The sequence below is a fragment of the Glycomyces paridis genome, from assembly GCF_004912155.1.
GTDB lineage: Bacteria > Actinomycetota > Actinomycetes > Mycobacteriales > Micromonosporaceae > Glycomyces > Glycomyces paridis.
Window position 1 is genome coordinate 1 of sequence record NZ_STGX01000023.1, and the last position, 57,411, is coordinate 57,411.

The following is a 57,411-nucleotide window of genomic DNA, read 5'->3' on the forward strand; positions in this document are numbered from 1 at the left end:
CCCGCTCGGCGGGCATCCTCGACGTCGCCGTCACCCCCGCCGGCGCCGCCGAGATCGCCGGGCGCTCGCGGGGCACGCCCCGCATCGCCAACCGGCTCCTGCGCCGCGTCCGCGACTTCGCGCAGGTCCGCGCCGACGGCACCATCGACGCGAAGGTCGCCGCCGCGGCGCTGGCCCTGTACGACGTGGACGACCTGGGCCTGGACCGCCTCGACCGGGCGGTGCTGCGGGCGCTCGTGGGCACCTTCAACGGCGGGCCGGTCGGGCTCTCGACCATCGCGGTCGCGGTGGGGGAGCAGCCGGACACCGTCGAGGAGGTCTGCGAGCCGTTCCTGGTGCGTGCCGGGCTCCTGGCCCGCACGCCGCGGGGGCGCGTGGCGACCGCCGCCGCCTGGCACCACCTCGGGCTCAACCCGCCCAGCGCCGAAGGGCTGTTCGGCTCGGGGGACGCGTAGGGTTGGGCCGTGGGGACGGGGCGACACCGTGTACCGGATAGACTCCGCCCACGTCACCGAGACCGTGACCATCCACGACGAAAGGCACCAACGTGCTTGCATCCGCAGACGTCCTCGCTCAGGAAAGCGCCGGCGGTGGGAACCTCATGTTCATCATCATGATCGTCGGCTTCATCGCCCTCATGTACTTCGTGATGATCCGCCCGCAGAAGAAGCGGCAGCGCGAGCAGCAGAACATGCAGGACACGGTCGCCCCCGGCGCCCGGGTCATGACCATCGGCGGCCTCTACGGCACCGTCGTCGACTCCGACGACGAGTCGGTCACCCTCGAGGCCAGCGACGACACCTTCCTCGTCTTCGCCCGCCAGGCAATCGCCAAGGTCGTCACCCCCGCCGAGACCGAGCCCGAGGCCGACGAGGAGTCCGCCGAAGAGGTCGAGGCGACCCTCTCGGACGACGACCTCGACAAGCTCCGCGAGAGCGGCGACGACGGCAAGGACAAGCACGCCGGGAACGCCGACCGCAAGGAGTACTAGAAGCCGCCGGCCCGCACGCGATCCCCAGACCGGACACCGCCGGACCCGCGCCCGCCGGGCGCACCCCGTAGGCCGGGCAGAGCCGACAAAGGCCGCCGTCCTAGAATGAGCCGCGCCGAGGGTACGTGTGTGCAAGTCGACACTTCGACGGCTCGCAAGCAGCGCCGAGGGCCACCCCCTCCGGCCGGTCGAGAGGCCGGCCGGCGCCCGCTACCGTCTGCGCGGGCATCGCGGTGCCCGCCCCTATCCGAGTTCTGAGGAAGAGACCGACCATTGGCTTCAGTAACGGGCGCTGACCGCCCACGGAAGAAGATCCAGCGCAAGCGCCAGCCAGTCGCCCCCTACTTCGTGGCGCTGATCCTGGTCCTCGCGGTCCTGTGGGTGTCCGCCCTGGCGGGTTCCGGATGGAAGTTCCCCACACCGAAGCTCGGCCTCGACCTCCAGGGCGGGCTGTCGATGCCGCTCACCGCCTACCAGCAGGGCACCGACGAGCCTCCCACGGCCGAGACCATGGAGCAGGCCCGGCAGATCATCGAGAGCCGCGTCAACTCCACGGGCGTCTCCGAGCCCGAGGTCTTCGTCGAGGGCACCGAGAACATCGTGGTGAACGTCGCCGGCGACGACATCGACGAGACCGCCCTGCGCGACGTCGGCGCCCCCGCCGAACTGCGCTTCCGCCTCGTCACCGACTCGGTCGAGGACTACTCGGCCTTGGAGGACGCCCTCGCCGAGGAGGAGCCCACCGACGAGGCCAGCGAGACGCCCACGGCCGAGGCCACCGAGACCCCCGCCGCGGACCCCACCGAGACCCCCGCCGACGACGCCTCCGAGGCCACCGAGACGCCGACCGAGGACGCCGCCACCTCCGAGGAGACCGCCGGTTCCGGCCAGGCGCCGACCACCGAGGACTCCGACATCACCCTCGACGACGTTTGGGCGAAGGTCGGCGAGGACGCCGCCGCGACCGCGCAGGCGCTCACCGCCGCGCCCGCCGACGAGGCCACCTACGCGCTCCTCGACCCGTTCGGCGAGCTGACCCCCGAAGAGGTCTCCTACCTCCCGGCCTCGGTCCAGTTCTACGTCCCCCAGGTCACCTGCGAGCAGCTCGACAACCGCCCGCCCGGCGCCGTCCAGCAGGAGGACATCGCCGTCACCGCGTGCTCGGCCCCCGAGCCGGCCGTGGCCGACGACCCGTCGCTGACCTTCTCGTACAAGTACCTCCTCGAACCGGCCACCGTGCTCGGCTCGGACGTGGACACCGCCGACGTCGGCACCGACCAGGCCAACCCCAACAAGTTCGTCGTGAACGTCCAGTTCACCGGCGAAGGCGCCGAGCGCTGGGGCGCCCTCACCACCGCCGGCCTCGGGTCCCCGGTCGCGATCGTCCTCGACAACGAGGTCGTCAGCGCCCCCACGATCCAGGAGGTCTCGACCAACTCCACGCAGATCTCCGGTGACTTCTCCGCGGACGAGGCCAACCAGCTCGCCGACCAGCTGAACTTCGGCTCGCTCCCGACCACGTTCGTGGTCGAGACCGTCAACGAGGTCACCGCCACCCTCGGCGTGGACCAGCTCGAAGCGGGCATGATCGCCATGCTCCTCGGCCTCATCCTGGTGTTCCTGTACTCGATGATCTACTACCGGCTCATGGGCTTCGTGGTCCTCGGCTCGCTCATCGTCGCCACCGGCGTCCTCTACCCGGCGATCGCGCTCCTCGGCTCCCAGGTGGGCCTGACGCTCACGCTCGCGGGCGTCGCCGGCTTCGTGGTCTCGATCGGCATCACCGCCGACTCCTTCATCGTCTACTTCGAACGCATCAAGGAGGAGATGGCGGGCGGCCGCTCGGCCCGCTCGGCCATCCCCAGGGCCTGGGTGCGGGCGAGGCGCACGATCCTGTCGGCGAACGCCATCTCGATGATCTCCGCCGTCGTGCTCTACATCCTCGCGATCGGCCCGGTCCGGGCGTTCGCGTTCGCGCTCGGCATCTCGACCATCGTGGACGTCATGATCGTCTTCCTGTTCACCCACCCGATCGCCGAACTCCTCTCGCGCGGGAGGCTCCTCAACAGCCAGGCGCTGTCGGGCCTTCACACGAAGATCACCCCGGCCACCGGCGACGCGGCTGCGAAAGGCTAAGGACCGATGAGCACCAAGCAGACCGAGAAGCGGCCGAACATCCTCAGCCAGCTCTACCGCGGCGAGACCGACTTCCAGTTCATCGCGAACCGGAAGCGGTTCTACATCGCCTCCGCCGTCGTCATCGCGGCCCTCGTCGTGGTCATGATCATCAAGGGCTTCGTCCTCGGCATCGACTTCGCCGGCGGCGTCCAGTACAGCGTCCCCGCCGCCGAGACCTCGGCGACCCTCGAGGACGTCGAGGCCGCGGCCGAGTCCGCCGGTGCCGAGGTCGCCTCCGGGCAGGTCGCCGGCAGCGGCGACGGCCGCTCCTACATCGTCCGCGTCGGCGAGCTGGAGGGCGACCAGTCCACGGCCGTCCGCGACGCCATGGCCGCCGAGGCGGGCATCGGCGCCGACTCCATCTCCGTCTCCGAGGTCTCCGCGACCTGGGGCGCGGCCGTCTCCAAGCAGGCGCTCATCGCGCTCATCGTGTTCCTGGTGCTGGTCTCGGCCTTCATCTGGATCAGGTACGAGCGGCGCATGGCGATCGCCTCGCTGGGCGCGCTCGCGCACGACGTCATCATCACCGTCGGGATCTACTCGCTCGTCGGCTTCGAGATCACGCCCTCCACGATCGTCGGCCTCCTGACGATCCTCGGGTACTCGATCTACGACACCGTCGTGGTCTTCGACAAGGTCCAGGAGAACACCGCGCAACTGCTCAAGTCGCGCAACCAGACCTTCGCCGAGGCCGTCAACGACGCGGTCAACCAGACGCTCATGCGCTCGATCAACACCTCGATCATCGGCGTCCTGCCGGTGGCGGCGCTGCTGTTCGTCGGCGTCGGCATGCTCGGCGTCGGCACCCTCAAGGACCTGGCGCTCGTGCTGTTCGTCGGCATGATCGTCGGCGCGTACTCCTCGATCTTCCTCGCCGCCCCGTGGGTGGTCGACCTGGCCGAGCGCAGCGCCGTCTTCAAGCGCCACAACCAGAAGATCGCCGCCAAGCGCTCGGGCGAGGACGAGGACGCCAAGCCCGCCCGCAAGTCCGCCAAGAGCGCCGCCGCGGACGAGGACGACGACGACCGCCTCGAACTGGCCAAGACCGACGACCTGCCGCTGGAGCTGCTCGAAGAGCCCGCCCCGGCCCGGGCCGGGGGTGCCTCCCGCCAGGGCGGCTCCAACGCCAGGAAGCGCAAGCGCCGCTGACCCAGCGGACACGAAGACGGCGGGCGGACCTTCACGGTCCGCCCGCCGTCTTGCAGCTGGTGGCTCATCGGGAGCCGGCGGCTACTCGGGCCGCTTGTCGCCCTTGAGCTTGCCGACGGCGTCCTGCGCCTTGTCCTTCACGGAGTCGGCGATGTCGTCGATCTTCTCGCCCGCCGGCGAGTCCTTGGCCTTGTTGTACAGGTCCTCGGCCTTGTCCTTCATGTCACCCGCGCTGTCCGAGACCTTGTCCTTCATCTCGTTGAACTTGTCCGACATTCCCACGGTGAACCCCTCCCTACGTGAGTCGGTATCACTATATGAGCGGACCGGGGCGTCCGGAGCGGTTTCCCCGTACACCCCGAGTCGAATCCCGAACGCTACCGGAGGATGACGCGGACGGGGCCGATTGCCCCATACCGTCGTCCCCATGACGAACGGACCGATCACCAGCACCGCCGGGCGCGCCCGCACCGCCCTCATCATCGGCGGCGGCGTCGCCGGACCCGCTGCGGCCCTCGCCCTGCGAAAGGCAGGCATCGAAGCGCGGATCTTCGAGACCCACCGGCCCGGCACCGGCTCCAAGGGCGGGCCCCTGACCCTCGCCTCGAACGGCCTCAGCGCCCTGCGCCTGCTCGACGCCGACGCCGGTCTCGCCGCCGAGGGCATCGCCACCCCGCGCATGGTCATCCAGTCCGGCACCGGCAAGGTCCTCGGCACCGTCGAGACCGACCCCGACCTGCCCATGTGCCTGACGCTGCCGCGCGGGCGCCTCGCCGACCTCCTCCGGGAGCGGGCCGCAGCGGAAGGCGTCCCGATCGTGTACGGCAAGCGCTTCGTGGACGCCGTCGACACCGGCCACAGCGTCATCGCCCAGTTCGACGACCACACCACCGCCGAAGCGGACCTGCTCATCGGCTGCGACGGCATCCGCTCGGTCGCCCGCCGCCTCGTCGACCCCGCCGCCCCCGAACCCCGCTACACGGGCCTCATCGGCCTCGGCGGCTACATCGACGGCCCCTCGGGCGTCCCCTCCACCGGCGGGTCCTTCCACATGATCTTCGGACGCCGCGCCTTCTTCGGCCACCTGTCGGACGGCGAGCGCACCGGCTGGTTCGCGAACCTGCCGTACAAGCACCTCGACCGCGACGCGGTGCGCGAGACGAGTTTCGAGGAGTGGACGCGCCTCATGCGCGCCGCCTTCGCCGACGACGCCGGGCCCGCCCTCGACCTCATCGACCACATGACCCCCGAGGGGTTCATCCCGGCCTCGCCGCTGGAGGACCTCCCGCACGTCCCGGTGTGGTCCAAGGGCCGCATCGCCCTCATCGGCGACGCCGCCCACGCGACCTCGCCCTCCTCGGGCCAGGGCGCCAGCCTCGCCGCCGAATCCGCCGTCGTCCTCGCCAAGCACCTGCGCGACCTGCCCGTCGAACGGGCCTTCGCCGCCTACGAGCGCGAACGCCGCTCCCGCGTCGAACGCGTCATCGCCGAAGCCGCCCGCACCAACCGCTCCAAGGCCGCCGGCCCCGTCGCCGCCCGCTTCCGCGACGCCCTCATGCCGTTCTTCATGGCACGCTTCGCCACCCCCGAACGAGCCGCCTGGCAGCACGCCTACACGATCGAGTGGTAATCCTCGCGGTTCGGCCCCGGCCGTGCGACGCTCCGCGTATGAATCCCTCTCCATCCCCTTCGGACCCCGAGTCCGCGCCCGAACCGCTCCCCATCGCACCAGCCACTCCGCCGGTCGACCTCGTCGCACCCGAACCGCCCTCCGGGCCTCCGCCAGCGGCCGTCACGCCGCCCGCCACCACGGTCCGCCGAGACCACCGGCTCGTCTGGACTACCGTCATCGCCGGCGCCGCGTTCTTCCTTGGGCTCGGTGTGGGTCTCGCCGTGGACCGCCCCGGAGGCGGCGGATCGGACCCCCATGCGCTCGAAGCGGCGAAGGAGGAGTGCGCGTCGGGCTCATCCGACGTCCGCATCGGGGACGAGGGGGCCACGCTGGTCATCGACCGGGCCGGAGCAGAAGAGATGCCCGGCGCGACGCTGAGCCAGCTCGACTGCCTGCTCGGCGAACTCGACGTTCCCGACTCAGTGGTCGAGCGGATCCAGAACACCCGCGCCCTCGACGGGTACCAGGAGGCGGACTTCGACGGATACACCGCCTCGTGGACCTTCCACCCCGACGATGGCCTCAACCTGACCATCACGACGGCATGAGCGAAGCGGCCCGCGGCCGAGACCGGCCGCGGGCCCTCGTCGTTCAGTCCTCCACGGCCTCTTCGAGGCGCTGGATGAAGTCGCGCTCGCCCTTGGAGACGGCGACCTTCTTGCTGAAGAAGCCGCCTTCCCTGGAGCGGGAGGCCTCGGCGACCTCGGTGGCGATGCGGACGAGCCAGTCGCCGTAGGCCTCGCGGTCGAGGTCGGAGCGGATGAGGGACACCGCGCGCTCGGTGGTGCCGATGGCGCGGGCGATCGCCTCGTCCGGGTCGGGGAGGCCCTTGCCCTCGGACTCGCCGGTGCCCTCCTCGCGGAGGCGGTTGGCGACGGCGCGCACGAAGTCGTTCTCGTCGCGCTGGGCGTGCTTGAAGACCTTCGCGGCGGCCGTGAGCTCCTTGAGGAAGCGGAGCGCGTTCGGGGCGCCGTCGGCGACGATCGCGCCCTCCATCACCGCCCTGGGGGCGGCGAGGAGGTCGGCGAGGTCGTCGCCCTTGAAGTCGGAGAGGGCAGTCATCGACGCGCTTTCTGTAGGGCCGGAGGCGAACGGACACACCATACCGACCGGTCGCGGCCGGGCTCAGGCGCGTTCGGTCCCGGTGAGCCGGTACGCGTCGTACACGCCGTCGACCTTGCGGATCACCTTGATGATGTGATCGAGGTGCTCCGGCGTCGCCATCTCGAACGTGAAGCGGGACAAGGCGACCCGGTCGCGTGTCGTGGTGACCGTGGCCGACAGGATCGACACCCGCTCGCCCGACAGCACCTGCGTGACGTCGGCGAGGAGACGGTGGCGGTCGAGCGCCTCGACCTGGACCGTGGCCACGAAGGTCGCCTGGTCGTCCTCGTTGGACCAGTGCACCTCCAAGACCCTGTCGGGCTGGAGCTCCACGCGCTCCTCGGCGTTCTCGCAGTCCCTGCGGTGCACCGAGATCACGTGGTAGCGGGTCGCGAAGCCGATGATCGAGTCGCCGGGGATCGGGTTGCAGCAGTGCGCCAGGCGCACCGGCATCTCGCCCTCGTCCATCCCCGCGACCGTGACGGCCGCGTGGATGTCCCCGTGGGCCTCCGGCACGATCCGCGCCGGCTGCGTCGGGGCCGTGGCCTCGGCCATGTCCTCCGTGGCGCCCTCGGCGCCGCCCTGGACCTCCAGGAGCCGCTGCACTACCTGGGTGGGGGAGACGTGGTGCTCGCCCAGGGCCGCGTACAGCGCCTCGACGTCCTTGAGGTTGAGGTCCTTCGCCAGCGACGTCAGGTTGTCGTGCGTGAGCATCCGCTGGAGCGGCAGGCGGCGCTTGCGCATCGCCCGGGTCAGCTCGTCCTTGCCCTGCTCGATCGCCTCTTCGCGGCGCTCGCGCTTGAAGTGCTGCTTGATCTTGGTGCGGGCGCGCGGGCTCTTGACGAACCCGAGCCAGTCCTCGCTCGGCGTCGCGTTCTCGGAGTTGGAGGTGAACACCTCCACCACGTCGCCGTTCGACAGCGTCGACTCCAGCGGCACGATCTTGCCGTTGACCTGCGCGCCGATGCAGCGGTTGCCGACCTCGGTGTGGACGGCGTACGCGAAGTCCACGGGAGTGGAGCCCGCCGGGAGGGCGATGACGTCGCCCTTGGGCGTGAACACGTACGCCTCGGAGGAGGCCAGGTCGAACCGGAGCGCGTCGAGGAACTCCGAGGGATCGGCGGCCTCGCGCTGCCAGTCGAGGAGCTGGCGCAGCCACGCCATGTCGTCGATGTGCGCGGGCGGGCCGGCGACCGTGGAGTTCTTGGTCTCCTTGTACTTCCAGTGCGCCGCGATGCCGTACTCGGCGGTGCGGTGCATCGCCCACGTGCGGATCTGCATCTCGACGGGCTTGCCGTTCGGGCCGATCACCGTGGTGTGCAGCGACTGGTACATGTTGAACTTCGGCATCGCGATGTAGTCCTTGAAGCGCCCCGGCACCGGCTGCCAGTTCGCGTGGATCACACCGAGGGCCGCATAGCAGTCCCGCTCGTTCTCGACGAGGATGCGCAGGCCCACCAGGTCGTAGATGTCGTTGAAGTCGCGGCCGCGCACGATCATCTTCTGGTAGATCGAGTACAGGTGCTTCGGGCGCCCCGACACCTCGGACTTGATGCGCGAGTTCTTCAGGTGGTCCTTGACCTGCGCTATGACCTGCTGGAGGAGCATCTCCCGCTGCGGGGAGTGCTCGGACACCAGCCGCGCGATCTCGGAGTACCGCTTCTTGTACAGCGTCGCGAAGGACAGGTCCTCCAGCTCCCACTTGATGGTGTTCATGCCCAGGCGGTGGGCCAGGGGAGCGAGGATCTCCAGGGTCTCGCGGGCCTTCTGCTCCTGCTTCTCGGGCGGCAGGAACGTCAGGGTGCGCATGTTGTGCAGGCGGTCGGCGAGCTTGATGACGAGCACCCGCGGGTCCTTGGCCATCGCCACGACCATCTTGCGGATCGTCTCGGCCTTCGCCGCGTCGCCCAGTTTCACCTTGTCGAGCTTCGTGACGCCGTCGACCAGGAGCTTGACCTCGCCGCCGAACTCGGCCTCCAGTTCGTCCAGCTCGTAGTCGGTGTCCTCGACGGTGTCGTGCAGCAGGGCCGCCACCAGCGTGTTCGTGTCCATGCCGAGCTCGGCGAGGATCGAGGAGACCGCGAGCGGGTGCGTGATGTACGGGTCCCCGGACTTGCGGAACTGGCCGCTGTGCAGCTCCTCGGCCCGCGTGTACGCCTGCTGGAGCAGCCGCACGTCGGCCCGCGGGTGCGCGGCCCGGTGGGCGGCCACCAGCGGCTCCAGGACCTCCGGGAGCTGCGAGGACTGCCACGGGGCGTTGAAGCGCGCCAGGCGGGCCCGCATGCGCCGTCCCGTGGGCGGCCCTATGGGGGCGCTCGCGGCGGGCGCGGCGTCAGCGGTATTGCCGGACGCGGCTCGCTCGGTCACCACGCACGCCTCCTCGGTCTTCACACGGCTCATCGGCTTCGCAGAACCTCGACAAAAGCTTCGACACCCATCCTAGCCGCGCAGGGCTCCGGCCCGCGCGGAGCGACTCCGAGCCGCTCCGCACTGAGCCGCAGCACACACTCGGCGGGCGCTACATCGCGCCGGCCGCCGCCACCTGCTCCACGAGGTCGAGGCCCGAGGTGATCGTGCCCAGGATCGTGTAGGCGGGCGGGAGCTTGGTGTTCTCGTAGACGATGAAGAACTGGCTGCCGGTGGTGCCGGCGCCCGCGTTCGCCATCGCGATCGTCCCGGCGGGGTAGTTCCCTTCGGCATCGACCGGCAGGTTCTCTTCCTCGTACTGGTAGCCCGGGGAGCCCGCGCCGGCCATCTCCGGGGTGCCGGCCTCGATCGCGGCGCGCGCGTCGGGGTCGCCGCACTGGAGGACCCAGATGCCGTCGGTCGTGAGCCGGTGGCACTGCTGGTCGTCGAAGTAGCCGTCCTGCGCGAGGAACGTGAACGACCCGGCCGTGCAGGGGGCCTCGGCGGTGTAGATGTCCGCGGTGATCACGCCCAGGTTGGTCACGATCGTCATCTCCTGCGTCCCGGAGGCGGGCTGCACCGACTGCGGGGTGGGGCTGACGCCGTCGGCGGAGGTGTACATGCAGTTCTCGACCTCGGTGGCGCTCGGGGTGCTCATCTGGAAGCACTCCAGGTAGACGTCCTGGGCGGGGCGCCCGTCCGTCAGGCCCTCGGTCGCGGTTCCGGTCTCGCCCTCGCCGCTCGGCTCGGCGCCGTCGCAGCGACCCGCAGCGGCCTCGGCCTTGCGGATCACGCCGGCGACCTCGGGGTCGACCGCGTCGATGTCGCCGTCCTCGGGAGCGAAGAATGCAAACGCTCCCCAGACGAGGAGCGCGAGCGCGACCAGGCCGGCGACGCCGCCGACGGCCCAGCCGATGTTGCGCTTGTGTCGCTCTTCCTCGGCCTTGGCGGACATGCGCTGCTGCAACTGCTGCCGGGCGGCCAGGCGCTGGGCTTGTTTCGACGCCACCGTCGGTTCTCCTTCGCGCGGGTGGGGGTGCTGGTTACGACTGGTTGGACTTACGACGTGCTCTCGGAGGGGGTCTCCTCCGCCGGGGCCTCGGAGGTCTCGCCCTCGGCGGGCGCCTCGGTGGACTCCGCGCTCGGGTCGAGCATCGGGTCGGTCACCTCGCCGGTGGGGGTGTCCTCGGGCTCGTCCGTGAAGAACCCGGACTGCCACAGGTATCCCAGCGTGAGCACGGCCGCGATCGCGAGGAGTCCGAACAACGCCTGGAGCTGGCGGCGACGGCGCAGCTTCCCCGCGAGACGCGCGTTCTTCTTCGCGTTCGCGATGCGCTGCTTGCGCCGCTCCATGTGCTTGGACTTGGCGGGCACCTGGCCTCCTCGGTCGACCGGTCGTGTCGAACATCGCAAGTCGTCGATATCAGCTCGCGCGTTCTGGGGGTTACGAGTTCCGCAGTCTAACCGGGTCAAGTCAGACGCGTCACCGCAGGATGCCCCGTGTATCCTGAGGCCGCGACGGAGGGGGAGGCGCGGGTGCTCATCGAGACGCTGGTGGCGGATGCGTTCGGCACGAACTGCTACGTGCTGTCCGCCGGCCCCGGCTCCGAATGCGTGGTCGTCGACCCCGGCATCGGCATCGCCCCCCGCCTTGAGGACCTGCTCGCCGACCGCGGCCTCAAGCCCGTCGCCGTCATCTTGACGCACGGGCACTTGGACCACACTTTCTCGGTCACCCCCGTGTGCGGCGCGAACGACGTCCCCGCGCTCATCCACGCCGACGACGCGCACCTCCTCGCCGATCCGACCAGGGGCTTCGGCGCCAACATGATGTCGCTCGTGGGCACCGGCCTGGAGTGGACCGAGCCCGACGAGGTGCGCGCGCTCGACGACGGCGGCGACTTCGAACTCGCCGGGATGCGCTTCACGGTCGACCACGCCCCCGGCCACACCGCCGGCTCGGCCATGTTCCACACCGCAGGCGACGAGGGCCTGTACACGCTCTCGGGCGACGTGCTCTTCCGCGGCGCCATCGGGCGCACCGACCTGCCGGGCGGCAGCGAGACGGCCATGTGGGACAGCCTGCGGCGCAAGGTCCTCCCGTTGGACGACGCCACGGTCGTCCTCCCCGGGCACGGCCCGAGCACCACGATCGCGGCCGAACGCGCCCGCAATCCGTACCTGAAGCGCGCCGCGGCCCATCATTAGGCCCGCCGCGCCCGTTTTCCGCATTCGCACACTTTTCCGCTAGGAGACCGCCATGTCACGACCCCAGCCGCTCTCGGGCTTCCCCGAACTGCTGCCCCGGCAGCGGATCGTCGAGCAGCAGGTCGTCGACCACCTCCGCCGCGCCTTCGAGCTGCACGGCTTCGCGAACCTCCAGACCCGCGCGGTCGAGCCCATGGACCAGCTCCTGCGCAAGGGCGAGACCTCCAAGGAGGTCTACGTCCTGCGCCGCCTCCAGGCCGACGAGCGCGACACCTCCGACGCCGAGCTGGGCCTGCACTTCGACCTCACCGTGCCCTTCGCGCGGTACGTCCTGGAGAACGCCGGGAAGCTGAACTTCCCGTTCCGCCGCTACCAGATCCAGCCGGTCTGGCGCGGCGAGCGGCCCCAGGGCGGGCGGTACCGCGAGTTCTGGCAGGCCGACATCGACATCGTGGACCAGGGCGAGCTGCCCGCGCACTACGAGGCGGAGGTGGCCCTCGTCGTCGCCGACGCCCTGCGCGGCCTGCCGCTGCCGAAGGTCCGGATGCACGTCAACAACCGCAAGCTCTCCCAGGGCTTCTACCAGGGCCTCGGCATCCGCGACACCGAGGAGGCGCTGCGGATCGTCGACAAGCTCGACAAGATCGGCCCCGAGGCCACCGCGAAACTCCTCATCGACGGCGTGGACGCGACCCCCGAGCAGGCCGACGCGTGCCTCAAGCTCGCCGCGATCAGCGCCGAGGACACCTCGTTCGTCGCGGCCGTCCGCGCCCTCGGCGTCGAGGACCCGCTCCTGGACGAGGGCCTGGAGGAGCTCGCCGCCGTCGTCAGCGCCGTCGCCGCCGAGGCCCCCGGCTTCGTCGTGGCGGACATGAAGATCGCGCGCGGCCTCGACTACTACACCGGCACCGTCTACGAGGTCTTCATCGAAGGCCAGGAGCACCTCGGCTCGGTGTGCTCGGGCGGGCGCTACGACAAGCTCGCCTCCGACGGCAAGAACGCCTACCCGGGCGTGGGCCTGTCCATCGGCGTCTCGCGCCTGCTCGTGCCGCTCCTGAACGCGGGCGCGCTCACCGCCACCCGCGAGGTCCCCACCTGCGTCCTCGTCGCGCTCGCCAACGAGGACGAGCGCCCCGCCGCGAACGCCCTCGCCCAGCGCCTGCGCCGCCGCGACATCGCGACCCAGGTCTCCCCCTCCGCGGCGAAGTTCGGCAAGCAGATCAAGTTCGCCGACAAGCGCGGCATCCCCTTCGTGCTCTTCACCAACGACGACGGCACCCAGATCAAGGACATCCGCTCCGGCGACCAGTCCACCGTCGACCTCGACACCTGGAACCCGCCCGCCGACGACCTCACCCCCCGCATCGTCGCCGAATAGCCACGACGCGAAGGCGGGCGCCCCGAACCGGGGCGCCCGCCTTCATGCTTTCCGGTCTAGTTGTGATGATCGTCGCTTACGAGAATCTTGATCGTGTTACGTGTTTTGCTCTGCTCCAAGCGGTTCGTACCGTTGGGCGGGTGACGACCCACGTACACGACAATCCGATAAAGCTCTGCAAGAACAAGCCGAGCTTCGCCGTCGAACTCGCCCGGGAGATTCTCGACCTCCCGATCCCCGAGCATGACGAAATCCTCCCGTACTCCGAGTCCATGACTGACATCGAAGTCCGAGACCTCAACGCCGACAACGCGGTCGTCTGCCGCAAGGGCGGAGCCGTCCGACTCGGCATCATCGTCGAGATTCAGCGCGGCCAGGACGACCGCAAGCGGTATTCCTGGCCCGCATACCAGGCGAACTTCCGCCACCGGATCGAGGCGCCGGTTCTGCTTATCGTGGTCTGCCCGGTCCCCTCGGTGGCCGCGTGGGCGGCCGAGGCGATCAGCACCGGCCAGCCCGGAAGCGCCTTCCGGATGCTGGTGCTCAGCCGGGCGAACTACCCGCAGCTCCTTGCGAACTCGGGGACCGGTGCCCTCGCCGAGCAGATGGTGCTCGGCACCCTGATCCATGAGCAATCGGACGACATCGAGCGGTTGCTCGCGGCCGCGGAGACGGAACTCGCACCACTCCCCGAGGACATCGCCAAACGCTACACTGAGTACATGTTGGGGCAGCTCAGCGAGCACCCCCGCACGATCCTGGAGGCCCTGATGCAGCAAGAGACGTACCCGTACCAGAGCAAGCTCCTCGCCGACCGCGAGGCCCGAGGCAGGGTCGAGGGCAGGGTTGAAGGCAGGGTTGAAGGCAGGGTTGAAGGCAGAGTCGAGGAGGCCACGGAGATGCTCCTCGACATCATCGAGGCGCGGGCGCTGCGCATCAGCGAGAACGAACGCCGCCGCATCGAGAGCTGCCGCGACCTTGCCCAGCTCCGCGCGTGGGGGAAGCTGGCGGTCACTGCGCGCTCCACCGCCGACATCTTCGGCTGAACCGCAGACAGTGCAACGCAGAGGCGGGCGCCCCGGTCGGGGCGCCCGCCTTTTTCTGGTTTCCTTCGGTGGTCCTAGGCGAGTGCGTTGACGGTGGGCTTGTGGGCGCGGTGGGTGGCGAGGTGCCGGCGGCGGACGGGGAGGCCGAGGGTGGGGTGGGCGACGCTCCAGGCGGCGGCCGTGCAGATGAGCTCCTTGTAGAGGGCGGCGGTGCGGCCGCGGATCGAGGAGTCCTTGGCCTGGTCGTCGCGGGTGACGAACTGGATGAGGCCTTCCTTGCGGCCCAGGCTGACGCACTGCTGGACGTAGTGGAGCGGCGCTGGCTTGGCGCGGCCGCCGGTGAGGCGGGCGGCGATGGTGTCGGCGGCCTGCCAGGCCATCGGGGTGCCTGAGGCGCAGGACATGCGCAGCGGGGCGCCCGCGTCGCCGATGGCGTAGCCGGCGTCGCCGACGGCGTAGACGTCCGGGTGCGAGACCGAGGCCATGTCGCGGTCGACCTCGATCTGGCCGTTCGCGGTGGTCGCGAGGGTCGTGGCGGCCGCGATCGGGTGGACCGCGAAGCCGGTGGCCCACACGGTGACCGCGGCGGGGATCGTCCGCCCCTCGGCGGTGGCGACCGCGTCGGCGCGGACCTCGGCGACGTCGGCGTGCTCGTGGACGGTGATGCCGAGCCGCCCGAAGACCTTCCACAGGTGCTGCCGCGCCTTCGGCGAGACCCAGTCGCCCAGGCCGCCGCGGGCGATCAGCGCGACCTTGAGGTCGGGGCGGGCCTCGGCGAACTCGGTGGCCGCCTCGATGCCGGTGAGGCCGCCGCCGACGACGGTGACGGCGGCGCCGGCGTCGAGCCGGGCGAGGCGCTCGCGGAGTCTGAGGGCGCCGGGGCGGCTCGCGACCTCGTAGGCGTGCTCGGCGACGCCGGGGACGGCCTGGTCGTTCCAGCCGCTGCCGAGGGCGTAGACGAGCGTGTCGTAGGCGAGGCGCTCGGCGCCGTTCGCGTCGAGGATCGCGACGGTCTTGGCGTCGGCGTCGACGGCGGTGACCTTCGCGAGCTTGAGTTCGACGCCGGTCCCGGCGAAGATCTCGGCGAACGGGCGCGGCTTGAGGTCCTGGCCGGCGGCGACCTGGTGCATCCGGACGCGCTCGACGAAGTCGGGCTCGGCGTTGACGAGCGTGATGGCGACGTCGTCGGCGTGGAGGCGGCGGGCCAGGCGGCCGGCGGCGATCGCGCCGGTGTAGCCGGCGCCGAGGACGATGATGCGGTGCTTCATGTTCCTGCTCCTGTCTGATGCGGGTTCGACACTTGAACCGGGCGGCCCGCGGTTTCCTGACACCAGGAGCATGTGAAGCACCTCACATGGCTGTCAGAAGGCGTTGAACAGGGGTTCTCCTCGGTCCTCGCCCGCCCAACGGGCCGTGGCGCGTTCGAGCTTGTCGGGGTTGACCTGGTTGCGGAACGCGGCGATGCCCTCGGCCGTGACCTCCAGGCACAGGATGCCGACCACGCGGCCGTCGAGGGCCGCCACGACGGCCGGGCCGCCGTTCGCCGAGGCGACGTAGACCTCCGGCGAGCCGCCGACCAGGGCGCGCTTGGCCTGGCCGGGCCGGAACAGGCCCCACATGAACTTGGCGACCGCCACGGCGCCCTCGAAGGCCCGGGCGCGGGCGGGGACCTTGCCGCCGCCGTCGCCGACCGCGATGGCGTCGGCGGTGAGCAGCCGCACGAGCGGCTCGGTCTCGCCGCTGGTGGCCGCCGCCAGGAACTCTTCGACGACGCGGCGCGCGGCGGCCTCGTCGATCTCCGTGCGCGCCTTGCCGTCGGCGAGGTGGCGCTTGGCTCGGTGGAGGATCTGCTGGCTGTTCGCCACGGAGATCTCCAGGATGTAGGCGATCTCGGTGTGCGAGTAGTCGAAGGCCGATTTGAGCACGTACACGGCCCGTTCGACCGGGGACAGGCGCTCCATGAGGGTCAGGACGGCGTAGGACACCGACTCGCGCTGCTCGGCGGTGTCGGCCGGGCCGAGCATCGGGTCCCCGGCGAGGAGCGGCTCGGGGAGCCACTGCCCCACATAGCGTTCGCGCCGGGCGCGCGCCGAGGTGACCTCGTTGAGGCACAGGTTGGTGACCACCTTCGTCAGCCACGCCTCGGGCACGTCGATCCGCTCGCGGTCGGCGGCCTGCCAGCGCAGGAAGGCCTCCTGGGCGATGTCCTGGGCCTCCCCGGCGGAGCCGAGCATCCGGTAGGCGACGGCCTCCAGGCGCGGGCGGTGGGCCTCGAACCGGGTGAGGTCGTCCTCGGTGATCAGCATGGGGCCGATCCTAGCTCCCGCCGGGCCGCGTGGACGGTTTACGAAGCGGCCCTACACTTCGCGGACGCAGTAGATCGCGGTGATGGAGTCGATCTCGGGGTCCCAGTCGCGGCCCGCGGCGATCGCGGTGTCGGTGTAGTAGTACTGGGTCCACTCGTAGCCGTCGCAGGCGTCGTTGGCGGCCACCGAGTGCCACTGGTCGGTGGGGTCGGGGTCCTCGGGGTTCTTGGCGATGTGGACGACGTACCAGTAGGCGTCGGCGGCCTCGCAGTCGACGACGTAGAAGCCGGTGGTGACGTTCTCGATGCACTCGCCCTCCTGGGGGACGCGGTACACCGACTCCTCGCCGGTGGTCGCCTCCTCGGTGGACGGTTCGGGTTCGGTCGTCTCCTCGGCCGGTTCGGTGGTCTCCTCGGGGGCCTCGGTCGTGGTCGACTCGGCGACCGGGTCGCCGTCGTCGTCGCCGAGGTTGACGGCCAGGAAGATGCCGCCGGTGGCGATGGCGAGGATGATCACGACGAAGGTGATGATCAAGGGCGCGTTGGAGTTCCCGCGCGGCGGCGGGGGCGCGGCCTGGCCGGGCTGGAAGGCGCCGCCGGGCGGGCCGGCGGGGGGCTGGAACGCGCCGGTCTGCGCGGGGTAGGCCGCGGGGGAGTAGGGCTGTCCGGGCGGGACGCTCCCGGGCTGGACGTTCAGCGGCGGGTTGCCGTAGCCGGTGCCGGGCCCGTACGGGTCGGGGCGGGAGTAGGGGTCGGCGTCGGTCGTGTAGTGCTGCGGCGTGGGCTGCCCGTACCCCTGGGCGGGGTCGTACGGGTTCGGGGGCGGGTAAGCCATGGGGGTCTCCGTCGCGTGGCCGGGCTGGGGGCGTGGTCGGGCGATCAGGTTCCATCATATTGCCTCTCGGCGAACACCGTCCCCTCCAGGAACGCCGAAGGGCCGCCCCGCAGCGGGACGGCCCTTCGGTCGGTGCGCGCTAGTAGTTGCTCGACGCGCAGAGGATGCCGGTCACCGGGTCGGCGTCGGTGTAGCCCGACGGGTCGGTGAGCTGGGTGATGCCCCAGTACCAGTCCTCGGCGCCGCACACGGAGGACGCGGCCTCCATGAGCTCGTCGTCGGTCATGGCCACGGGGGAGTCGATCGGCGAGGTCGCCGTCACCGTGTAGGACGCGGAGGCGCAGTCGGTGACGTACCAGCTGTCGTACGGGTCGTTGAAGCAGTCGCCGACGTCGGGCATCCGGGGCGTGTTGCCCTCGGCGTCCGCCGTGTCGATCGACTCGACGCAGATGAGGTAGTCCAGCTTGCCGCCGGAGGCGTCGACGACGTAGTTGAAGTCCTTCCAGGTCTGGCCGAACTGGAAGCCGAGCACCTCTTCGCCGCAGATCTCGACGATCGGGGCGAGGTCCTCGGGGACGCCCGCGGAGTCGGCGCGGATCTCGTCGACGTCCTCGTTGACGGTGGTCACGGTCCAGAGGGCGTCGGCGGCCCCGCAGTCGACCTTGAGGTCGGCGAGCGGGTCCTCGGACATGCTGAAGGTCATGTCCCACGAGGAGAGGCAGTCGCCCACGGCCACGCCGGCCGAGGTGTCGGTGTCGTCGAGGTCGTCGAGCGCCTGGCCGGCGTCGCCGCCGTTGTTGACGAGCTGGACGAGGAAGTAGATGCCCAGGCCGAGCACGACCAGGACCACCGGGATGAGCTTCCACAGGAGGCCCTTGCCGGTGTCCTTCGCGAACTGGCCGAAGCCGCTGCCGCCGGCGCCGCCCCCGGGGGGCATCGGCGGCGGTGCGCCGTAGGCGCCGCCCGGCTGAGGCGGGTACCCGGGCTGCTGGGGGGCCCCGTATCCGGGCTGCGACGGCTGCCCGTACGGCGAGGGCTGCCCCTGCGGCTGGGGCGAGTATCCGCCCGGCTGCTGCGGCGGGTATCCCGGCTGCTGGGGCTGCTGGCCGTAGCCAGGGGGCGGGGGATAGGTCATTGGTGAATCGCTCCTTGCGAACGTACTCTGAATCAGGGGGTGCGGGCACGGGGATGGGCGCCGTGCGATATGCGATCACTCTAGCCACCGACCGCCACTGTCATGCGCGGCCCGCCCCCCTGTTACGGGGCCATTGCGAACCGATTGCCGGGATTCTCGGCGGCCCTTGAGAAAAACCGCGCCACCTGCTCGGATCGTAGGACGATGGTGTCCGCCAGATGAGCGATGCATTACACTCGCCTGACACTTTGCATTCTCTCGGGCCGACGTCGTCCCGTTCGAAACACCGCAGTGCTCCGGCGCCCCCACTCGCTGTAGGAGCCCTCGACGACGAAGGAGGCCACGGTTGCGTTCTGCCCTGAACTCTGAGCCCGGTCTTTACCGCCCCGCATGGGAACACGACGCCTGCGGCGTCGCCTTCGTAGCGGACATGCAGGGACGGACCGCCCATGCGGTCATCGAGCGCGGCCTGTCCGCGCTCGTGCGCATGGAGCACCGCGGCGCGACCGCCCCCGACCCCGATTCGGGCGACGGCGCCGGAATCATGCTCCAGATCCCCGACGCCTTCTACCGCGCCGAGGCGGGCTTCGCCCTCCCCGCGGCCGGGCACTACGCCGCCGGACTGGTCTTCACCCCCGAGAGCGACGAGGAGACCGCCCGCGCGCGGTCCATCGTCGAGAAGTACGCCGTCGCCGAGGGCTGCCGCGTGCTCGGCTGGCGCGACGTGCCCACCGACGCCTCCGGGCTCGGCGCCGCCGCGCTCGGCTCCAAGCCGCGCGTCTCCCAGGTCTTCCTCGCCGCCGAGGACGGTCTCGCCGCGGGCCTGGACCTCGACCGCCTCGCCTATGCGGTGCGCAAGCAGGCCGAGCGCGAGATGCGCGAGCGCCACCTCGGCAGCGCCGCGATCGTCAGCCTGTCCTCGCGCACCGTCGTGTACAAGGGCATGCTCACCCCCGCGCAGGTGCCGCAGTTCTACCCCGAGCTGGCCGACGAGCGCCTCACCAGCGCCATCGCCCTGGTCCACTCGCGGTTCTCGACCAACACGTTCCCGTCGTGGCCGCTGGCCCACCCGTTCCGCATGGTCGCGCACAACGGCGAGATCAACACCATCCGCGGCAACCGCAACTGGATGACCGCACGCCAGGCCGAGCTCGCCACCGAGGCCCTGCCCGGGCGCCTGCGCCGGCTCTTCCCGATCAACACGCCCGGCGGCTCCGACTCGCTCAACTTCGACGAGGTCGTCGAGCTGCTGCACCTGGGCGGGCGCAGCCTGCCCCACGCGATGCTCATGATGATGCCCGAGGCCTGGGAGCACAACGCGACCATGGACCCCAAGCGGCGCGACTTCTACCGCTACCACGCCTCCATCATGGAGCCCTGGGACGGCCCCGCCGCCGTCTGCTTCACCGACGGCGTCCAGATCGGCGCGGTCCTCGACCGCAACGGCCTGCGCCCCGCCCGCTGGTGGCGCACCACCGACGACCTCGTCGTGCTCGCCTCCGAGTCCGGCGTGGTCGACATCGAGCCCTCCCAGGTCGCCCAGAAGGGCCGCCTCGAACCGGGCCGCATGTTCCTGGTCGACACCGGCGCCGGCCGCATCCTCGACGACGAGGAGGTCAAGGACTCCCTCGCCAAGGAGCACCCGTACGGCGACTGGCTCCACGCCGGCCTCATCCGCCTCGAAGAGCTGCCCGAGCGCAAGGCCCGCACCTGGGACAGCGAGTCCGTGCGCCGCCGCCAGCTCACCTTCGGGTACACCGACGAGGAGCTGCGCATGTTCCTCGCCCCCATGGCCGCCAAGGGCGAGGAGCCCTTGGTCTCCATGGGCTCCGACACGCCCATCGCCGGGCTCTCCAAGCGCCCCAAGCTCCTGTTCGACTACTTCACGCAGCTGTTCGCGCAGGTCACCAACCCGCCGCTCGACGCCATCCGCGAGAAGCTCGTCACCGCGATCGGCACCACCGTCGGCCCCGAGGGCAACCTCCTCGAACCCGGCCCGCACTCGTGCCGCCAGATCGAGCTCGCCCGCCCGATCCTCTCGAACGTGGAGCTCGCGAAGATCCTCCACATCGACGAGGACGGCGACATGCCCGGCTTCAAGGCCGTGCGCGTCTCCGGGGTCTACAAGGCCCGCCACGGCTCGCGCGGCATGAAGGACCGCCTGGTCGAGATTTGCCGCCACGTCTCCGAGGCCATCGAGGACGGCGTGCGCATCCTCGTGCTCTCCGACCGTGACTCCACCGCCGACCTCGCGCCCATCCCCTCGCTGCTGCTCACGGCTGCCGTGCACCAGCACCTCGTCCGCGAGCAGACCCGCACCAAGGTCGCGCTCCTGGTCGAGACCGGCGACTGCCGCGAGGTCCACCACGCCGCCGTCCTCCTCGGCTACGGCGCCGCCGCGATCAACCCCTACCTCGCGTTCGACTCCGTCGAGGAGCTGAGCGCCCAGGGCGTGGTCGACGCCGAGCCCGCCCAGGCCGTCGAGAACTACATCAACGCGCTGTGCAAGGGCGTCCTCAAGGTCATGTCGAAGATCGGCATCTCCACGATCGCCTCCTACACCGGCGCCCAGATCTTCGAGGCCGTCGGCCTCGACGCCGACTTCGTCGACCGCTACTTCACCGGCACCGACTCCTCCATCGGCGGCATCGGCCTCCAGACCCTCGCCAAAGAGGTCGCCGAGCGCCACCGCGCCGCCTACGAGCGCCCCGTCGACGCCGCCGAGCCGCTGCCCCCGGGCGGCGACTACCAGTGGCGCCGCGAAGGCGAGGTGCACCTGTTCAACCCCGAGACGGTGTTCCTGCTCCAGCACGCCACCCGCTCGGGCCAGTACGACGTGTTCAAGCGCTACACCGAGAAGGTCAACGCGATCGCCGCCGACTCCGGGCTCCTGCGCGGGATGCTCGGCTTCGACGACTCGCGCCCGGCCGTCCCGCTCGACGAGGTCGAGCCCGTCGAGTCCATCGTCACCCGGTTCCACACCGGCGCGATGTCCTACGGCGCGCTCTCCATCGAGTCGCACGAGACCCTCGCGATCGCCATGAACCGCCTCGGCGGCCGCTCCAACTCCGGCGAGGGCGGCGAGGACGTCGAGCGCCTCTACGACCCCGAGCGCCGCTCGGCCATCAAGCAGGTCGCCTCCGGCCGCTTCGGCGTCACCTCCGAGTACCTCGCCACTGCCGACGCCATCCAGATCAAGATGGCCCAGGGCGCCAAGCCCGGCGAGGGCGGGCAGCTCCAGGGCAACAAGGTCCACCCGTGGATCGCCAAGACCCGCAACTCGACCCCCGGCGTGGGCCTCATCAGCCCGCCCCCGCACCACGACATCTACTCCATCGAGGACCTCGCCCAGCTCATCCACGACCTCAAGCACGCCGGCGGCGGCGACGCCGAGGTCCACGTGAAGCTCGTCTCCGAAGTGGGCGTCGGCACCGTCGCCGCGGGCGTCTCCAAGGCCAAGGCCGACACGATCCTCATCTCCGGCTACGACGGCGGCACCGGCGCCTCCCCGGCGAACTCGATCAAGCACGCGGGCACCCCGTGGGAGATCGGACTCGCCGAGGCCCAGCAGACCCTCGTCCGCAACGGCCTGAGGGACCGCGTCCGCCTCGAAGTCGACGGCGCCATGAAGACCGGCCGCGACGTCGTCGTCGCCGCGCTCCTGGGCGCCGAGGGCTACGGCTTCGCCACCGCCCCGCTCGTCGTCGCCGGCTGCGTCATGATGCGCGTGTGCCACCTCGACACCTGTCCCGTCGGCGTCGCCACCCAGGACCCGGTCCTGCGCGAGCGCTACACCGGCGAGCCCGAATTCGTCGAGAACTTCTTCCGCTACATCGCCGAGGAGGTCCGCGAGCACCTCGCCGAACTGGGCTACCGCAGCCTCGACGAGGCCATCGGCGACGTCGAGCGGCTCCGCCAGCTCACCGGCTCGGGCCGCAAGGCCGCCCGCGTCGACCTCGCCAACGTCATCGCCGCGCCCGTCGCCGGACCGCGCGTCCAGGCCACCGTCCAGGACCACGGCGTCCAGGGCACCCTCGGCGCCCGGCTCCTCGACATCGCCCGCCCCGCCCTCGAATCCGGCGAGCGGGTCGAAGCCGACCTGGAGATCCGCAACACCGACCGCTCCGTCGGCGCCCTCCTGGGCGCCGCGGTCTCCCGCGGCCACCGCGACGGCCTGCCCGACGACTCGGTCTGCCTCACCTTCCGCGGCACCGCCGGGCAGTCCTTCGGCGCGTTCCTCACCCGCGGCGCGACCTTCAAGCTCGTCGGCGACGCCAACGACTACGTCGCCAAGGGCCTCTCGGGCGGGCGCATCGCGCTCATGCCCGACGCCGGGGCGCCGTTCAAGGCCGAAGAGAACGTCATCGCGGGCAACACCATCCTGTACGGCGCGACCTCCGGCGAGCTGTACGTGCGCGGGAAGGTCGGCGAGCGCTTCGCCGTCCGCAACTCCGGCGCCGTCGCCGTCGTCGAAGGCGTGGGCGACCACGGCTGCGAGTACATGACCAGCGGCACCGTCCTCGTCCTCGGCCCCACCGGCCGCAACTTCGCCGCCGGCATGTCCGGCGGCACCGCGTACGTGTGGCGCCTGGACGAGTCGCGCACCAACACCGCGCTGGCGGACCTCGACCCGCTGTCGGCCTCCGACATCGACCTGGTCCACTCCCTGCTGCTGCGCCACGGCCGCGCCACCGGGTCGGCGGTCGCCGCCGACCTGCTCGGCAACTGGCCCAAGGCCGCCAGCGGCTTCACGAAGGTCATCCCGCGCGAGTACAAGGCCGTCCTCGCCGCCCAAGCCCGCGACTCGGTCGCGTCCCGCACCCTGGTGCTGACGGAGAAGGAGACCGCCAATGCCTAACCCGAGCGGATTCCTCGAACACGGCCGCGAGGTCCCGAAGAAGCGCCCCGTGCCGGTGCGCCTCCTCGACAACCGCGAGGTCTACACGCGCACCACGAAGGACGTGGTGACGGCGCAGGCGGCGCGCTGCATGGACTGCGGCATCCCGTTCTGCCACAACGGCTGCCCGCTCGGGAACCGCATCCCCGAGTGGAACGACCTGGCCCGCACGGGCCGGTGGGGCGCGGCGATCGAGCAGCTGCACGCGACGAACAACTTCCCGGAGTTCACCGGGCGGCTGTGCCCGGCCCCGTGCGAGGCCGCCTGCGTGCTCGGCATCGGCGACGACCCCGTCACCATCAAGAACATCGAGGTCGAGATCATCGACCGGGCCTTCGACGACGACCTCGTCGAGCCGCGCCCGGCCGAGGACGCCAGCGGCAAGTCGGTCGCGGTGGTCGGCTCGGGCCCGGCGGGCCTGGCCGCCGCCCAGCAGCTCGCCCGCGCGGGCCACGCCGTCACCGTCTACGAGCGCGACGACGCCCCCGGCGGGCTTCTGCGCTACGGCATCCCCGACTTCAAGCTGGAGAAGCACCAGATCGACCGCCGCGTCGAGCAGATGCGCGCCGAGGGCGTCGAGTTCGAGTGCGACGTCAACGTCGGCGTCGACATCACCGCCGAGGACCTGCGCGCGCGGCACGACGCGGTGATCCTCGCCGTGGGCGCCCTGGAGGGCCGCGAGACCGGCCAGCCCGGCCGCGAGCTCGCGGGCATCCACCAGGCCATGGAGCACCTCGTGGGCGCCAACCAGGTCGTGGCGGGCAAGGCCCCGTTCGCGCCGATCGACGCCAAGGGCAAGCACGTGGTCATCATCGGCGGCGGCGACACCGGCGCGGACTGCCTGGGCGTGGCCCACCGGCAGGGCGCGGCCTCGGTCCGCCAGCTCGACCTGTACCCGACCCCGCCCGAGGCGCGCGACGACGGCAGGGACCCGTGGCCGACCTGGCCGGTCATCGTCCGCAACTACCCGGCGCACGAGGAGGGCGGGGAGCGCGACTACGCGTCGGCCGCCGCCGAGTTCATCGGGGACGAGCACGGGCACGTGCGCCAGATGCGCTTCTCCGAGGTCACCGTGGACAAGTCCCAGGGCCGCCGTGACATCGTCCCGGTGCCCGGCACCGAGCGGGTCGTCCCGGCAGACCTGGTGCTCCTGGCGATCGGCTTCGCCGGGACCGAGGACCAGCCGCTGCTGCGCCAGCTCGGCATCGAGCGGACCCGCCGCAGCGTCATCGACTGCGGCGAGGACTGGCAGACGGACGCGCCCGGCGTGTTCGTGGCCGGCGACGCCCACCGGGGCGCCTCGCTCATCGTGTGGGCGATCGCCGAGGGGCGGGCGGCGGCCGCGGCCGCGCACCGCTATCTCGGCGGCCAGACGGCGCTCCCGGCGCCCGTCGGCGCGGGCGCACAGCCGCTCGCCGCATAAAGTGCAATAGGCGGAATCGAGCGGGGTCGATTAATGTTCCCGCTCAATTCCGCCTATGCTTTTCTCGCATTCACCGGCGGTGAATTGCAGCTCTCAACTGCGGTGACCCCCTGAGTGCGAGTAGGCGTCCGATATAAGCTCACAGGGTGACTCGTAGAGCAAAAATCGTTTGCACCATCGGACCGGCGACGGCCACGCCAGAGCGCATGGCCGGCCTGATCGACGCCGGCATGAACGTGGCCCGCATGAACTTCAGCCACGGCGCCCAGGCCGACCACGAGGCCGTCTACCAGATGGTCCGCGAGGCCGCCGAGGCCGCCGGGAAGCCCGTCGCGATCCTCGCCGACATGCAGGGCCCCAAGATCCGCCTCGGCACCTTCGCCAACGGCGTTGAGCAGTGGGACGCGGGCGACCGCGTCAAGATCACCTCCGACGACGTCGAGGGCACCCACGACCGCGTCTCCTGCACCTACAAGAAGCTCCCGGGCGAGGTCTCCAAGGGCGACCGCCTCCTGGTGGACGACGGCAAGCTGGCGCTCGAAGTGCTCGGCGCCGACGACACCGACGTGGAGTGCCTGGTCGTTGAGGGCGGGCAGGTCTCCAACAACAAGGGCCTGTCGCTGCCGAACGTGAACATCTCCGTGCCCGCGCTGTCCGAGAAGGACATCTCGGACATGAAGTTCGCGCTCAACCTCGGCGTCGACCTCATCGCCATGTCGTTCGTGCGCAGCCCCGACGACGTGCGCCTGGGCCACAAGGTCATGGACGAGGTCGGCGTGCGCCGCCCGATCATCGCCAAGATCGAGAAGCCCGAGGCCGTCGCGCGCCTCGAAGCGATCGTCCTGGCCTTCGACGGCGTCATGGTCGCCCGCGGCGACCTCGGCGTCGAGATGCCCCTCGACGAGGTCCCGATCGTGCAGAAGGAGATCGTGCGCCTCTGCCGCGAGAACGCCAAGCCGGTCATCGTCGCGACCCAGATGCTCGACTCCATGATCGAGAACGCCCGGCCCACGCGCGCCGAGGTCTCCGACGTCGCCAACGCCGTCCTCGACGGCACCGACGCCGTGATGCTCTCCGGCGAGACCTCCGTCGGCAAGTACCCGATCGGCACCGTCCGCACCATGGCGAAGATCGTGGAGACCACCGAGGGCGGCCCGATCGACCTGCGGAACCTCGACCACGACCCGCGCACCAAGCCCGGCGCGGTCACCCACGCCGCCGCCGACATCGCCGACGCGATCGGCGCGAAGGCCCTCGCGGCGTTCACGCAGACCGGCGACACCGTCAAGCGCCTCGCCCGGCTCAAGCCGAGCCAGCCGATCATCGGCCTCACCCCCATCGAGAGCGTGCGCAACCAGATGGCGCTGTCGTGGGGCACCGACGCCTACCTCGTCGAGCACGTCGACCACACCGACGCGATGTTCCAGCTGGTCGACAAGACCATGCAGGAGCACCACCTGGCCGCCCCCGGCGACCTCGTGGTCATCGTGGCCGGCACGCCGGCCGGGACGCCCGGGTCGACGAACACCGTCCGGGTCCACCAGATCGGCTCGTAGATGGCGGAGGTCCTCGTGGGTCAGGACGCCGTGGACTCGCTCCTCGGCGTCCTCGACCTGGAGCAGCTCGACACGGGCCTGTACCGCGGCCCCCGCGCCGAGGTCGGGCTCCAGCGGGTCTTCGGCGGCCAGGTCGCCGGGCAGGCCCTCGTCGCCGCCGGGCGCACCGTCCCCGGCGACCGGCGCGTCCACTCGCTCCACGGCTACTTCGTGCGCCCGGGCGACTCGACCAAGCCGATCCTCTACCAGGTGGAGCACATCCGCGACGGACGCTCCTTCTCCGTACGCCGTACGGTGGCGTTGCAGGGCGGGCAGACGATCTTCTTCATGTCCGCCTCCTTCCACACCGGCGAGCCCGGCCTGGAGCACGCCGACCCGGCCCCCGCCGACCTGCCCTCCCCTGAGTCGATCCCTCCGCTGGGGGAGCAGCTCAAGGCCCACCCGGACCGGCTCGGCATGTGGGCGCGCGTGCCCCGCCCGATCGACGTCCGCTACATCGGCGGATCGGGCTTCTCGGCCTCCGGCGAGCGCCCGGCGCTGGAGCACCAGCGCGTCTGGATGAAGGCCGACGGGAAGCTCCCCGACGACCCGCTCATCCACGTGTGCGTCCTCACCTACGCCTCTGACCTGACGCTCCTGGACTCCGTCCTCAGCCGCCACGGCGCGGTCTGGGGCAACGGCGGCTACCTGGGGACGAGCCTCGACCACGCACTGTGGTTCCACCGGCCCTTCCGGTTCGACGACTGGATCCTCTACGACTCGGTCTCGCCCACCGCCGCCGACGGCCGCGGCCTCGCCCAGGGCCGCTTCTTCGACGCCCAGGGCCAGCACATCGCCACCGCGACCCAGGAGGGCCTGCTCCGGCGGACCCCCGACGACCCGCCCGGCATCCCCTGAAGGGGCCGTGACCGCTTCGCGACGGGCGGTCCGCGACGCGCGGACCGCCCCACCGCGACGGCGGTCACGCGTGCGGCGACAGTAAGCTTGAGCGAGTTCGGCAGGCGATGCCGGGGCAACCCATCCCCCCGCGCACCCTGTCCGGCGGCGACTCCCGCACGCCAGGTGAGCGCGCCGCGTCCTGCGAGCGACTTCGGAGATCCTCCAGCCATGCGTCCGACAGCAACGACACCGGCGACGACCGCCGGGACCGCCCCCGCGGCGACCCGCGAGCGCCCCGGCCACTGGCGCCCCGACATCGAGGGCCTGCGCGCCGTCGCCGTCGGCGTCGTCATCGCCGCGCACATCGGCTTCCCCTACAGCGCGGGCGGCTTCGTCGGCGTCGACGTCTTCTTCGTCATCTCCGGGTTCCTCATCACCTCGCTGCTGCTGCGCGAGATCGACCGCACCGGCAAGGTCTCCCTGACCGGCTTCTACGCCCGCCGCGCCGTGCGGCTCCTGCCCGCCGCCGCCACCGTCATGCTCGCGACGCTCGTCGCCGCCTGGGTCTGGCTCCCGCGCACCCGCCTGGGCGACATCGCCGCCGACGCGGCCGCCGCCTCGCTCAACGTCATCAACATCCGCCTCGCGTACGTCAGCACCGACTACTTCAACGCCGACGCCCCGCCCTCGCCGCTCCAGCACTTCTGGTCCCTCGCGGTCGAAGAGCAGTTCTACCTCGCGTGGCCGCTCATCCTCATCGCCGTCGCCTTCCTCACCGCGCGCCTGTACCGCGGCGAGTTCGTGCCCAAGGCCCAGATCCGCACCCGGCGCCTCGGCGCCGTCGCGACCCTCCTCGTCCTCGTCGCCGCCGGCTCGTTCGCCTTGAGCGCCACCCAGACCGCCACCGACCCGACCTGGTCCTACTTCGGCATCCACACCCGCGCCTGGGAACTCGCCGTCGGCGCGCTCATCGCCGTGGGCGCCGCCCGCCTGCGGCGCACGCCCGCGCCGCTGGCCGCGATCGCCTCCTGGGCCGGCCTGGCGCTCATCGTCGCCTCCGTGTTCGTCCTTGACGAGAACAGCGTCTTCCCCGGCTACGCCGCGGCCCTGCCGGTGGCCGGCTCGGCGCTCGTCATCGCCGCCGGGTGCGCGCCCCACCGCGGCGGCGCCGGGATGCTGCTGGGGATCGCCCCGGCGCAGTACATCGGCAAGATCTCCTACGGCCTGTACCTGTGGCACTGGCCGGTCCTGCTCATCGCCCCCGCGGTGCTCGGCATGGAGGAGCCGCAGCTGCGCTACCGGATCGGCTTCATGGTCGCGGCGTTCCTGCTCAGCGTCGCCACGTTCCACCTCGTGGAGAACCCGGTCCGCACCCGCAGGCCGCTCGTCCAGATCCCCTCGCGGGCGCTGGCGCTCGGCGGGGCGCTCATGGTGTGCACGCTCGCGGCCTCGTTCGTGGCGGTGCTCCAGCCCGCGCAGGTCACCGACGGCGAGGCGGCCGAGGAGGTCAGCGGCGCCGGCGCGACCGTCTGGCAGCTCATCGACGAGTCGGTGGGCGTCGACGCCGTCCCGGCGAACCTCGACCCTTCCCTGGACGAGGCCCCCGAGGACGTGCCCTCCTACTACGCCGAGAACTGCTTCACCGGCCAGGAGAACACGACGGTCAAGGACCACTGCTGGTTCGGCGACCCCGAAGGCGAGAAGGACCTGATCCTGTTCGGCGACTCACATGCGGCACAGTGGTTCCCGCCGCTCAACGAGCTCGCGGAGGCCTCGGGCTGGCGGATGCTGGTGCTCACCAAGTCGGGCTGCTCGATCCCCGACGTCAGCGAGTACAGCGGCACGCTCGACCGCGAGTACACCGAGTGCGCCCAGTGGCGCGACGCGGCCCTGGACCACATGGCCGAACTCGCCCCGGACATGATCGTCGCCACCTCCTCCGACAAGAAGAAGGTCCTCGAGGACGACCCCGACACCGCGTGGGTCGAGGGCTGGGAGACCTCCCTCGACCGCCTCCACGAGGCCTCCGACGAGGTCTACATCCTCGCCGACACGCCGTGGGCGGCCGGGAACGTCCCCGACTGCCTCGCGTCGAACCCCGACGACGCCTCGGCGTGCGTCAACACGCTCGACGCGGGCATCTCCCACCCCGAGCGCCGCGAGGGCGCCCTGGAGGCGGCGGCCGAGTCCGGCGCCACCGTGGTCGACCCCGTCCCCTGGATCTGCGACATGGAGGCCGGGAAGTGCCCCGTCGTGGTCGGCAACCTGCTGGTGTACCGCGACGACAGCCACCTGACGGCGACCTTCGCCTCCCACCTCGCCCCGCAGCTGGCCGCCGCGATCCCCCTCCAAGGCAACCCTTCCGGTGAAACCGCAGAAGCCGGGTGATACACACATATGAGGAGAATTTCACCCGTTAGGATGTGAAAGGACCCGCTCGACCGACGGTGTTATCGTCGGGAACCGCCCCCCGAGTGCCCGAAGTCAGCTCCAGGCCGCCCACCTGGAGGAACAAGTGCCCGACGATCCGTTCGGAGACCGACACCTATGCGTCTGACCAACGCACCACAACTGAAACGACCACCCCAGGACGAACCGCCGGAGGCCCTGGCGCGCCCCTCGCACTGGCGTCCCGACATCGAGGGCCTGCGCGCCGTCGCCGTCGGCGCCGTCATCGCCGCGCACATCGGGTTCTTCTACTCCGAGGGCGGTTTCATCGGGGTCGACGTCTTCTTCGTCATCTCCGGGTTCCTCATCACCTCGCTGCTGCTGCGCGAGATCGACCGCACCGGACGCGTCTCGCTCGCCGGGTTCTACGCCCGCCGCGCCGTGCGCCTGCTCCCGGCCGCCGTCCTCGTCCTGCTGGCGACCCTCGCCGCCTCCTGGATCTGGCTGCCGCCGACCAGGATGCGCGAACTCGCCGCCGACGCGGCCAGCGCCGCGCTCAACGTCGTCAACATCCGACTGGCGATGACCGGCACCGAGTACCTCAACGCCGAGGACCCGCCCTCGCCGCTCCAGCACTTCTGGTCCCTCGCCGTCGAGGAGCAGTACTACCTCGCGTGGCCGCTGCTGCTGCTCGCGATCGCCTTGGTGGCGAAGCGGATCTGGGGCGGGCGCTTCGCCCGGCGCGGGCACTTCCACCGCCGCCGCATGACCGCGATCGCGGCCGTCCTCGTGTTCATCGCCCTCGCCTCGTTCGCCCTCAGCGTCACGCAGTCCGCAGTGGACCCGATCTGGGCCTACTTCGGCATCCACACGCGGGCATGGGAACTCGCGGCCGGAGCGCTCGTCGCCGTCGCCGCCTCCCGGCTGCGCCGCGTCCCCAGGTGGGCCGCCGCGCTCGCCTCGTGGACGGGCCTGGGCCTCATCGTCGCCTCGGTGTTCGTCCTGGACGAGCGGACCGTGTTCCCCGGGTACGCCGCTGCCCTGCCGGTCGCCGGCACCGCGATGGTCATCGCCGCGGGCTGCGCCCCCGACCGCTTCGGCGCCACGCTGCTGCTGCGCCAGGCCCCGTTCCAGTACATCGGGAAGATCTCGTACGGCCTGTACCTGTGGCACTGGCCGCTGGTCATGATCGGCCCGGCGATCCTCGGGATCGAGGAGCCGCGCCTGCGCGACTACCTGCTGCTCATGGCCGCGGCGTTCGTCCTCGCCGTCGCCTCCTTCCACCTGGTGGAGAACCCGATCCGCACCCGCAAGCCCTTGGTGCTGGTGCCCTCGCGGGCGCTCGCCATGGGCGGGGCGCTGTTGACGACCGCGCTCACCGTCTCGCTCATGCTCGTCATGGCGCCCATGCCGACCGAGACGAACGAGGAGGCCGCCGAGGTCACCGGGAACGACACCACCGTGTGGGAGCTGCTCGACGAGTCCTCCGACGTGGACATGGTCCCTGCGAACCTCACGCCCGCGCTCGACGAGGCCTTCGACGACCAGCCCACGCTCTACGACGACGGCTGCGTCCTCGAACGCGACGTCACCGAGGTCGACGAGGACGACTGCTGGTACGGCGACCCGCAGGGGGACAAGACCCTCGTGCTCATGGGCGACTCCCATGCGGCGCAGTGGTTCCCCGCGCTCAACCAGCTCGCCGAGGCCTCCGGCTGGAAGCTGCTCGCCCTGACCAAGGCCAACTGCTCCCTCCCCGACGTCGAAGAGCTCGACTGGAAGCTGGAGCGTCGCTACACCGAATGCGAGGACTGGAAGGAGAACGCCTTCGACCTCCTCGCCGACCTCGAGCCCGACGCGGTCGTGGCCTCGGCCTACGACCACAAGGAGGTCATGGCCGACGACCCCGAGCAGGCCTGGGAGGACGGCTGGGTGACCAGCGTCGAGCGCCTGGACGAGGTCGCCGACCGGGTGTACTACATGGCCGACTCGACCGACCTCATCGACGACGTCCCCGACTGCCTCGCGCAGAACCCCGAGGACGCCAGCGTGTGCGTCGGCGACATGGAGAAGGCCATCGTGCTCCCGAAGGAGGAGCGACAGTCCCTCATGGACGCCGTCGCCGACGCGGGCGCCGAGGTCGTCGACCCCATTCCGTGGCTGTGCGACATCGACCAGGGCACCTGCCCGGTCGTGATCGGCAACATCCTCGTCTACCGCGACTCCAACCACCTCTCGGCCCGCTTCGTCGCCGAACTCGCCCCGCAGATCGCCGTCGCGATCCCGTTGGAGGCGGCGGAGGCCGACACCGAGTAGTCCCGGGACACACCACAACCCACCGAGGTGGGCCCGCATTCCGACCGGAATGTAGGCTCACCTCGGATTCATATGCGGGACAAAAGGAGTCGTCCGGATGGAACGCGTCGCACCCTGGCTCAAGGCCGTCAACACCGTCCTCACCCCCGCGATCGCCGGGCGCCGCAAGAAGGTCGACCGCCTCCTCGACCGCGCCGTGCGCGAGGCCGAGCACCGCACCGGCTCCACCGCCCACGGCGACGAGGAGTTCATCGAGGACATGCGGGTCCTCCTCACCGGGTACGCCGACGTCCACGGCCTCACCGTCACCGGCTGGGTCGGCGGCCTCCAGGAGGTCACCGACCGCATCGAGAGCCGCCTGCGCATCCGCAAGCTCCACGCCATCAGCCCCGAGATCGCCGACGAGCACATCGCCCGGCCCGTGATCGTCACCGGCGTCCCCCGCACCGGCACCGCCGTCCTCCAGCGCCTCCTCGCCGCCTCCGGCGGCCACCGCGCGCCCCTCATGCGCGAACTCATGCACCCCGACCTCGACGGCGCCCCCGCCGACCCCCGCCGCCGCGCCGAACGCACCGTCGAGGCCGTCCGCAAGGCCGTCCCCACCTTCGGCGACGTCTACGACATGCACCCCGACAAGCCCGACTCGTGCGTGTGGGTCCTCCCGCACAGCGTCAACCACCTCGTGCGCGCCCACCCGCCCGGGTACGTCCAGTGGATGCTCGACCGCGACTGCACCCGCGACTACCGCTACCTCAAGCAGACCCTCCAGGTCCTCCAGCACGGGCGCCCGCGGCGCCGCTGGATCCTGCGCGCCCCCGCCCACCTGTGGCACCTCGACGCGCTCCTCAAGGCCTTCCCCGACGCGCAGCTCGTGTGGACCCACCGCGACCCCGCGACCGCGCTCGCGTCCCTGTGCTCGATGAGCGAGACCGCCACCGCCCTCATCGCCGGCGAGGCCGACCCCCACGAGATCGGCCGGAACTGGCTCGGGCTCCTGTCCACCGGCATCGACCGCGCCCGCGCCCAGCGCGCCCGCATCCACCCCTCCGCGGTCGTCGACGTCCCCTACCGCCACCTCACCGGCGAGGCCCGGCAGCGCCTCCCCGAACTGTTCGAGCGCCTCGGCGCCCCCTGGGGCGCGAACGAGCGGGCCGCCCTCGACGCCGCGCTGGCCGACCGGGGGAGCCCGCACACGTACGACCTGGCCCGGTACGGGCTCACCGAAGGCGAGGTCGACCGGGTCCTGGCCGATTACCGGCGCGAGTTCGCGGACTGCCTCTAGAGGTCGAGCGCGAAGCCCCACAGGAGCACGTCGGGCACGGGGGACCAGTCCAGGCGCGGTGCGCGCTCGAACCCGAGGCGCTCGTAGATCCGGTGCGCCCCGGTCATCTCCCGCAGGGAGCACAGGACGACCCGCTTGACGCCAGGATCGGCCCGCGAGAGATCGACGCACGCGGCGGCCAGCGCCGAGCCGACGCCGCGGCCTTGCGCGGCGGGGTCGACCGCGAGCATCCGGATCTCGGACTCGCCGGGGCCCGCCAGCTCGGCCATCGCCGAGCCGGGGAACGCGAGGGTGACGCCGCCGAGCAGGGCGCCGCCGGTGGCACTGTCGTTCGGGGCGCTGGCTTCGGCGGCGACGAGCACGAGCGCCTCGGCGGCCCGGTGGGCGACGTCCCGCAGGCGCGGCGTGTACGGATCGTCGAGGCCTTTGAGGAGCAGGCCGCCTTCGAGGTAGGAGCGCACGGACACCTCGCCGAGCGCCTCGTGCTCGGCGGGGAGGATCGGCCGGATCGCGTAGTCGCTGGAGTTCACCCCGGAATGCTGCCACGCGTGCGGGCCCGCCGCCACCGTCCGCCGCCGCCCCGGCGGTGAAGGGCGGCAGGGGAACGGCGGTCGGCCACCGTGCGCGCATGCATCGTCTAGGATCGATGTCACACCTCACAGCGTCGTGATTCCCTGCCCCCCAGGCCACCTCGAAGGGAACCCCCATGTCCCCAGCAACGGCCGAGGACGACTTCCTGAAGGTCAAGGCCCTCCTCGCTCCGCCCGCGTCGTCGGCCGAGCATGTGCTCCGGCTCTCCGAGGGCGCCCCCGCCGACCGGCTCGAGCGCATCCGCGACGCGCTCGTCGACCGCGCCCCGTTCGCACTCGTCGACTGCGCCGACTACGCGCCCGAGTCGCTGCCGAAGCTCCTCGCCGAGGTCAAGACCAGGCTCGCCCGCCCCTGCGCCCACTACCCGCGGCTGCTGTTCCGGCGCTTGGAGGTCGGGCTCACCGTCATCGCGAACCCGATCGGCAACGACATCGAGATCGCCTACTCGCGCGCGTTCAAGGACGCGGCGAAGAAGATCATCGCCCCGCCCCCGCTGGGGAACGAGCAGGCCGGTGGCCTGGTCGCGCTCCTGGCGCAGATCGGCCCGCAGATCGCGCTCGCAGGCGCGGTGGCGGCCTCGGTCGTCCAGCGCCGCTACCCCTCCCTCTACGAGTTCTACAAGTGGTACGGCCACCGCGACCGCGGCGAGCGGCACATGCCCGAGACGCTCCTGGGCGAGCTCAACAACTGGGCCCACCCGCCCGGCGAGCACGCCGTCCCCGACCGGGCCCAGCGCGACCGCCTCCTCATCGAGGCGCTCCTGGCCGACCTGCGCCACGCCTACGGGCGCGGGCGCCTCGCCGGCCGCAACTGGTACCGCGCCGTCGTCCTGCTGCGCCGCTCCGACGGCGAGACCGGCCGCCTCCTCCTGGAACAGCTCGAACAGGTCCTGCGCGAACTGCGCGGCGCCCAGATCCCGCCGCCGCCGGTCCTGGTGGTCGCCGACCGACGGAGCGCCGCATGAGCACCGACCAGCTGACCCTGCGCCCCAGCGAAGGCGCCATGACCTGGGTCCGGCGCCGCCGCCGCAGCCGCCGGACCGCCCTCGCGGCGGCCGTCGCGGTCCTCGCGGGCGCAGCCGTCTACTTCGGACCGATCCTGTACGGCCGGTGGCAGTGCGGCGGCATCGGCGAGGACATCCGCCTCATGGACGACGAGTGCATCGGCGTCACCGACGGGTCCTTCGTCTTCCAGGACCAGTTCACCGAGGTCCAGGAGAACATCAAGGCCGAGAACGACTGGGCCGCCGAGCAGGCCCGGAAGGAAGGCCTGCCGGTCGTCAAGATCGCCCTCCTCACCACCCTCACCACCACCGACGACAGCGCCATGAGCGCCGACAAGATCCAGAGCGCCCTCGAAGGCGCCTACGTCGCCCTCCACCGCGCCAACCGCACCCAGGAGCTCGGCGACCGCGTCCGGTACGTCCAGCTCCACCTCGCCAACGAAGGCGCCCGCCAGACCCACTGGGAAGCGGTCGTCGGCGACCTCGAAGGGATGCTCGACGACGAGGTGCCCCTCGTCGCCGTCATGGGCCAGGGCGTCAGCAGCGACAACACCGTCGCCGCCGCCGAACGCCTCGCCGCCGCGGGCATCCCCATGGTCACCGGCGTCACCACCGCCGACGGCATCGACCACGACGCCGTCGACGGCCTCATCCGCTCGGCCCCCAGCAACACCGACTTCGCCGTCGCCCTCCACCGGTACATGGAGTCGCGGCCCGAACTCGAAAGCGCCGTCCTCGTCTACGACAGCACCGCCCAGGACCGGTACACCACCACCCTGCGCACCGCCTACGAAGCCGAACTCGGCGACTACATCAGCGGCTCCCACCAGCCGTTCCCCGGACGCTCCATCGAGACCGGCGGACCCGAGGTCTTCGACCCCATCACCCGCAACATCTGCGCCGCCGAACCCGACACGGTCCTGTTCGCCGGGCGCGAACCCGACCTCAAGGTCTTCCTCGAAGCACTCAGCGTCCGCGCCTGCCTCGACCGCCACCTCACCGTCCTCTTCGGCGTCACCGGCACCGACATGCAGCGCGAGGACGAGATCGCCGAATGGACCTCGGCGGGGAACTTCGAAGTCCTCTACGCCGCCGGAGCCGACCCCGGCTGGGCCACCGGCGCCGCCCCCGCACCCGAGGGCTTCGCGGCCTTCCAGTCCTACTTCACCGCGCTGGTCGACAGCGACCCCGAGGCCCTCGCCGACGGCTACGCCGTGACCTACCACGACGCGCTGGCGACGGCGATCAGCGCCGTGCGCATCACCAACCCGTGGGAGGTCGAGGCCCCGGCCGCCGTCGACGTGCGCGAACACCTCCTGCTCCTCAACAGCGAACAGGTCGTACGCGGCGCCAGCGGCACACTGAGCTTCGCCGACAACCGCGGCGGCAACCCCGGCGGCAAATGGGTGCCGGTCGTCCCGCTGCCCTACCCCGACGACCCCGAAGCACTGCCGGACCTCGACACCTACATCACCCCGAGCCAGTGACGGCACGGGAGTAGACCGCGACGGGACGGGTACCCCCTCACCGCAGGACCTTCAGCGAGAGGAGGGGGCGCATGGGCGCTTTCGACAAGGCGAAGGACAAGGCCGAGCAGCTCAAGGGCAAGGCCAAGGAGAAGCTCGGCGACGCGACCGACAACGAGAGCCTCGAGAACGAGGGCCGTCGCGACGAACTCAAGGGGAAGGCCAAGGAGGAGTTCCACGACCTCCGAGAGAAGGGCGAGGACAAACTCCACGACGCCAAGGAACGCCTCACCGACTCCGGGGAGGACGGCGACCGGCGCTGACCGGGAGCATGGGAGGGGCCGGGCCGCGATGCGGCCCGGCCCCTCCCACGCCCTGACACGGCGGGCCTCACCCCTCCACGGGCTTGAACACCGACGTGAACACCACCGTGTCCGCCGGGAACCGCTCCGCCGCGAACGCCTCCATCTCCGGCGTCACCAGCAGCGCGTCCACCAGCGCCACACCGTGGTCCACGTCGGCCCAGCCCCCGAACACCACCGCCGGGAACGCCGCCGCCACCTCGTCGGCGATCGCCTGGAGCTCCGCCTCGCCCAGCTCCTCCGCCGGGTCGCCGAACTCCGGATCGGCGTACGCCAGCTCCGGATAATCCGACAGGTCCACCTCGTCCAACGGCACCGCCGCCTCCGACAGCACCAGCGACTCCCCGTCGAACACCCCCGTCACCAGGTACGCGCCCCACCGCACCCCCGAAGCCTCCTCATGAGCCACCGACTCCCAGTCCCACCCGGACACCGGCAGCCCGCCGCACTGCGGCGGATACGACTCCGCCACCGCCCCGCACAACTCCGGCGACCCCTCCGGATCGTCCTGGAGCACCGTCAAAGCACCCCGGTACACCGTCCCGTCCCCCGAACCCGTCGGCGACCCGTCCGAACACGTCCTCCCCGTATCGCACGCCGCGTCACCCGACCCGCCGTCACCCGAACCCCGACCGCACCCCGCCAGCGCCAGCACCGCCGCGAACACGGCGACGCCTCGCAATGCCATTCGTCCCCTCATGCCCCTTCGACGCCCCTCCCCGACCCCCGGTTCCCAGTCGAATAACGGATAACCGAAAACGCACCCCGATGCTAGGTTTGGCCCGGCGCCAAGAGCGCCCTCCGGCCGGCGCCGACCGCCGAACCGCCCGCGGCGAGTACCCCCGCACGCCGCCGCCCACCATGAGGAGCCTCCGCCCATGAGCGAGCGATTCCACACCCGTGCCGCGATCGCCGCAGGCATCACCGTCCTGTGCTGGGCCTCGGCCTTCGTCTCCATCCGCGACGCCGGACGCCACCTCGACCCCGGACCGCTCACCCTCGGCCGCGCCGGCGTCGCCGCCGTCGTCCTCCTCGCCGTCTGGGCCGTACGACGCGAAGGCCTCCCCTCCAAACGAGCCTGGCCCGGCATCGCCACCTCCGGCGTCCTCTGGTTCGGCGTCTACATGATCGCCCTCAACTGGGGCGAACAGCTCGTCGACGCCGGCACCGCCGCCCTCATCGTCAACATCGGACCCATCCTCATCGCCCTCCTCGGCGGCTGGGTCCTCAAGGAGGGCTTCCCGCCCCGCCTCTTCCTCGGCATCGCCGTCTCCTTCGCCGGCGTCGCCGTCGTCAGCCTCTCCATGTCCCAGCACGGCGCCGCCTCCGTCGCCGGCGTCCTGCTCTGCCTCGTCTCCGCGATCACCTACGCGATCAGCGTCGTGGTCCAGAAGCCGACCCTCCAGCACTGCAGCTCCCTCCAGTTCACCGCGTTCGGCAACGCCATCGCCGCCGTCCTGTGCCTGCCCTTCGCGCCCCTGCTGTTCTCCCAGCTCGACGCCGCCCCGGCCTCGGCGACCCTCCACGTCCTCTACCTCGGACTGTTCCCCACCGCGCTGGCCTTCCTCACCTGGGGCTACGCCCTCAGGTTCACCACCGCCGGGAAACTCGGCGCCACGACCTACGTCGTCCCCGCGATCGTGGTCGTCCTCTCCTGGCTGCTCCTCGGCGAGATCCCGACCTGGCTCACCCTCGCCGGCGGCGCACTCGCCCTCATCGGCGTCGCCATCTCCCGCTCGCGGGCCCGCAAGAGCGCGCCCCCCGTCGAGGCCACCGACGCGGCCGCCCCCGCCGAACGGACCTGACTCAGGGCGCCAGACGCTCGGCCAGGCGGTCGAGGCGGGCTTTCCACGCCGCCTTGGCCGCCGTCACCTCCTCAGGGGAGCCCAACCGCTCCACCTGAACCTGCACGGCGGTCTTCGCCTCGCCCTTCGCGACGAGGTTCGCCTGCACGCGCGTGCCGTCCGAGGCGTCGAACCTGATCGACTTCGGCGGGGCCGCGCTGCGCTGCGTCAGTTCGAGGTCGCCGAGCCACCCGGCCTGCTCCTCGGGGTCGGCGAGCTGCTCGAAGGCCGCCCCGATCGCGACCGGGACGGTCTTGGAGGCGCTGGCCGAGAAGGTGCCGTCGGGGCGCTGGCCGGGTTCGCGCAGGCCGCGCTCCTGCTCGTAGCCGATGGTGATGGACTGCGCCCACCAGCCGTCGAGCTCGAACTCGGCGACCAGCAGGCGCGCGATGGCGGCGTGGTCGAGTTTCGCCGCGTCCCGCTCGTCGAGGAGGCCGAGCCAGGTCCGCCAGTCCGCCCCGGTCGCCTCGATGAGGGCCTGGTCGGACATGGTCTGACGGCGCGGCGCCGTGGGTGCACCCATGACTCCAGGGTAGGGGAGGGGCGCGGCGCCAGTGTCCGTTTCACGACAGGCGTTTTCAGACCCGTTGCGCCCCAACGCACCTGAAAGCCCACGCGGTGGTCCTCCCGCCGCTTTCAGGCGATTTGCGGCAGTCGCGGCCGGATCGGGCCTTACAGTTCCTCCTCGTACCCGACTCGGAACGGAGCCCGCATGATCCCTGCCCGCCCGATTGCGGCGGCACTCGCCGCCGCCCTCGTCCTCCTGCCCGCCGCGGCGGCCCAGGCCGCACCGGAACCGCCCCCGTACGTCGCCCTCGGCGACTCGTACTCCTCGGGCACCGGCGCCGGACGGTACGCCGACGACGACTGCCTGCGCTCGGACCTGGCCTATCCGCGGCTCCTGGCGAACAGCCTCGGGGTGCCGCTCGCCCACCAGGCCTGCTCGGGCGCCACGAGCGCCGACCTCCTCGCGCGGCAGCTCGACCCGCTCGGCGAGGACACCGAACTGGTGACGATCACGATTGGCGGCAACGACATCGGCTGGGCCGAGGCGATCAAGGCGTGCATCACGCCCTTCACGAAGTGCACCGACGACATCGAAGAGGCCGAAGCCCGGATCGTCGAGGAGCTGCCGGGCCTGCTCGACGGCGTCTACGGCGCGGTGCGCGACCGGGCGCCGGGAGCCGACGTCTACGTCCTGGGCTACCCGCGCCTGTTCAACGAGCGGGACGAGTGCGACGCCTTCGGGCAGACGAGCCTGGCCGAGCAGCGGCTCATGAACGGGGCGGCCGACCTGCTCGCGTCGGTGATCGAGGAGTCCGCCGCCGCGCACGGGTTCTTCTACGTGGACGTGCGGTCGGCCTTCGAGGGCCACGCGGTGTGCGACGAGGTCGCCTACCTCCACGGCCTGCGCTACCCGGCCGCGGAGTCCTACCACCCGAACGCGCTGGGGCACGCGAACGCGTACTTCCCGGCGATCGCCGGCGTGCTCTGAAGTGGACCAGGGCCCGGCGGCGACGCCGGGCCCTTCCGGCTATTGCCAGCGGTCGGGCAGTGCCGCGAAGCCCGGGTCGACCACCGCGTAGCGGCCGACGTTCCACGTCCAGGCGCGCACCCGCGTGAGCGGGTGGTCGGGGAACTGGGCGTCGAAGGCCGGGTCGTCGCCGCGGTGGAACGGCAGCTTCGTCCGCAGCTGCGGGTCGAACGGGTGGGGCATGACCCAGTTGTCGAAGCCCAACTGCGCCATGAGGGTCGCCTCGCGCAGCCCCGACATGCCGTGCTCGGCGGCCATGTACATCAGCTGCGCGTAGTTCGGGGCCTTCGCGAGCGTGAAGGAGGCGAGGAACCTCTGGCCGCTCTGCGCGTGGTTGTTGGGCACCTTGATGAGCTGGCGCACGGCGGTGACCCCGCCGAGGTTGGCGAGGTCGACCTCGATGAGACATCCGGCCTCGGCGTACATCCCGGCGAATCCGCGCCGCAGGGCGTGCTGGTCATGTAGCCATTCGACCGGGAAGGGGGTCCCCTCCACGACTTTGACGACGGCGACGTCGCCGGTCCGCGGGTCGGTCCAGGTGGACGAGTCCTGTTGCTGGAGACCGGCAGTGTTGAAGGAGATGACCATGGGGAGAGATTAACCTGCCTCATGTTCACATTCGAGACTGGACGGACGCCCTCCCGCCTTCCGAACCTCCGTCTCTTATAGACCAATTGTGACGCCTCAGGCCTGCAATGCCAGCGCCAGCGGATGCACCGACGACGCCCCCGCCTCGCGCAGCCGCATGGCCGCCACGGTCGCCGACCAGCCGCTGTCGCGCACGTCGTCCACCAGCAGCACACCGGTCCCCGGGACCGGGAAGTCCACGGTGAACGCGTCGAGGACCTGCTGGAGGCGCTGCGCGCTGTTCGCCCGCGGCGCCCCCGAGGACGCGCTCGGCGTCCGGCCCAGCGCGCCCAGGTACTCCATGCGGCCGAGTCGCGCGATCCGCTCGGCCAGCCCGTTCACCAAGCGCGGGCGCGAGAGCGATCCCATCGAGACGACCGCCGAGGGGCGCTCGGACCAGTCCCAGGCGGCGAGCACCTTGACCACCGCCCCGAACACGTCCTCGGGCACCTCCCGGTCGGCGCCGTCGGCGAGCAGCGCCCGCAGCGGGCCGCCCCAGCCGATGTCGGAGAGCCGCGCGAGTGCCCGGCCCGCCTCGGCGCCGCGCTCGGCCGGGATCTTGCCCTTGAGGTCGATGCCGATCGCCTGCAAACCCGTGGGCCACATGCGCTTCGCCTCGAACGCCACGCCGGGTTTGGACAGGGCCGAGGCCGCGCCCTCGGCGGCCTCGGCCGAGACCTTCGCCTCGGTGCGGTCGCCGGTGCAGTTGTCGCAGCGCCCGCAAGGCTCGGCGCCCGCGTCGTCGAGCTCGGCGCGCAGGAACTCCAGGCGGCACCGGTCGGTGGCCTCGTAGGCGAGCATCCGCTGCTGCTCGTGGCGCCGGGCGGCGGCGACCCGCTCGTAGCGCTCGGCGTCGTAGACCCACGGCGCGCCGGTGGACTCCCAGCCGCCCTTGACGCGGCGGACCGCGCCGTCCACGTCGAGGACCTTGAGCATCATCTCCAGTCGGGAGCGGCGCAGGTCCACGCGCGTCTCCAGCGCGGCCGTCGACAGCGAGCGGCCCTCGGCGGCGAGCACGTCGAGCGTGCGGCGCACGGCCTCCTCGGCCGGGAACGACAGCGACCCGAAGTAGTCCCAGATCGCGCGGTCCTCGCTGCCGGGCAGCAGGACCACCTCGGCGCGGTCGCGGGCGCGCCCGGCGCGGCCGATCTGCTGGTAGTAGGCCACGGGGGAGGAAGGTGCTCCCAAGTGGACGACGAAGCCGAGGTCGGGCTTGTCGAAGCCCATGCCGAGCGCGCTCGTCGCCACGAGGGCCTTGATGCGGTTGGCGAGGAGGTCCTCCTCGCGTTCGAGGCGCTCGGCGTTGTCGGTGCGGCCGGTGTAGGAGGCGACGGTGTGGCCGCGCCCGTTGAGGTAGTCGCTGACCTCCTCGGCGGCGGCCACGGTGAGCGTGTAGACGATCCCCGAGCCGTCCATGCGAGGCAGGTGCTCGTCGAGCCAGGCGAGGCGGTGGGCGTTGTCGGGCAGGTCGGCCACCGAGAGCCGCAGCGACTCGCGGTCGAGGCTGCCGCGAAGCACGAGGGTCGCCTCGGCGTGCGGGTGGTCCTCGTGGGCGCCGTCGTTGTGGCGGCGGTCGAGCTGCTCGGCGATGTCGGCCGAGACGCGCGCGTTCGCGGTCGCGGTCGTGGCGAGCACCGGGACCTCGGCGGGCAGGTCGTCCAGGAACGAGGCGATGCGCCGGTAGTCGGGGCGGAAGTCGTGGCCCCAGTCGGAGATGCAGTGGGCCTCGTCGACCACGAGGAGGCCGCAGCCCGCGGCGAGCTTGGGGAGCTGGTAGTCGCGGAAGGACGGGTTGTTCAGCCGCTCGGGGCTGATGAGGAGCACGTCGACGGCGTCCTCGGCAATCGCCTCGGCGATCGCGTCCCAGTCCTCGGGGTTGGCCGAGTTGATGGTGCGGGCGCGCACGCCCGCGCGCTCGGCGGCCTCGATCTGGTTGCGCATGAGCGCCAGGAGCGGCGAGACGATGACCGTGGGGCCCGCGCCGCGGCGGCGCAGCAGCGACGTGGCGGTGAAGTACACCGCGGACTTGCCGAACCCGGTGCGCTGCACCAGGAGCACGCGGCGCCCGACCGCGTCGCGCCGCCCCTCTGCGGCGCCGCCGCAGAGCGCCTCGATCGCCCGCCACTGGTCGGCCCGCAGCCGCGCGTGCTCGCCCGCGAGGGCGCGCAGCAGCGCCTCGGCCTCCTCGCGCAGCGCCCCTCCGCTGGTTGGCCCGCTGCCGGTCACCCCGCTGCCGGTCGCTTCGCCGTCATGTCCCGTTTCGCCGTGTCCCGCCATAGGCACCGTTGTACCCCATCCCTGTGACGATCCGAGCCCGCCCCGGGCCCGGGGCGCCGCGCCGGTGCGCCGCTCCGTTCGCGGTGCTGGCCGCGCGGCGATGTGGCGAGGGCAGCTCGCGTTCGAGGCGATGTCGTACCCGGCGGGTACTTTTGAACCAGGGGTCCCTTAAGACGGGAATATCATGATATTTCGGTGTAAGTCCAGTCGTCGGTGTCGTCGGGTTCCGTCCCGTCCGGATCGTCGAGCTCCGCGGCGAGGAGCTTGAGGTCGTAGACCGACATGCGCTGGGACCGGTCCGCCCTGCCCTTCGAGCTCACCGTCACGCCGTCCTCGCGCAACAGGTCCGGCACGTCCTTACCGGTGCGCCCGTCCGCCCACCGGAACCCCTCAGAGACCGTGCCGCCCGCCGTCAGCACCCGGTACGCCTGCTCCACGCTCCCGTCCCGCATGTACGCGCCGACCTGCCGCGGCCCGGTGCCGATCAGCTCCGCCAGATCCCCGTACGAGGTCCAGGTGCCCTCCGGCAGCGCCTCCACGACCCGGCGCACCAGCTCCCATTCCCGTTCAGTGGTCATCTCGGCAATCTACGGGGCGCCCCGCCGGGCGTCGCCCGCCACCCGGGGCGCGCTCACCCGCTACGGACGCACCACTTGGTGTTAACGTCGAACCAGACAGGGGAGCCGATTGGCTGAGAGTGCGGAACCGACCGCAGACCCTCACACCTGATCCGGGTAATACCGGCGTAGGAAGTCGTTCGTCGACCGCTGTCGCGTCGTGTCCCTGCATTTCGTGAAAGGCATGCCCATGCCCGACAGCACCCTCCCCGCGGCCCCCGGCCGCTGGCGCACCGTCGACATCCTCACCTGCGCCGTCCTCGCCGTCGCCTTCGGCGTCGTCTTCTGGGCCTGGAACTTCGTCTGGGCCGGAATGGAACCGGTCCTCAAGTTCCTGCCCCCGCTCGCCGGCGTCCTCTACGGCCTGTGGCTCATCCCCGCCGTCCTCGCCCCGCTCATCGTCCGCCGCGCCGGCGCCGGCGTCCTCACCGAGGCCCTCGCCGCCACCGTCTCCGCGCTCCTCGGCTCCTTCTGGGGCGTCTTCGTCGTCTACCAGGGCCTCATCCAGGGCCTCGGCGGCGAACTCGCCTTCGCCGCCGGACGCTACCGCCGCTACGACACCGCCATCGCCGCCGCCTCCGGCGCCCTCGCGGCCCTCTTCGCCACCCTCTTCGACGTCTTCGTCTACTACCCGAACTACGACCTGTGGACCTACCAGGTGCCCTACGTCGCCTTCGCCATGGTCTCGGGCGCCCTCGTCGCCGGACTCGGCTCCAAGGCCCTCGTCAAGGCCATGCTCCCCACCGGCGTCCTCGACCGGTTCCCCGCCGGACGCGAACGGGCCCGGATCTGACCCGATGATCAAGGTCGAGTTCCGCGGCTTCGCCTGGCGCCACGCCGGACGCCGCGCCCAGGCCGTCTCGGACGTCGACCTGCGCGTCGAGCCCGGCGAGCGGGTGCTCCTGCTCGGCCCCTCGGGGTCGGGCAAGTCCACCCTGCTCGCCGCGCTCGCCGGGCTCCTCACCGCCGACTCGGGCGAACAGGACGGCGACGTCCTCCTCGACGGCCGCCCCGCCCTCGAACTCCAGCCTCGCGTCGGCATCCTCTTCCAAGACCCCGAAACCCAACTCGTCATGGCCCGCAGCGGCGACGACGTCGCCTTCGGCCTCGAGAACCAGGCGGTGCCGCCCGACCGCATCTGGCCCCGCGTCCACCGCGCCCTCGACGCCGTCGGCTTCCCCTACGAGCCCTCCCGCGACACCCACGCCCTCTCCGGAGGCGAACAGCAGCGCCTCGCCCTCGCCGGCGTCCTCGCCCGCAGGCCCGGCCTCATCCTCCTCGACGAACCCACCGCGAACCTCGACCCTGAAGGGGCCGAAGCGATCCGCGAAGCCCTCCGCTCCGCGCTCGCCGACACCGAAGCCACCATGATCGTCATCGAGCACCGCGTGGCCGACCTCCTCGACCTCGTCGACCGCGTCATCGCCCTCGGCCCCGGCGGCACCCTCATAGCCGACGGCCCCGCCGAGAAGGTCCTCGCCGAACACGGCGACCACCTCGCCGCCCAAGGCGTCTGGGTGCCCGGCGCGCCCGTGCCGCGCCGACCCGCCCCCGCCCCGGGCGACACCGCCCTGCGCGGCGAAGGCCTCACCCTCGTCCACCCCCGCGCCGACCGGCCCGCCCTCGACGGCGTCTCCTTCGACCTCCGCGCCGGCGAACTCCTCGCCGTCACCGGCCCCAACGGCTCCGGCAAGTCCACACTCGCCCTCCTCGCCGGCGGCCTCGCCGCCCCCACCCGCGGCCGCGCCACCGTCCCCGGCGAGCCCCGCCCCCTCCACCGCCTCCCCGCCCGCCGCCTCGCCACCCGGGTCGGCTCGGTGTTCCAAGACCCCGAGCACCAGTTCGTGACCGCCACCGTCCGCGACGAACTCGCCTTCGGCCCCCGCCAGGCCGGCTGGCCGAAGGACCGCGTCGACGCCCGCGTGAGCGAACTCCTCGAACGACTCCGCCTCGCGCCCCTCGCGGCCGCGAACCCCCACACCCTCTCCGGCGGCGAAGCCCGCCGCCTCTCGGTCGCGGGCGCCCTTGCCGCCGCACCCGGCGTCCTCCTCCTCGACGAACCCACCTTCGGCCAGGACCGCCGCACCTGGGGCGAACTCGTCGACCTCACCGCCGACATCCGCGACGAAGGCACCGCCCTCCTCGCCGTCACCCACGACCGCGACTTCGCCGCCGCCCTCGCGACCCGCGAACTCGTCCTCGACGCCGGCCGTGCCCGCGAAGGAGAGCACCGATGACCGCCCGCCGCGAACGCGCGCCACGGACGGCGGTCGCCCGAGGCCGGAGGCCCCGCGGCGCGTCGCCTACCCGGAGGCGGGCGTGCTGACCCTCGCGCCCGTGTGCGGACCCGAGGCTGCCATCGCACGCGCCAACCCCGTCGCCAAGCTCGCGGCGGTCGCGGTCCTCTCCACCACCGCGCTCGTCGCCGCCGACTGGCTCACGCCGCTGCTCCTGCTCGCCGCCATCGCCGTCGCACTGCCGTTCACCGGCATCCGCCCCGGCCCGCTCGCGCGCCGCCTCCGCTGGCTGTGGCTCGCCGCCGGGACCGTCGTGCTCGTCAACGCGGTCTTCGCCGCCGACCACACCGGCACCCTCCTGTTCGACGCCGGACCGCTCCGCATCAGCACCGGCTCCCTCCTCGCGGGCACCGCGATCGGCCTGCGCGTCTGCGTGGCCGCCACCGCCGGCGTCCTGGTCTTCGCCACCACCGACCCGACCGACCTCGCCGACGCCCTCAACCAGCAGCTCAAGACCCCGCCACGCTTCACCCTCGGCGCGCTGGCCGCGCTCCGGCTCCTGCCGCTCCTCAGCGCCGAATGGCGCCACATCACCACCGCCCGCCGCGCCCGCGGCCTCGAAGGCGGCTGGAACCCGCTGCGGCGCCTGCGCCTGTTCGCCTCCACCATGTTCACCCTCCTCGTCGGCGCCATCCGCCGCGCCGGCCGCCTCGCCGCCGCCATGGACGCCCGCGGCTTCGACTCCGGCATCCCCCGCACCCACGCCCGCGATCAGCGCATGACCCCGCCCGACTGGGCTCTCCTGGCGGCCGCGTTCCTCGTGAGCGCCGCAGCCGTCGCTTGCAGCACAGCCCTGGGCGTCTTCACCGTCGTCGTCTGAAGCGGATACGACCATCCCGCGCGCGACGTGCAGCTGAGAAGTCGCCGCGGCCTCGTCGCGCTCTGGGGCCTAGAACCCGCGCGTGTAGCGCCGCGGCGCTCTCTTCCCCGAAGCCGTCACCGCCCACGACCTCGATCCCACGCGCGTAGCGCCGCTCCTTCACCGCCCCGACACCGCGCCGATTCCGCGCGCGAAGCGCGGCGGAAGGCCGCCGCCGCTCCCGCACCGCCCCAGGCGCCGCGTCGATTCCGCGCGCGTAGCTGCGCGGGCGTGGTTTCCCTCCTTCGGGTGACATGCGGCGCGCGGGTCCGGTTTCTTGTCGGACCCGCGCGGCATTGTGGGTGCTACGGTCCCCAGGGTGGGTGGGGGATAGGGATGGTCTCTAACCGTGACCCACCCTTACAGGGCGGGACTGCGCCTTGCGGGCGGCGGAGCGTTCCGGTCCGAGGCTGTTCGGCGATGGCTCGACGGGGCCGGGCCCTTCGACCTACGGTGAACCCATGCGACTGACCAAATTCGGGCACTCCTGCGTCCGCCTCGAAACCGACCAGGGCGTCATCGTCATAGACCCCGGGGTCTACTCCGACCCCGCCGCGCTCGGCGGCGTCGACGCCGTGTTCGTCACCCACCTGCACCCCGACCACTGCGACGCGGCCGAGCTCCGCGCGCTCCTCGCCGGGCGGCCCGAGACGCGGATCTACGGGCCCGCGTCGCTCGCCGAGACGCTCGGGGAACTGCCGTTCACCGTCGTCAGTGACGGCGACGCCGTGCCCGCCGCCGGGACCGAGGTCAAGGTCATCGGGAAGGACCACGCCGTCGTCCACCCCAACATCCCGAGGGTGACCAACAGCGGCTACCTGATCGACGGCGTCTTCCATCCCGGGGACGCGCTCACCGTCCCCGACCAGCCCGTGAGCGTCCTGCTCGCGCCCGTCGCCGCGCCGTGGTCGAAGCTCGCCGAAGTGGTCGACTTCGTGCGGGCCGTCGAGGCCCCCACCGTGTTCCCCATCCACGACGCCATCCTCGCCGAACCCGGCCGCGCGCTCGTGGACCGCGTGCTCGGCATGCTCGTGGGCGACACCTACCGGCGCATCGAGGACCGGGACACCGTCACCCTCTGAACCCCCGAAACGAAGGCGCCCCGGGCCGAGAGGCCCGGGGCGCCTCGTTCGAAACGGTCGCTCAGGCGCGGCCCGCCGGCTCCTCCTCCTCGACCGCGGGCCTCGCGAACTGGGCCTCGTACAGCCGCGCGTAGGCGCCGCCCGACTTCAAGAGGACCTCGTGCTCGCCCTGCTCGATCACCTGGCCGTGCTCCATCACCACGATCACGTCGGCGTCCCTGATGGTCGAGAGCCGGTGCGCGATCACGAAACTCGTGCGGCCCTGGCGCAGCGCGACCATGCCCTGCTGCACGAGCATCTCGGTACGGGTGTCCACCGAGCTCGTGGCCTCGTCCAGGATCAGGATCGACGGATCGATGAGGAACGCCCGGGCGATCGTCACCAACTGGCGCTCGCCCGCGCTCAGGCTCCCCTCCTCGGCCCCCACGACCGTGTCGTAGCCGTCCGGCAGGGTCCGGATGAAGTGGTCGGCGTGCGCGGCGTCGGCCGCCGCCACGACCTCCTCGCGGGTCGCGTCGGGCCTGCCGTAGGCGATGTTCTCGGCGATGGTGCCGTCGAACAGCCACGTGTCCTGGAGGACCATGCCGATCCGGCGCCGCAGGCGCTCGCGCTCCACCTCGGACACGTCGACGCCGTCCACGGTGATCCGGCCCGCGTCCAGGTCGTAGAAGCGCATCAACAGGTTCACCAGCGTGGTCTTGCCCGCGCCGGTCGGCCCCACGATCGCCACGGTCTGGCCCGGCTCGGCCGTCAGCCACAGGTGCTCGATGAGCGGCTCGTCCTCCAGGTAGCGGAACGACACGTCCTCGAAGGCGACCCGCCCGCGCACCGACTCCAGCGCCGCCGCGTCGGCCACCGCGGGCTCGGGGGACTGCTCCTCGGCGTCGAGGAACTCGAAGACCCGCTCGCCCGAGGCGACCGCCGACTGGACCTGCCCGAACAGGGCCGCCAGCATGTTCAGCGGGTTGGAGAACTGCCCGGTGTACTGGATGAACGCCTGGATCTGCCCGAAGGACAGCACCCCGGCCGCCACCTGGAGCCCGCCGACCACCGCGACGAGCACGTAGGTCACCAGCCCCAGGAACGCCATCGTCGGCCCCAGCAGCGCCGAGACCCACTGGGCCCGGACCGAGTTCTCGTACAGGTCGCCGTTGTACCGCTCGAACACCGCCGCGCCCTCGGCGCGGCGGCCGAACAGCGTCACCAACTGGTGCCCGGTGATCATCTCCTCGACGTGCCCGTTCAGCTTCCCCGTCGTCGCCCACTGCCGCGCGAACCGCGGCTGGCTCCGCTTGCCGATGACCCGCGCCGCCAGCACCGTCAGCGGCAGCGTCAGCACCACCACCAGCGTCAGCAGCGGCGAGATCGTGAGCATCATGATCGGCACGCCGATGAGGAACAGCACGCCCTGCACGACGCGCTGCGTCACCTGACCCACGGTCTGCGTCAGGTTGTCGATGTCGTTGGTCACCCGCGAGAGCACCTCGCCGCGCGGGCGCGAGTCGAAATAGGACAGCGGGAGCGAGGCGAGCTTCCGGTCCGCCTCCTCGCGGAGGTCGAACGCCATCGTCTGCGCCAGCTTCGCGATGGTGCGGCCGTTGGAGACCGTGATCGCGAAGGTGACCAGCGTGATCGCCACCGCGAGCCCCAGGATCAGGGCCAGTCCGCCGAAGTCCACACCGCCGCCCGCGGTGCCGTCGATGACGAGGTCGGTGGCCCGCCCCAGGACTGTCGGGACGGCGAGCATCCCCAGGACCATGAGGACGCCGAAGCCGAGCACCGAGGCGAGACGGAGCCGGTCGCGGCGCAGGAGCGCGACGATGCGGCGCACGGTGCCGCGGAAGTCGTCGGCCTTCTTCAGGACAGGGCCGCCGCCCATGCCCGGTCCGCGCATGGTCACAGTGCCTCCTGAAGGGTGAGCTGGGAATTGACGATCTCGGCGTACACGGGATTGGACTCCAGCAGCTCCTCGTGGGTGCCCGTGCCGACCACGCGGCCCGCCTCCAGGACGACGATCCGGTCGGCGTCGCGGATGGTCGAGACCCGCTGGGCCACGATCACCTGCGCCGCGTCGGCGATGTCGACCGCGAGCGCGGCCCGCAGGGCCGCGTCGGTGGCGGTGTCCAGGGCCGAGAAGGAGTCGTCGAACAGGTAGACGCGCGGGTTCGCCACGAGCGTGCGCGCGATGGCGAGGCGCTGGCGCTGGCCGCCGGAGACGGTGCTGCCGCCCTGGCCGATGACGGTGTCGAGGCCGTCGGGCATGGCGCGCACGAAGTCTGCGGCCTGCGCCGTGGTCAGGGCGCGCCACAGCGCGTCGTCGTCGGCGTCGGGGTTGCCGTAGCGCAGGTTCGAGGCGATGGTGCCGGAGAACAGGTAGGCGCGCTGGGGGACCAGGCCGATGGTGCGGGCGATGAGGGCCCGGTCCATGTCGCGGACGTCGACGCCGTCGACGCGGATGGTCCCGGCGTCGACGTCGAACAGGCGCGGGACGAGGTTGAGCAGGGTGGTCTTGCCGGCGCCGGTGGAGCCGATGACGGCGGTGGTCTGGCCGGGCCTGGCGACGAGGTCGACGCCGCGCAGGACGGCCTCCTCGGCGCCGGCGTACCGGAAGGTGACGCCTTCGAGGTCGAGGTTCCCCGGTCCGGGCAGGTCCCTCACGGCGTCGGCCGGGTCGGCGATGGTGGGCTCGGTGTCGAGGACTTCGCGGATGCGCCCGGCGGCGACCTTCGCGCGCGGGGCCATCATGAACACGCCCATGGACATCATGACGGAGCCGAGGATGAGGACGGCGTAGGTGAGGAAGGCGATGAGGTCGCCGATCTGCATGGTGCCGTCGGCGATCCGGCCGGCGCCGATCCAGACGACGGCGATCGAGGTGAGGTTGCCGAAGACCATCGCGGTGGCGCCGAAGAACGCCTGGACGCGGCCGACGCGCAGCGAGGCGTCGGTGAGTTCGGCGTTGGCCTCGGCGAAGCGGTGCTGCTCGTGGTCGTCGCGGACGAAGGCGCGGATGACGCGGATGCCGGTGATGTGCTCGCGCATGACCTTGTTGATGCCGTCGATGCACCGCTGCATGACGCGGCTGGCGGGGACCATCGAGACGACGATGAAGTAGATGGCGACGGATATGACGGGGATCGAGGCCAGGAGCACGCCGGTCATCGGCACGTCGAGGGTGAGAGCCATGGCGAGGCCGCCGATCGCGATGATCGGCGCGGTCAGGAACAGCATGAGCGCCATGGTGAGCATGGTGACGATCTGCGTGACGTCGTTGGTGGAGCGGGTGATGAGCGAGGGCGCGCCGAAGCGCTCCATCTCGGCGGCGGAGAACCGCTGCACCTGCGAGAAGAGGTCGGCGCGGAGGTCGCGGCCGAGGCCCATGGCGGCGCGGGCGCCGAAGTAGACGCCGAGGGCCGCGGCGGTGAGCTGGACGACGGTGACGGCGAGCATGAAGCCGCCGTGGCGCAGGACGTACGAGGTGTCGCCGGACGCGACGCCGTTGTTGATGAGGTCGGCGTTGAGCGTGGGCACGTACAGCGATGCGAGGGTCTGGACGATCTGGAAGGCGATCGCGAGGAGGAGCGGCCTGCGGTGGGGTCGGAGGTACTCGACGATGAGCCGGAGGATGGACGCCTCCGGTGCCGCCTCCTCCGCGGCGTCGTCGCCCTTGCGGGCCGGGGGAGCGGGTGGGTTTCCTGTCATGTCGGCGAGCATAGCAGTAGAATTTTACCGGGTACAAGTTTTTTCCCGACTCATATTTTGATCTGGTACACTGAAAGTGTGGAGCAACGAACGGGCCTGCGCGAGCGGAAGAAGAACGCGACCTGGGAACTGCTGAAGGCGACCGCCTTGGAGCTGTTCACCGAGCGCGGCTACGACAACGTGTCGGTCGCGGAGGTGGCGGCGGCGGCCGAGGTCTCGAAGGCCACCGTCTTCAACTACTTCCCGACCAAGGAAGACCTGGTCATCGGGGGTATGAAGCACCACACCGGCGACGCGGCCCGGGTCGTGCGCGAGCGCCGCCGCGGGCAGACGCCGCACGCGGCACTGCGCGAGCACTACCTCGGCCTGCTGGAGCGACGCGCGCCCCAGACCGGTCTGAGCGACAGGCCCCTGTTCCTCCAGGTCCAGCGACTCCTCATGGCCACCCCGACCCTCATGGTCAGCGCCATGACCTACCGGCGCCAGTCCGCCCTCGAACTCGCCGCCGTCCTCGTGGAGGAGGGCAACTCGGCGCTGACGGCGAACCTCGTCTCCTCCCAGTTGCTGCACACCGAGCACATCCTCATCGGCGTCAACGTGCAGCGCATCCTCGAAGGCGAACCCATCGAGCAGGTCCACCGCGTCGCCGTCGCCGCCGCCGAGTACGCGTTCGGCCTGCTGGAGAACGGCATCGGCGACCTCATGCGCCGCGAAGGCGATCCGCCCCCCGGCGACTCGGCCTTCGGGCCCGACGGGTGCCGCGTCGACTACGCCCCGGGCGAGACCGAAGCGCGCGAAGCGGCCGAGCGGGTGCTCGCCGAACCGGCTAACGAGATCCTCGAAGTGCTGTCCGAGCGGCCGCGCTGAACGGAACTGCCGCACCGTCCGCTTCCGGCCGCACCGTGGTACCCGGTGCGCGCGGTACGGCCGTTACGACTGTGGCGCAGCGTGACTAAGATGCGACCATGTCCTCACTCGACCACCTCGTCCTCGCCACGCCCGATCTGGCCGGCACCGTCGCCGAGGTCGCCCGCCTCACAGGGACCGCGCCGGTCCCCGGCGGCGTCCACCTCGGACTCGGCACCCGGAACCAACTGCTGGGCATCGGCGACGGCGCGTACCTCGAAATCGTCGGACCCGACCCGGAGCAGGCGGCCCCGCAGGGGCCGCGGCCGTTCGGGATCGACGGCCTCGACGAGGCCCGCCTGACGACCTGGGCGATCAGGGTCGAGGACGTCGACGCCGCGGTCGCCGCCGCCCGCGAGGCGGGCCACGACCCGGGCGAGCCCTGGGACATGTCCCGCCAGACCCCCGACGGCGAGCGCCTCTCCTGGCGGCTCACCCTCGACCGCAACCGCGGCCACTCCGGCCTCGTCCCGTTCCTCATCGACTGGGGCCGCACCCCGCACCCGTCCGCGGGCCTGCCGGTCGTGCCCCTCGTGGGCCTCGAAGCGGTCCATCCCGAACCGGGTCTGGTCGAAGGGCCCCTCGACGCCCTCGGCGCCAAACTGCCGTTGAAGGCCGGCAACCGTCCTTCACTCGCCGCCACGCTCTTCGGGGAGCACGGCCTGGTCGTTCTGCACTGAGTCACAACGCACCGAGTCGTGCTGCGTTTGCGGGCGCTCAGCCGTCCGTACCGCCGGGCGGTTCCATGTCCGACGGCGGCTCGCCCGAAGGCATCTCCCCGCCGCCGCCGGGACCGCCGCCCTCGCCGTCACCTGACGGCGCCGCACCGCCGCCGCCGGCCTCCGTGCCGGTGTCGACGCCGACCGCCAGAGCGACCGTGTAGCCGCCCGCCACGTCGCCGGTCACCGTCGCGAGCTGAGACTCCCCGCCGTCGTCGCTGAAGACGTTGTCGGCGTCCAGCGACACCTGCGCGAGGTTCTCCGTCGACTGCTCGTAGCCGCTCTCGGCGTAGACCGTGTCGCACACGTCTTCGGGGAGCGCCACCTGCGAGGTCGCGATCGCGTTGGCGCTGTCGGTGATCGAGGCCTCGTCGGGGTAGACCTCGAAGTGGATGTGCGGCCAGCGCCCGGAGTAGCAGGCCGGGAAGACGCTAGTGAACGTCACGACCCCGTCGGCGTCGGCGATCTGCACGCCGCGCAGGTAGTTCTCGTCCTCAAGGCCCTCGGCGTACATGGAGTAGGCGCCGTCGCGGTCGCAGTGCCACACGTAGACGGCGACGCCCTCGAATCGGGCGTTGCCGTTCGCCAGGTCGTGCACGGTCAGCTCGAGCGTCATCGGGACGCCCTCGGCCGTGGCCGAGCCGGTGCCGAAGCTGGAGCGGATGTCGGAGCGCACGACGCCGCTCTCCTCCAGGACGTTCACGCCGTTGGAGCCGTCGCCGGGGTAGGGCCCGGCGGTCTCCTCGGGGATCTCGGCGAGGTCGCCGGAGGCGGCGGTCGTCTCGGCCTCCGTGCCCTCGCCGTTCCCGCAGGCCGCGAGGCCCGCGACGGCCGCCCCGGCGCCGGCGAAGAGCACGCCGCGCCGGCTCAGCAGCGTCCCGATGTCGAATTGCAGGCCCTGGTCGACCAGTTCCTCGTCCGGCTTCGCGTACGGGCGGCCCTCGTAGGTCCGCGCCTTCCGGTGCTTCGTCCTCACCGTGTTCCCCTCTCGGCTGTTCGTCCACCCGATTATTCGGGCGAAAGCCCCGGCCGGTCTGGGAGCACACTCAGAGGAACATCGGAAACTCCAGCCTCAGGCGCGCGAGGCCTTCAGGGAGTACATGAGCGGCGCCTTCGGCGTGCCCTCCGGCTGCCGGTGGGCCCCGCCGTCGCGTTGGAGGGTGCCGAACTGCTGGAACAGGGTCCAGTCGAACTCGTGCAGGAACTCGATGCGCAGGCCGTTCGCGGCCAGCGCCGAGACCACGGCGCCGAGCGGGTGGTTCCACTCGTAGCTGAGGTTGTGCTCGGTCGCGGCGCCGAAGTCGACGTAGGTGCCCGGCGCGTCGGTGACGAAGGGCTCGCGGCCGAGGTAGTCGCGTTCGAAGCGGGTGCCGGTGTCCCAGTCCAGGACGTTGCCCAGCGGATGGAACTCGGCGAGGTACAGGAAGCCCCCGGGCGCGACGAGCGAGGCCGCGACCTCGGCCCAGCGTTCGATGTCGGGCAGCCAGCACAGCGCGCCGATGCCGGTGTAGACGATGTCGAAGGTCTCCCCGCCGAGCGCCTCGCGGGCGTCGTAGACGTCGGCGGCGACGAACGCGGCCCGCTCGGGGCCGAAGCCGAGCTTCCCGGCGAGGTCCCGGGCGACCTCGACCGCGGGCGCCGAGAAGTCGAGCCCGACGACGCGGGCGGCCCCGCGCCGCGCCCACGACAGCGTGTCCTGGCCCATGTGGCACTGGAGGTGCACGAGGCGCTTGCCGGTCACGTCGCCGACCTCGTCGGCCTGGAACCCCGCGGCGGTGTCCTTCCCGGCGAGGAAGGCCTCGTGGTCGTAGTAGGCGCTGGCGGCGTGGATGGGGACGCGTTCGTCCCACATCGCCCGGTTGGAGTCGCGCCAGTCGGGTCCGGTTGCGGTGCTCATGCGGCCCACTCTCGCAGCGGGCCGCATGAGCGGCAAGCGATTTACGCTGGTTTGCTGCGGGCCCCGGGGAAGTCGGAGACGAAGGTCCAGCCGAGGTGCTCGTAGAGGGCGCGGCCCTCGTCGGAGGCGACGAGGAGGCCGAACTTCATGCCTTGGGCGAGGGCGGCGGCGCCGAGCGCGCGCATGGCGGTGGAGCCGAGGCCGCGGCGCTGGTGGGCGGGGGCGGTGACGACCTTGTCGAAGACGCCGAAGTCGCCGTCGCGGCCGAGCCTGGCGGAGGCGGCGAGGTCGCCGTTGGCGTGGAAGGCGCGGGCCACGGTGAGCGGCCCCTCGGTCTCGACGGCGAGGCGGTAGCCGCCGGGGACGGCGTAGCGGGCGGGCGCGAACGCGGTGGTCATGAGGTGGCCGCCCTCGTCCATCGTCCAGCCCGGGGGGACCAGGGAGGCGAGGAGTGCGGAGGGCCCGGCGATCATGACCTGGTTGCCGGGCCGGTCGAGGCGCGCGGCGGCCTCGGCGAGCGATGCGGGCGTGTAGGTGTGGAAGACCTCGCGGACCTCCTCGCTCGGCGGGCCGACCGCGACTCGGAAGCCGCCCTCGACCGGCTCGGGCGGCGCGGTGGTCCGCGAGTGGGCCCGGCCCCGGCCCCAGGCCATGACGAGGTCGGGGACGGCGTGTCCGGTCGGTGCGGTCAACGGGTGCTCCTTCGAAGCGGCGGGACACGTGAGCGTCTATTGCAACCATCTTGCATTAAGGTGCCGACATTCCCGCGCCCCGGTGTCGGACCCGGCGGGTACGCTCGCGTCGGCGAGGAGGGACACCGATGAGCGATGCCGTGACGTCGGCCGAGGACGGCCTGGCGCGATGCCCCTGGGGCGCCGAGCCCGAGGTCTACCGCGAGTACCACGACACCGAGTGGGGCCGGCCCCTGCGCGGCGACGACGACGCCCTGTTCGAGCGCATCAGCCTGGAGGCCTTCCAGTCCGGCCTGTCGTGGCTGGTGATCCTGCGCAAGCGCGAGGCCTTCCGCAAGGCCTTCGCCGACTTCTCGATCCCCGCCGTCGCCGCCTACACCGACGCCGACGCCGAACGGCTCCTGACCGACGCCGGGATCGTGCGCAACCGCGCCAAGATCGCCGCCACCATCGCGAACGCCAAGGCCGCCAGGGAACTCGACGGCGGCCTCGGCGACCTCGTCTGGTCCTTCGCGCCCGAACCGCGCCCGCGCCCGGCCGCGATCGCCGACGTGGCGGCGGTGACCGAGGAGTCCAAGGCGCTGGCGAAGGCCCTGAAGAAGCGCGGCTTCAAGTTCGTGGGCCCGACCACCGCGTATGCGATGATGCAGGCCATCGGCATGGTGGACGACCACCTCGCCGACTGCCACGTCCCCGGGCGGCCCTGACTCAGGCTGCGGAGGGCCTGTCCGGCGCCGCTTCGCGCCGCCCGAAGTAGGCCACGAACAGCCCGGTGGCCGCGGCCAGCGCCACCACGACCGCCGAGGCGGGGACGGCGGCGCCGAAGAGCGCGAGCGCCAGCGCCGCCACCGACGCGGCGGCGCCCCACCAGCGCCGGTTCGACAGGGCGCACAGCAGCAGGCACAGCGCCAGCGCGGCGCACAGCAGCCAGCGGTCGAGGTCGGGGAGCGGGTCGGCGGCGTGCTCGGCCGCCTTGCCGAGGCCGAACGCGATGAGGGTGACCGAGACGACCACCGCGAGGTGGGCGGCGAGGAGGAAGCGCGGCGCGGCGGTGTTCTCCTCGTCGAAGCCGAACCGGAAGTTGAGCCACCACAGTCCGATGAGGAGGCCGAAACCGGTGAGGCCCACGGCGACCTGGTGCCGGCCCCAGGCGACCTCGGCCATGGCGGTGACGAGCTGGAGCATCGCCTCGCCGAGGACGATGATCACGAACAGTCCGAGGCGTTCGCCCAGGTGCGAGGCCTGCGGCTCCCAGGCTTCGAGTCTCGGGACGGGCCGCCCGCCGCGCCCGCCGCGGCGTTCGAACCGCTCCTGGTAGGCCTCGACCAGCTCCGGTCCGGAGCGTTCGACCATGGCCGCGGCGAGCGTCATCGCCACGCCGAGCGCCCACAGGGCGAGCTTGAACCGCGGGTCCTCGACCCAGAAGGCCGCGATCCACGGCACCAGCCCGGCGTTGCGCTGCACCGCCGACCAGCCCAGGACGATCCGGCCGGTCCGGTTGAGGCTCTGGGAGGCCACGCCGCTGGTGTAGAGGTAGGCGCCGGCGAAGACGGCGGCGTGCGCGCCGGTGGCCTCGGGGACGGAGGCGGCCATCGCGGCGAGGCCGAGCATCCCCAGCAGCATCGTGCGCGTGCGGGTGCGCTCGGAGGCGACGTTGGCGTAGACGGTGAACGAGGTCCATATGAGCCAGACCGCCGTGTACAGCGTGAAGAACGCCGCGAGGTGGAGGCCGCTCGGGTGCACCAGGAGGTGCGTCAGCTGGGCGACGGCGGCGACGACCACGAGGTC

48 protein-coding genes, 1 pseudogene and 1 riboswitch (1 of these 50 only partly in view) are annotated in these 57,411 nt (G+C 71.6%); of the genes and pseudogenes, 28 read left to right on the forward strand and 21 right to left on the reverse strand.

Annotated elements, in window-relative coordinates; translation table 11 throughout:
• From E9998_RS23270 to secF, 4 genes are all read left to right on the forward strand, one after another.
• The coding region (locus E9998_RS23270) for a Holliday junction DNA helicase RuvB C-terminal domain-containing protein (protein WP_275669531.1) at positions 1-455 on the forward strand (455 nt) is incomplete at its 5' end.
• Positions 456-547: 92 nt separating this feature from the next.
• A complete protein-coding gene (gene yajC / locus E9998_RS23275) occupies positions 548-991 on the forward strand; it encodes a preprotein translocase subunit YajC (protein ID WP_204745617.1) in 444 nt (147 codons plus the stop codon).
• A 273-nt stretch (positions 992-1,264) separates the two neighbouring features.
• Positions 1,265-3,127 (forward strand): protein translocase subunit SecD, encoded by a 1,863-nt coding sequence (gene secD / locus E9998_RS23280; RefSeq protein WP_136532142.1) that lies wholly within the window; start codon positions 1,265-1,267, stop codon positions 3,125-3,127.
• Positions 3,128-3,133: 6 nt separating this feature from the next.
• The gene (secF, locus tag E9998_RS23285) at positions 3,134-4,318 is read left to right on the forward strand and encodes a protein translocase subunit SecF (RefSeq protein ID WP_136532143.1); all 1,185 of its coding nucleotides are present in this window, start codon (positions 3,134-3,136) and stop codon (positions 4,316-4,318) included.
• Positions 4,319-4,399: 81 nt separating this feature from the next.
• Here the strand turns inward: secF and E9998_RS23290 are convergent, their stop codons facing one another.
• Positions 4,400-4,600, reverse strand: coding sequence for a YtxH domain-containing protein (locus E9998_RS23290; RefSeq protein ID WP_136532144.1), 201 nt, complete (start codon positions 4,598-4,600; stop codon positions 4,400-4,402).
• Positions 4,601-4,745: 145 nt separating this feature from the next.
• Between E9998_RS23290 and E9998_RS23295 the strand changes: the two genes are divergently transcribed.
• Positions 4,746-5,948: an FAD-dependent oxidoreductase gene (locus E9998_RS23295; protein WP_136532146.1), complete on the forward strand. Its 1,203-nt coding sequence runs from the start codon at positions 4,746-4,748 to the stop codon at positions 5,946-5,948.
• Between the two features lie 38 nt (positions 5,949-5,986).
• The gene (locus E9998_RS23300; protein ID WP_136532148.1) at positions 5,987-6,538 is read left to right on the forward strand and encodes a hypothetical protein; all 552 of its coding nucleotides are present in this window, start codon (positions 5,987-5,989) and stop codon (positions 6,536-6,538) included.
• A 43-nt stretch (positions 6,539-6,581) separates the two neighbouring features.
• Here E9998_RS23300 and E9998_RS23305 read toward each other — a convergent pair whose 3' ends face one another.
• The 4 genes from E9998_RS23305 to E9998_RS23320 all read right to left on the reverse strand — a co-directional run bounded on the left by E9998_RS23305 (position 6,582) and on the right by E9998_RS23320 (position 10,874).
• Entirely contained in the window at positions 6,582-7,052 is a 471-nt protein-coding gene (locus E9998_RS23305; protein WP_136532150.1) for a hypothetical protein, read from the reverse strand.
• 63 nt (positions 7,053-7,115) lie between these two features.
• Positions 7,116-9,494, reverse strand: coding sequence for a RelA/SpoT family protein (locus E9998_RS23310; RefSeq protein WP_136532151.1), 2,379 nt, complete (start codon positions 9,492-9,494; stop codon positions 7,116-7,118).
• Between the two features lie 118 nt (positions 9,495-9,612).
• Positions 9,613-10,509: a peptidylprolyl isomerase gene (locus tag E9998_RS26585; protein WP_136532152.1), complete on the reverse strand. Its 897-nt coding sequence runs from the start codon at positions 10,507-10,509 to the stop codon at positions 9,613-9,615.
• Positions 10,510-10,559: 50 nt separating this feature from the next.
• Positions 10,560-10,874 carry a hypothetical protein gene (locus tag E9998_RS23320; RefSeq protein ID WP_136532153.1) on the reverse strand — a complete coding sequence of 105 codons (315 nt, stop codon included), beginning with the start codon at positions 10,872-10,874 and terminating at the stop codon, positions 10,560-10,562.
• A 162-nt stretch (positions 10,875-11,036) separates the two neighbouring features.
• On the opposite strand from E9998_RS23320, the pseudogene E9998_RS23325 reads away from it, so the two are divergent.
• The 3 genes and pseudogenes from E9998_RS23325 (at position 11,037) to E9998_RS23335 (ending at position 14,132) form a co-directional block, all read left to right on the forward strand.
• Positions 11,037-11,751: pseudogene (locus E9998_RS23325) on the forward strand (MBL fold metallo-hydrolase).
• Between the two features lie 9 nt (positions 11,752-11,760).
• The gene (gene hisS / locus E9998_RS23330) at positions 11,761-13,086 is read left to right on the forward strand and encodes a histidine--tRNA ligase (RefSeq protein ID WP_136532154.1); all 1,326 of its coding nucleotides are present in this window, start codon (positions 11,761-11,763) and stop codon (positions 13,084-13,086) included.
• Positions 13,087-13,148: 62 nt separating this feature from the next.
• Positions 13,149-14,132: an RpnC/YadD family protein gene (locus E9998_RS23335; protein WP_136532155.1), complete on the forward strand. Its 984-nt coding sequence runs from the start codon at positions 13,149-13,151 to the stop codon at positions 14,130-14,132.
• Positions 14,133-14,206: 74 nt separating this feature from the next.
• Here E9998_RS23335 and E9998_RS23340 read toward each other — a convergent pair whose 3' ends face one another.
• The 4 genes from E9998_RS23340 to E9998_RS23355 form a co-directional block, all read right to left on the reverse strand.
• Positions 14,207-15,400 carry an NAD(P)/FAD-dependent oxidoreductase gene (locus E9998_RS23340; RefSeq protein WP_136532156.1) on the reverse strand — a complete coding sequence of 398 codons (1,194 nt, stop codon included), beginning with the start codon at positions 15,398-15,400 and terminating at the stop codon, positions 14,207-14,209.
• A 93-nt stretch (positions 15,401-15,493) separates the two neighbouring features.
• Positions 15,494-16,438, reverse strand: coding sequence for an RNA polymerase sigma factor SigJ (sigJ, locus tag E9998_RS23345; protein WP_136532157.1), 945 nt, complete (start codon positions 16,436-16,438; stop codon positions 15,494-15,496).
• 51 nt (positions 16,439-16,489) lie between these two features.
• The gene (locus E9998_RS23350) at positions 16,490-17,272 is read right to left on the reverse strand and encodes a hypothetical protein (protein ID WP_136532158.1); all 783 of its coding nucleotides are present in this window, start codon (positions 17,270-17,272) and stop codon (positions 16,490-16,492) included.
• 139 nt (positions 17,273-17,411) lie between these two features.
• On the reverse strand, positions 17,412-18,407 hold the full coding sequence (locus tag E9998_RS23355) for a hypothetical protein (protein WP_136532159.1): 996 nt from the start codon (positions 18,405-18,407) through the stop codon (positions 17,412-17,414).
• 346 nt (positions 18,408-18,753) lie between these two features.
• Between E9998_RS23355 and gltB the strand changes: the two genes are divergently transcribed.
• The 7 genes from gltB to E9998_RS23390 all read left to right on the forward strand — a co-directional run bounded on the left by gltB (position 18,754) and on the right by E9998_RS23390 (position 33,148).
• Complete coding sequence (gene gltB, locus E9998_RS23360; RefSeq protein WP_136532160.1) at positions 18,754-23,265, forward strand: glutamate synthase large subunit; 4,512 nt, start codon at positions 18,754-18,756, stop codon at positions 23,263-23,265.
• On the forward strand, positions 23,258-24,727 hold the full coding sequence (locus E9998_RS23365; RefSeq protein ID WP_136532161.1) for a glutamate synthase subunit beta: 1,470 nt from the start codon (positions 23,258-23,260) through the stop codon (positions 24,725-24,727). The genes gltB and E9998_RS23365 overlap by 8 nt, the downstream gene beginning before the upstream one ends.
• Positions 24,728-24,873: 146 nt before the next feature.
• The gene (gene pyk / locus E9998_RS23370) at positions 24,874-26,283 is read left to right on the forward strand and encodes a pyruvate kinase (RefSeq protein WP_136532162.1); all 1,410 of its coding nucleotides are present in this window, start codon (positions 24,874-24,876) and stop codon (positions 26,281-26,283) included.
• Complete coding sequence (locus E9998_RS23375) at positions 26,284-27,180, forward strand: acyl-CoA thioesterase (protein ID WP_136532163.1); 897 nt, start codon at positions 26,284-26,286, stop codon at positions 27,178-27,180.
• A gap of 210 nt (positions 27,181-27,390) precedes the next feature.
• On the forward strand, positions 27,391-29,550 hold the full coding sequence (locus E9998_RS23380; RefSeq protein ID WP_136532164.1) for an acyltransferase family protein: 2,160 nt from the start codon (positions 27,391-27,393) through the stop codon (positions 29,548-29,550).
• A 159-nt stretch (positions 29,551-29,709) separates the two neighbouring features.
• Positions 29,710-31,866, forward strand: coding sequence for an acyltransferase family protein (locus E9998_RS23385; RefSeq protein WP_136532165.1), 2,157 nt, complete (start codon positions 29,710-29,712; stop codon positions 31,864-31,866).
• Between the two features lie 97 nt (positions 31,867-31,963).
• Positions 31,964-33,148, forward strand: a complete 1,185-nt coding sequence (locus tag E9998_RS23390) for a sulfotransferase family protein (RefSeq protein ID WP_136532166.1) — start codon at positions 31,964-31,966, stop codon at positions 33,146-33,148.
• On the opposite strand, the gene E9998_RS23395 is transcribed toward E9998_RS23390, so the two are convergent.
• Positions 33,145-33,678: a GNAT family N-acetyltransferase gene (locus tag E9998_RS23395; protein ID WP_136532167.1), complete on the reverse strand. Its 534-nt coding sequence runs from the start codon at positions 33,676-33,678 to the stop codon at positions 33,145-33,147. The genes E9998_RS23390 and E9998_RS23395 overlap by 4 nt on opposite strands.
• A 176-nt stretch (positions 33,679-33,854) precedes the next feature.
• Here E9998_RS23395 and E9998_RS23400 point away from each other — a divergent pair, with 176 nt between their 5' ends.
• The 3 genes from E9998_RS23400 (at position 33,855) to E9998_RS23410 (ending at position 36,531) form a co-directional block, all read left to right on the forward strand.
• Positions 33,855-34,703 carry a hypothetical protein gene (locus E9998_RS23400; protein WP_136532168.1) on the forward strand — a complete coding sequence of 283 codons (849 nt, stop codon included), beginning with the start codon at positions 33,855-33,857 and terminating at the stop codon, positions 34,701-34,703.
• Complete coding sequence (locus tag E9998_RS23405) at positions 34,700-36,229, forward strand: ABC transporter substrate-binding protein (protein WP_136532169.1); 1,530 nt, start codon at positions 34,700-34,702, stop codon at positions 36,227-36,229. The genes E9998_RS23400 and E9998_RS23405 overlap by 4 nt, the downstream gene beginning before the upstream one ends.
• Before the next feature lie 71 nt (positions 36,230-36,300).
• Positions 36,301-36,531, forward strand: coding sequence for a CsbD family protein (locus E9998_RS23410; protein ID WP_136532170.1), 231 nt, complete (start codon positions 36,301-36,303; stop codon positions 36,529-36,531).
• Positions 36,532-36,598: 67 nt separating this feature from the next.
• On the opposite strand, the gene E9998_RS25595 is transcribed toward E9998_RS23410, so the two are convergent.
• Positions 36,599-37,258: a hypothetical protein gene (locus E9998_RS25595; protein ID WP_204745618.1), complete on the reverse strand. Its 660-nt coding sequence runs from the start codon at positions 37,256-37,258 to the stop codon at positions 36,599-36,601.
• 190 nt (positions 37,259-37,448) lie between these two features.
• On the opposite strand from E9998_RS25595, the gene E9998_RS23420 reads away from it, so the two are divergent.
• Complete coding sequence (locus tag E9998_RS23420; RefSeq protein WP_136532171.1) at positions 37,449-38,375, forward strand: DMT family transporter; 927 nt, start codon at positions 37,449-37,451, stop codon at positions 38,373-38,375.
• A 1-nt stretch (position 38,376) separates the two neighbouring features.
• On the opposite strand, the gene E9998_RS23425 is transcribed toward E9998_RS23420, so the two are convergent.
• Positions 38,377-38,937: a hypothetical protein gene (locus tag E9998_RS23425; RefSeq protein WP_136532172.1), complete on the reverse strand. Its 561-nt coding sequence runs from the start codon at positions 38,935-38,937 to the stop codon at positions 38,377-38,379.
• A gap of 189 nt (positions 38,938-39,126) precedes the next feature.
• Between E9998_RS23425 and E9998_RS23430 the strand changes: the two genes are divergently transcribed.
• Positions 39,127-39,909, forward strand: coding sequence for an SGNH/GDSL hydrolase family protein (locus E9998_RS23430; RefSeq protein WP_136532173.1), 783 nt, complete (start codon positions 39,127-39,129; stop codon positions 39,907-39,909).
• A 39-nt stretch (positions 39,910-39,948) separates the two neighbouring features.
• Here the strand turns inward: E9998_RS23430 and E9998_RS23435 are convergent, their stop codons facing one another.
• From E9998_RS23435 to E9998_RS23445, 3 genes are all read right to left on the reverse strand, one after another.
• Entirely contained in the window at positions 39,949-40,536 is a 588-nt protein-coding gene (locus tag E9998_RS23435; protein ID WP_136532174.1) for a hypothetical protein, read from the reverse strand.
• A gap of 96 nt (positions 40,537-40,632) precedes the next feature.
• Positions 40,633-42,852, reverse strand: a complete 2,220-nt coding sequence (locus E9998_RS23440) for a RecQ family ATP-dependent DNA helicase (RefSeq protein ID WP_136532175.1) — start codon at positions 42,850-42,852, stop codon at positions 40,633-40,635.
• A 182-nt stretch (positions 42,853-43,034) separates the two neighbouring features.
• Complete coding sequence (locus E9998_RS23445) at positions 43,035-43,430, reverse strand: MGMT family protein (protein WP_136532176.1); 396 nt, start codon at positions 43,428-43,430, stop codon at positions 43,035-43,037.
• Between the two features lie 88 nt (positions 43,431-43,518).
• A riboswitch (TPP riboswitch) is annotated at positions 43,519-43,621 on the forward strand.
• Between the two features lie 38 nt (positions 43,622-43,659).
• Here E9998_RS23445 and E9998_RS23450 point away from each other — a divergent pair.
• The 4 genes from E9998_RS23450 (at position 43,660) to E9998_RS23465 (ending at position 47,707) form a co-directional block, all read left to right on the forward strand.
• Entirely contained in the window at positions 43,660-44,262 is a 603-nt protein-coding gene (locus tag E9998_RS23450; protein ID WP_136532177.1) for an ECF transporter S component, read from the forward strand.
• A 4-nt stretch (positions 44,263-44,266) separates the two neighbouring features.
• Positions 44,267-45,706: an ABC transporter ATP-binding protein gene (locus tag E9998_RS26905; RefSeq protein WP_136532178.1), complete on the forward strand. Its 1,440-nt coding sequence runs from the start codon at positions 44,267-44,269 to the stop codon at positions 45,704-45,706.
• Positions 45,707-45,788: 82 nt separating this feature from the next.
• A complete protein-coding gene (locus tag E9998_RS23460; RefSeq protein ID WP_136532179.1) occupies positions 45,789-46,586 on the forward strand; it encodes an energy-coupling factor transporter transmembrane component T family protein in 798 nt (265 codons plus the stop codon).
• Positions 46,587-47,086: 500 nt separating this feature from the next.
• On the forward strand, positions 47,087-47,707 hold the full coding sequence (locus E9998_RS23465) for an MBL fold metallo-hydrolase (RefSeq protein ID WP_136532180.1): 621 nt from the start codon (positions 47,087-47,089) through the stop codon (positions 47,705-47,707).
• A gap of 61 nt (positions 47,708-47,768) precedes the next feature.
• Here the strand turns inward: E9998_RS23465 and E9998_RS23470 are convergent, their stop codons facing one another.
• Together E9998_RS23470 and E9998_RS23475 are read right to left on the reverse strand one after the other, a co-directional pair.
• A complete protein-coding gene (locus E9998_RS23470) occupies positions 47,769-49,601 on the reverse strand; it encodes an ABC transporter ATP-binding protein (protein WP_240037733.1) in 1,833 nt (610 codons plus the stop codon).
• 2 nt (positions 49,602-49,603) lie between these two features.
• Entirely contained in the window at positions 49,604-51,409 is a 1,806-nt protein-coding gene (locus E9998_RS23475) for an ABC transporter ATP-binding protein (RefSeq protein ID WP_136532181.1), read from the reverse strand.
• Between the two features lie 78 nt (positions 51,410-51,487).
• On the opposite strand from E9998_RS23475, the gene E9998_RS23480 reads away from it, so the two are divergent.
• Both E9998_RS23480 and E9998_RS23485 read left to right on the forward strand, forming a co-directional pair.
• Positions 51,488-52,276 carry a TetR/AcrR family transcriptional regulator gene (locus tag E9998_RS23480; RefSeq protein ID WP_136532182.1) on the forward strand — a complete coding sequence of 263 codons (789 nt, stop codon included), beginning with the start codon at positions 51,488-51,490 and terminating at the stop codon, positions 52,274-52,276.
• A gap of 98 nt (positions 52,277-52,374) precedes the next feature.
• Positions 52,375-52,995, forward strand: a complete 621-nt coding sequence (locus E9998_RS23485) for a VOC family protein (protein ID WP_136532183.1) — start codon at positions 52,375-52,377, stop codon at positions 52,993-52,995.
• 37 nt (positions 52,996-53,032) lie between these two features.
• Here E9998_RS23485 and E9998_RS23490 read toward each other — a convergent pair whose 3' ends face one another.
• The 3 genes from E9998_RS23490 to E9998_RS23500 form a co-directional block, all read right to left on the reverse strand.
• Entirely contained in the window at positions 53,033-54,010 is a 978-nt protein-coding gene (locus E9998_RS23490) for an intradiol ring-cleavage dioxygenase (protein WP_136532184.1), read from the reverse strand.
• 96 nt (positions 54,011-54,106) lie between these two features.
• The gene (locus tag E9998_RS23495; protein ID WP_136532185.1) at positions 54,107-54,931 is read right to left on the reverse strand and encodes a class I SAM-dependent methyltransferase; all 825 of its coding nucleotides are present in this window, start codon (positions 54,929-54,931) and stop codon (positions 54,107-54,109) included.
• A 41-nt stretch (positions 54,932-54,972) separates the two neighbouring features.
• Complete coding sequence (locus E9998_RS23500) at positions 54,973-55,623, reverse strand: GNAT family N-acetyltransferase (protein WP_204745619.1); 651 nt, start codon at positions 55,621-55,623, stop codon at positions 54,973-54,975.
• A 128-nt stretch (positions 55,624-55,751) separates the two neighbouring features.
• On the opposite strand from E9998_RS23500, the gene E9998_RS23505 reads away from it, so the two are divergent.
• Positions 55,752-56,330 carry a DNA-3-methyladenine glycosylase I gene (locus E9998_RS23505; RefSeq protein ID WP_136532186.1) on the forward strand — a complete coding sequence of 193 codons (579 nt, stop codon included), beginning with the start codon at positions 55,752-55,754 and terminating at the stop codon, positions 56,328-56,330.
• A gap of 1 nt (position 56,331) precedes the next feature.
• Here the strand turns inward: E9998_RS23505 and E9998_RS23510 are convergent, their stop codons facing one another.
• Positions 56,332-57,411: the 3' portion of a low temperature requirement protein A gene (locus tag E9998_RS23510; protein ID WP_136532187.1), read on the reverse strand. The gene runs 54 nt beyond the window's last position; 1,080 of the gene's 1,134 nt are visible here — the last part of the coding sequence; the start codon falls outside the window, past its right edge; the stop codon is at positions 56,332-56,334.

What these genes read in the sequence shown, in the direction of transcription:
- E9998_RS25595 (WP_204745618.1), bottom strand. Translation starts at nt 37,258, where the DNA reads ATGGCATTGCGAGGCGTCGCCGTGTTCGCGGCGGTGCTGGCGCTGGCG.
- E9998_RS23485 (WP_136532183.1), top strand. Translation starts at nt 52,375, where the DNA reads ATGTCCTCACTCGACCACCTCGTCCTCGCCACGCCCGATCTGGCCGGC.
- E9998_RS23340 (WP_136532156.1), bottom strand. Translation starts at nt 15,400, where the DNA reads ATGAAGCACCGCATCATCGTCCTCGGCGCCGGCTACACCGGCGCGATC.
- E9998_RS23465 (WP_136532180.1), top strand. Translation starts at nt 47,087, where the DNA reads ATGCGACTGACCAAATTCGGGCACTCCTGCGTCCGCCTCGAAACCGAC.
- E9998_RS23385 (WP_136532165.1), top strand. Translation starts at nt 29,710, where the DNA reads ATGCGTCTGACCAACGCACCACAACTGAAACGACCACCCCAGGACGAA.
- E9998_RS26905 (WP_136532178.1), top strand. Translation starts at nt 44,267, where the DNA reads ATGATCAAGGTCGAGTTCCGCGGCTTCGCCTGGCGCCACGCCGGACGC.
- hisS (WP_136532154.1), top strand. Translation starts at nt 11,761, where the DNA reads ATGTCACGACCCCAGCCGCTCTCGGGCTTCCCCGAACTGCTGCCCCGG.
- E9998_RS23305 (WP_136532150.1), bottom strand. Translation starts at nt 7,052, where the DNA reads ATGACTGCCCTCTCCGACTTCAAGGGCGACGACCTCGCCGACCTCCTC.
- E9998_RS23430 (WP_136532173.1), top strand. Translation starts at nt 39,127, where the DNA reads ATGATCCCTGCCCGCCCGATTGCGGCGGCACTCGCCGCCGCCCTCGTC.
- E9998_RS23410 (WP_136532170.1), top strand. Translation starts at nt 36,301, where the DNA reads ATGGGCGCTTTCGACAAGGCGAAGGACAAGGCCGAGCAGCTCAAGGGC.
- E9998_RS23420 (WP_136532171.1), top strand. Translation starts at nt 37,449, where the DNA reads ATGAGCGAGCGATTCCACACCCGTGCCGCGATCGCCGCAGGCATCACC.
- E9998_RS23300 (WP_136532148.1), top strand. Translation starts at nt 5,987, where the DNA reads ATGAATCCCTCTCCATCCCCTTCGGACCCCGAGTCCGCGCCCGAACCG.
- E9998_RS23425 (WP_136532172.1), bottom strand. Translation starts at nt 38,937, where the DNA reads ATGGGTGCACCCACGGCGCCGCGCCGTCAGACCATGTCCGACCAGGCC.
- E9998_RS23400 (WP_136532168.1), top strand. Translation starts at nt 33,855, where the DNA reads ATGTCCCCAGCAACGGCCGAGGACGACTTCCTGAAGGTCAAGGCCCTC.
- sigJ (WP_136532157.1), bottom strand. Translation starts at nt 16,438, where the DNA reads ATGCTGATCACCGAGGACGACCTCACCCGGTTCGAGGCCCACCGCCCG.
- E9998_RS23355 (WP_136532159.1), bottom strand. Translation starts at nt 18,407, where the DNA reads ATGACCTATCCCCCGCCCCCTGGCTACGGCCAGCAGCCCCAGCAGCCG.
- E9998_RS23380 (WP_136532164.1), top strand. Translation starts at nt 27,391, where the DNA reads ATGCGTCCGACAGCAACGACACCGGCGACGACCGCCGGGACCGCCCCC.
- E9998_RS23440 (WP_136532175.1), bottom strand. Translation starts at nt 42,852, where the DNA reads ATGGCGGGACACGGCGAAACGGGACATGACGGCGAAGCGACCGGCAGC.
- E9998_RS23445 (WP_136532176.1), bottom strand. Translation starts at nt 43,430, where the DNA reads ATGACCACTGAACGGGAATGGGAGCTGGTGCGCCGGGTCGTGGAGGCG.
- E9998_RS23495 (WP_136532185.1), bottom strand. Translation starts at nt 54,931, where the DNA reads ATGAGCACCGCAACCGGACCCGACTGGCGCGACTCCAACCGGGCGATG.
- E9998_RS23475 (WP_136532181.1), bottom strand. Translation starts at nt 51,409, where the DNA reads ATGACAGGAAACCCACCCGCTCCCCCGGCCCGCAAGGGCGACGACGCC.
- E9998_RS23450 (WP_136532177.1), top strand. Translation starts at nt 43,660, where the DNA reads ATGCCCGACAGCACCCTCCCCGCGGCCCCCGGCCGCTGGCGCACCGTC.
- E9998_RS23470 (WP_240037733.1), bottom strand. Translation starts at nt 49,601, where the DNA reads ATGCGCGGACCGGGCATGGGCGGCGGCCCTGTCCTGAAGAAGGCCGAC.
- E9998_RS23405 (WP_136532169.1), top strand. Translation starts at nt 34,700, where the DNA reads ATGAGCACCGACCAGCTGACCCTGCGCCCCAGCGAAGGCGCCATGACC.
- secF (WP_136532143.1), top strand. Translation starts at nt 3,134, where the DNA reads ATGAGCACCAAGCAGACCGAGAAGCGGCCGAACATCCTCAGCCAGCTC.
- E9998_RS23350 (WP_136532158.1), bottom strand. Translation starts at nt 17,272, where the DNA reads ATGGCTTACCCGCCCCCGAACCCGTACGACCCCGCCCAGGGGTACGGG.
- E9998_RS23310 (WP_136532151.1), bottom strand. Translation starts at nt 9,494, where the DNA reads ATGAGCCGTGTGAAGACCGAGGAGGCGTGCGTGGTGACCGAGCGAGCC.
- E9998_RS23295 (WP_136532146.1), top strand. Translation starts at nt 4,746, where the DNA reads ATGACGAACGGACCGATCACCAGCACCGCCGGGCGCGCCCGCACCGCC.
- E9998_RS23435 (WP_136532174.1), bottom strand. Translation starts at nt 40,536, where the DNA reads ATGGTCATCTCCTTCAACACTGCCGGTCTCCAGCAACAGGACTCGTCC.
- E9998_RS23375 (WP_136532163.1), top strand. Translation starts at nt 26,284, where the DNA reads ATGGCGGAGGTCCTCGTGGGTCAGGACGCCGTGGACTCGCTCCTCGGC.
- E9998_RS23505 (WP_136532186.1), top strand. Translation starts at nt 55,752, where the DNA reads ATGAGCGATGCCGTGACGTCGGCCGAGGACGGCCTGGCGCGATGCCCC.
- E9998_RS23365 (WP_136532161.1), top strand. Translation starts at nt 23,258, where the DNA reads ATGCCTAACCCGAGCGGATTCCTCGAACACGGCCGCGAGGTCCCGAAG.
- E9998_RS23390 (WP_136532166.1), top strand. Translation starts at nt 31,964, where the DNA reads ATGGAACGCGTCGCACCCTGGCTCAAGGCCGTCAACACCGTCCTCACC.